This is a genomic window from Methylotenera sp. (assembly GCF_029945535.1).
GTDB lineage: Bacteria > Pseudomonadota > Gammaproteobacteria > Burkholderiales > Methylophilaceae > Methylotenera.
In genome coordinates this window covers 133,290-190,960 of record NZ_JAQSCU010000010.1, presented here as the reverse complement: position 1 = coordinate 190,960, position 57,671 = coordinate 133,290, and the positions used below count along the sequence as shown (strand labels likewise).

Here is a 57,671-nt window from a genome sequence, read left to right as displayed (position 1 = left end):
AGGACTGGCTTGGGTGGTGAGCTTTGTGTTTTATCAGGGTGCGCGCTGGCTAGGTTATTGATTACTCGCGCGGCTTAAACTTCAGAGTTGGTGATGACCTAATATGATATTTGCCCAGATAAATACCATGCCCTCTGATTGTCTTTATCTGCAATGTTACCTAGATCTACATAAGCAGCTGTGACCGATAGGTTTCTTATAGGAAACCAAGTTACAAATAAATCCTTAGCATCGTCTTCCTTCGGCCCACTTAAATTGTCTGGCTTAGCTCTATACTCGGCACCAAGCAAAATATTATCAGTCAGCATTAGCGCTAAAGAAACCGCTGGCTCTAAACGATAACCATCGTGTTTATCTCCACCAAAACCTAGTATGCCAAACTGATTCGCTTCGGTTGCAAGCAGGGTCGCATTCAGTAGAACATTTCGGCCGTTAATCGCGGCTAAATAAAGCTTGGTTGCGGATACGTACATATCAACACTTGATGATTTTTTAGCGCCAAGTGACTTAGGCACAAAAGAAAAATCTTCATTATGCTTAATTTGTATACCTGCTGCGATTTGCGGAATCCAGTTATCCTGATCATAAATCGCATCACCCAAAACCCTTACTTTTACACCGAGTGAGTCTAGCCTAATAGATTCGCCGGGAACGGTATTGCTTAAACCAAACTTTTGCTGACTCAGCGACACTTCAACTCGGTTATACAAACCCACGCTCACGCCGCCACTACTCAGTTCAAAACCACCATTAGTTCTTAGTTCAGTATAGTAAGCCGATGCACCGATTTGTGTATCCGTGCCATATCCGCTAATGAGCGCCCAAGGATTGAGTCCGCCGCCTGCAGAGCCTTCAATTTGAGTAACGCCCCCTGTTGCTAGCAAGCGATCGCCCGCAAAGCTTGGTGCTACGTAGAATAGTAAGTTTAAAATACATAAAGTAATGATATTTTTCATGTGCAGAAGTACTTCTTAAATAAGTTGAATTTGTAGTCTAAAAATAGTTTATTGTTAGACCACTTCATTAGTTAAAATTTTACAAGTTGTAATGCCAGGTTGAATAACAGATTAGCTAGTAATTCTTAGCCTTATTCGCCATTTCAACTTCACCAATAATCAATATAATGAGAGTTGTTTATTTTTTTGTAACTGATGATGAAACTGATAACACTTAAATTTTTTACGATCGCTTTTTGCGCACTCATTAGTTTATTGGGATGTTCTCAATTAGCGACAAAATCTAATAGCTCAGAGCCGCCAAAGACCAATGCGCAGGACAGTCTATTTAATAGAATGGGCGGATTACCAGTTATTAAGATAATTGTATCTGAAACTATCGACGAAGTTTCAAGCAACCCAAAAACATCACGATCATTTAAAGACATAAAACTGCCGAAACTTAAAGAGAGCGTTGTCAGTCAAATTTGCAAATTGACTGGTGGTGGTTGTGAATACGATGGCGAAACAATGCTAAATTCGCATAAAGACGCAAAAATATCAACCGCAGAATTTGAGTTGTTTGTTTCAGTATTCCGAGAATCTCTCAGTAGGCACACCAATACCCGCGAGAAAAATGAGCTTCTGAAAATTCTGGCACCAATGAAGCGCGATATTGTCACTATTCAATAAACATAATTTTAGGATAACTCTTTATGACGTCTCTCAAACATGCAGTGCATCAGTATTTTCTTAGTTCTTTCATACTGATATGCATGTTAAATTCATATGCAAAAGCTGCAGAAATTGAGGTTCAAGTGAATGACATTGCAGGCGCTAGCGTTGAAAACGCAGTGGTGTATTTGGAACCTAAAGATAAAACCCCGCCAATGATAAAAAGCCAAGCAGCTATTGCGCAAAAAAATAAAACATTTGTTCCACTAGTGACAGCCATACAAGCTGGCAGTAGCATCACTTTCCCAAACCAAGACTCCGTAAGACATCATGTTTATTCGTTCTCACCTGCGAAAACTTTTGAGTTAAAACTATATTCTGGCGTACCAAGTACACCAGTAGTGTTTGATAAAGCTGGAACAGTAGTGCTAGGTTGCAATATACACGATCAAATGCTTGCATTTGTTTACGTTGTAGATACGCCTTATTTTGCTAAGACTGATGCTAGCGGCAAGGTCAAAATGAGTGACATTCCTAATGGAGATTACCTATTGAAAGTATGGCATTACGCGTTAAGAAAAGAGAACGTGACTGTTGATAAGTCACTATCTACCAAAGAGTCTGGCACCATCAAAATGGTGATTGATATTAAAGCTTCCATTTAATTTAGTTAGCCATTGATTTAAACCTAAGACTTAATGAAATTTAAAAGTCTAAATACAAGAATAACTTTCATATTTCTAGTGCTCATTCTTAGCATTCAGATTTTAGGATCTATTGCCATTAGATTGAGTATTGAGAAAAATGCTCGTGCGTCGGTGAACGAACAGTTGGTGCTGGGTGAAAAAATATTTTTGAGCCTACTAGATCAAAACTCTGAGAGCTTAAGTCAAGGTGCACGAATTCTTGCTATTGATTATGGATTTAGGCAGGCTATTGCATCCAATGACGATGAAACAATGCTATCTGCGCTTAATAATCAACAAAAACGCCTTGGCGCTAACATCTCAGTCTTTTATACCTCAACCAAATTTTACACAACAGCGGATGATCATCAATTAATTTCAGGTGAAAAAATTTATGGTGATGTTAAATTTGCAGTTAAAACACTTGTAGACAACGCTCAGGAATCAGGCAACTTTAAAAGTGTTGCCATTTTTAATAACGAACCATACCAACTTGTTGCCGTGCCAGTTAAAGCGCCATTAACCATAGGCTGGGTAATCATGGGCTTCAAAGTAGATAACATATTAGCTAAAAAATTACATAAATTAAGTAATCTTGAAGTCACATTCGTGAGCAAGGCAAATCATGCGAATTGGTCATTAACCGCATCGACGTTAACGGGCTCTTCAACTAACAACATTATGACGCAGCCCTCTAACCTGATTAATACGAAAACAATGAATCGAGAAATCGATATTGATGGCATTTCATTTGGCTCTCGTTATGTATCTATTTTAAACAGCCCAAATCAGGTGCTATACGCCGTATTACAACGCTCTATCGACGAAGCAACTGCGCCCTACAAAAACCTACAGCTTACCTTGTTAATTTTGACAATTTTTGGTGCATTCATATTTGCAATCAGCATTCATTACGTTTCAAAATTCATTACCAAGCCCATTACAGACCTAGTGCAAGTAGCCAAAAGCCTTGAAAAAGGTAACTACGAAGTTTCCATTTCAACAGATAGAAAAGATGAGCTTGGTGAGCTTAGTCGCAGCTTTAGTAGCATGAGCGAAGCCATTTCAACGAGAGAGAAAAGTATTTCAAGGCTAGCTTACTTCGATGAACTGACACACTTACCGAATAGAACATCGTTCATGCTGAAATTGAATAAAGCATTAGAAGAGGCTGAAGTCACTAAGCAGCAATTGACTATATTTATTCTAAACTTAAACCGCTTCAAGCAAATCAACAATATTCTAGGTCATGATGCCGGCGATGAGATTTTGCGTGTAGTCGCACAAAAGATTAAAGCGACGGCTAGAGAACAAGATTTTGTAGCGCGTATTGCTGGCGTTCAATTCGCGATGATACTGTCTGATACCACTTCTGAATTTGGCTTGAGCTTAGCTGAAGACTTATCTAAAAGTTTTGAGAGCCCAATCTTAATCAGTATGCAGTCTGTTGATGTCAGTGCGAGCATCGGCATCGCTACATACCCTAAGCATGCTAAAAATGAAGCTCAGCTTCTTACAAGAGCTGAAATGGCCATGCATGCAGCTAAAGCAAGTCGAGTTGGAACTACTGTTTTTGATAAAAGCTATGATTTGAACAGCTCAACAAACTTATCAATGGCATCTGAACTGAAAAATGCGATTGCTGGCAATCAACTCATCATGTATGTTCAACCTAAGATTGATATTGCCTCTAGCAAACTCACTTCATTAGAGGCATTAGTCAGATGGAAACATCCTGAAAAAGGATTTATTTTCCCAGACCAGTTCATCCCTTTTGCTGAGCAAACTGGCTACATACAACTGATTAGTCAGTGGATGCTTAACGAAGCAGCAAGATATAGCCAAATCTGGAATACCATGAACTTGCATTATCCTATTGCGGTGAATATCTCCACCAGGGATTTAATCGACCAAGAATTACCGGAAAAAATTAATGCCATATTCAAAACATACCACATTGATGACAGCTCATTATCACTAGAAATTACTGAAAGCAGCATCATGGACGACCCTGTGCGGGCCCTTGCCACACTGGACAAACTTTCCAGCATGAATATTAAATTGTCGATTGATGACTTTGGTACTGGGTACTCATCTTTGGCATATTTAAAACGCCTGCCTGTTAATGAGTTAAAAATTGATAAATCATTTATTCTAAAAATGGAGCAGGATGAAAGCGATAAGAAAATTGTTCAATCAACGATTGATTTAGGACACAACTTAGGGCTTAAAGTCGTTGCGGAAGGCATTGAAAATCAGATTGTTTGGGATCTATTAAGAAAAATGGGCTGTGATTCTGGCCAAGGTTACTATATGTCTAAACCCATGCCTGCCAATGACTTTGCTAGCTGGATAAGTCTTTGGGACAGCAGCTCTATATATAAAGAAACCCGATTAAGTAATGATGAGTAAAAATGTCGCAAATGAAATCTAAAATCGGAATACGCGCAAAGTATTTATAGTGAATCAAATAGCGGTTATGTTCTAAACATAAAATAAACTGCACCCATCAAACACACTCCCGCCCACAAAAAATCTAGCTTGAGTGGCTGATGCATATAGAGCACAGCAAATGGTACAAACACTGACAAGGTAATCACTTCTTGTAATATTTTTAATTGCCCAAGAGACATTATCGTGAAACCTAGGCGGTTTGCCGGCACTTGGAACATATACTCCATAATTGCAATGCCCCAGCTAATGAGTGCGGCGATAATCCAAGGTTTCTGACTAAGGTTTTTCAGGTGTGCGTACCATGCAAATGACATGAATACGTTCGAAATGGTGAGTAAGAGGATGGTTTTGAGAATAGTAGGCATGATGGCTTAAGCTAACAAGGTAGGAGTGACGAACGCCGCTCCTACCAACAGCATTTAGACGGCTGACTCGCCTGTTTCACCAGTACGAATACGAATAACTTGTTCAACTGTGCTGACAAAAATCTTACCATCGCCGATTTTACCTGTATGTGCGGCTTTAATAATGGCATCCATTGCAGCTTCTGCTAAATCATCCCCAACGACTAACTCCAATTTGATTTTAGGCAAAAAATCAACCACGTATTCAGCACCACGGTATAGCTCAGTATGACCTTTTTGGCGACCAAAACCTTTTACTTCCGTTACTGTTAGTCCGTTAACACCAATGCTAGACAAGGATTCACGTACTTCGTCTAATTTAAATGGCTTGATGATTGCTTCAATTTTTTTCATATTTGCTGAGCTCCAGAATGGTTTTTTTAGTTAACTTAATTTAATCATTAAATTTATTTTTATAATTAGTTCAAGTGTATATCAAAATCTAACTTCACTGTTATCGGATGACGCCTATCTTTTCCAAAACCGCGATGCGTAATGCGAACGCCTACTGGAGATTGCCGGCGTTTATACTCATTTCTATCTATCAGCGTAATCACACGGTTCACATCTGTCGACGAATAACCCATTGCAATAATATCTTTAGCACTTAAGTTGTCTTCCACATAGGCTTCAATAATGACATCTAGCACGTCATACGGCGGCAAGCTGTCTTGATCTAATTGGTTAGCACGTAACTCGGCAGACGGTGGGCGTGTGATGATGCGCTCAGGAATGGCTCTTGATAAACTATTGCGATAATTACAAAGCCTGTAGACCAACGTTTTTGGCACATCTTTTAATAAGGCAAAGCCGCCAGCCATATCGCCGTAGAGCGTACAGTAGCCAACGGCTGTTTCACTTTTGTTGCCGGTAGTTACAACGATACTGCCAAATTTATTCGATATTGCCATCAATAACATACCGCGAATGCGTGCTTGCAAGTTTTCTTCTGTGGTATCAAAAGGCAAACCTTTAAACTCGTCAGCAAGCGCCACCCTAAAACCCTCGTAAAGATTAGCAATTGGCATTTGGCTGTACTTCACGCCAAGTAGCTTAGCCATTTCAGCGGCGTCACTCACGCTGATGTCTGCAGTAAACTCTGATGGCATCATAACCGCTTGCACGTTTTCAGCACCCAGCGCGTCTACTGCAATTGCCATTGTGAGCGCAGAATCAACTCCTCCAGATAAACCTAGCACAACCCCAGGAAAACCATTTTTGCGCACATAATCCTGTAAACCTAGTTTTAAAGCAGTATACACAGAGGCTTCTATCGACAGCTGCGGTGTAACGGCAGCTGCGATTGGCTGTAATCCATTAAACTCGACTATTTCTAATGCAGCATCAAAAGCTGGCAACTGTTGGGTTAAATCACCCTCTGAATTTAATACAAATGACGCGCCATCAAATACCAATTCGTCTTGCCCGCCCACCATGTTGGCATAAATAATCGCCAAATCAGTTTCATATACACGTTCGCGCAGAATCTCTAAGCGCGTCGACTGCTTTTCCATATGAAATGGTGACGCATTCAAGGCGATCAGTACTTCAGCACCAGCAGCTTTAGCTAATGCTGCTGGATTTGGCTCCCATACATCGGCACAAATCAACACGCCAATCTGCACACCACAATGCTCAAAAACTAGAGGCTCTCCGCCAGCAGTAAAATAGCGTTTTTCGTCAAACACACTGTAATTAGGTAAGGCATGCTTATAGTATGCTGCAAAGACCTTGCCATCTTTCAGTACTGATGCCGCATTAAAGCATTCGTCACCCACTTGACGCGGATGCCCAACAATCACAGTAATATCAGCTAACGCAGTGCTTAACTTTTCTAAAGCGGCATCACAAGCTTGTAGAAAGTCTTCACGAAGTAATAAATCTTCTGGTGGATATCCACACAATGACAGTTCAGGTGTCACCATCAAGGTAGCGCCATGCTGCTTTGCAAGTGCTGCGTTAGCTATTATTTTAGCTACATTGCCCGCAATATCACCCACTAAACAATTCATTTGTGCGATGGCGATTTTCATTATGTAATTGTTATTCTTCTTTTTTAGAGGTAAATCAAAGTAAAAGTAAATCTAAGCAAAAAACAAACTAACTGAGTGTCATTAATAACTACCGCCAGCACCCTTAATCAACTCCACAATCTCTGTATTCTGTCCTTTAAGCGCATAAACCAAGGCGGTTAAACCATATTGGTCTTTAGCTTTAACTTTTGCATTATTTTCTAAAAGCAATTTCACCATATCAGGCTTCTTATTGCTGACCGCAATATGCAGCAATGGTGTACCTTCTGAGTCTAAGTTATTCACATTAGCACCCGCGGATAAAAGCACTTTTGCAGCCTCAAGTTGAGATTTTTTTACAGCCCAAGTAAGTGCCGTCCATTTTGAAAGGTCCTTTTGATTCACATTTGCTCCACGCTTAGCCAATAACTGAATGGCTGGCGCATGGCCTTGACGCGCTGCGACCATCAACGCGGTGAGGCCTAAATTATCCTGCGCCTGAAGATCGGCCTTATTATCAAGCAGCGCAGTAATCGTTGGAATATCGCCGCTTTTAGCTGCGTGCATCAACACCGTTTTACCGTCATCACTCTTGGTATTTGCATCTACACCGTGCTTTAGCAAAGTACTCACTGTATCTGAAAATCCCGACACAGCTGCAATACCAAATGCACTCCAACCTGCTGAGTCACGGACTTTAGCATCAGCGCTATTCTTTAACAGCACTTCTGCCGTGATGAAGTGATTCTTTTTAGCGGCGTACATCAATGGCGTCCAACCGCCCTTATCTTTAGCATTAACATCTGCACCCTTGCTGATTAGCGCAGCTACGACATCAGCTTTATCTTTACGAACAGCGTACATTAAAGCCGTTACGCCATCCTCATCCTTTGCGTTAGCATCCGCGCCGCTAGCTAACATTGCGTTCACCGTAGCAACATCGCCCTTAGAGGCTGCGGTGAGAAGATATGAAATCTCTTCTGCTGCATGGACAGGCAACACCGAAGTGAAAGTGAGGAATAAAACCGCAAACAAATGTTTAAATGTAGTGTGCATATAATCTTTAAAGATTGGTTCCCTGTAATTCAATAAGCTAGAAATTAAGCATTTTTGTTGTGAATAGCAGCTAACACAGCCTCACCCAAACCTGCCGGTGAACTGGCCACTACTGCGCCAGCCAATTCAAGCGCGCGAATCTTATCAACCGCTTTACCGCTACCACCTGAGATAATCGCTCCAGCATGCCCCATCCGCTTGCCTGCAGGTGCCGTTTGCCCTGCGATGTAGGCTGCAACTGGCTTAGTCACATGGCTTTTAATATATTCTGCTGCAGCTTCTTCGTCTGAGCCGCCGATTTCACCAACCATAATAATCGCTTCGGTTTCGCTGTCAGCTTCAAACATTTGTAAGCACTCAATAAAATTAAGCCCTTTAATTGGATCGCCGCCAATGCCCACGCAAGTACTTTGACCTAAATTGAGTGCAGTAGTTTGATGTACTGCTTCATATGTGAGTGTACCAGAGCGAGAAACAATACCAATTTTACCGCGCATATGAATACTGCCAGGCATAATGCCGATTTTGCATTCATCTGGCGTAATGACACCTGGGCAATTAGGGCCGATTAATTTGGTTCCATTGGCTTTTAAAGCCGCTTTTACATTGAGCATATCCAACACAGGAATGCCTTCCGTGATGCAAATAATTAAATCTATGCCTGCATCACAAGCTTCTAAAATTGAATCTGCAGCAAAAGCTGGCGGTACATAAATCACACTTGCGGTTGCGCCAGTGGTACGCACGGCATCACGCATAGTATTAAATACAGGTAAACCTAGATGAGACATTCCACCTTTACCCGGCGTAACGCCACCAACCATTTTTGTACCATAAGCAAGCGCTTGTTCCGAATGGAATGACCCTTGTTTGCCTGTAAAACCTTGGCATAGTACTTTGGTGCTTTTGTTGACTAAAATACTCATTACGCCACCGCCTTCACAGCTTGTACGGCAGCATCTGTCAGACCATTTGCTGAAATAATATTCAATCCACTTGTTTGCAACATTTGTTTACCTAAATCCACATTGGTACCTTCTAAACGCACGATGACCGGAATTTGCATACCAACATCTTTAACTGCAGTGATAATACCTTCTGCAATGATGTCACAGCGCATAATGCCACCGAAAATATTCACTAAAATGGCTTTAACATTATTGTCTGCTAAGATGATTTTAAATGCTTTGGTTACAGTTTCAGCCGTTGCACCACCGCCTACATCGAGGAAGTTAGCAGGCGTTCCGCCGTGCAGCTTAATTAAATCCATAGTTGCCATGGCCAACCCTGCACCATTGACCATACAGCCGATATTGCCGTTAAGCGCGATATAATTTAAGCCAGCATGATGCGCAACCGCTTCTTTGCTGTCTTCCTGCGACCAGTCACGTTGCTCAGCTAAGGCTTTTTGACGATACAAGGCATTATCATCAATGCTCATTTTGCAATCTAAGGCAAACAGCTTGCCCTCAGCAGTCACCACTAATGGGTTAATTTCCAGCAAAGCCAAATCGTTTTCTTTGAATAAACGATACAAGCCTTTTAATATTTTAGTGAAAGCACTGATTTGGTCACCAACTAAATCTAACTTAAACGCCAAATTGCGCGCCTGAAAATCCACAACGCCATTTAACGGATCGCACACTTCCTCTAAGATTTTCTCAGGGCTCGTTTGCGCGATTTCTTCAATATCCATGCCACCAGCACTTGAAGCAATAATCACAACCCGCTCTAAAGTTCTATCTACCAACATAGACAAGTAAAGCTCGCGCGCGATTGGCAAGGTTTCTTCAATCAATACTTGGTTAACAAGTTGGCCATCTGGTGCATTTTGGTAGGTGACTAAAGTTTTGCCTAAAAGCTCACTCACAACCGCTTGCGCTTCTGTGGTTGATTTAACTAACTTAACGCCACCCGCTTTACCACGCCCGCCTGCATGGATCTGCGCTTTCACCACCCATGCATCACTGGTGATTTCTGTAGTCGCAGCAGCCGTGTCTTTAGCCACCGTCACCACTTGCCCACGCGGAACCGGAATGCCGTATTTTTGCAGTAAAGTTTTGGCCTGATATTCATGCAAATTCATAAAATAATGTTCTTATTAAAAGTAATGCACATTTTCGCGCAAAACAGCTAAATACGCTAGTATTGGCTTGATATTCTGTGTGTTTTAGTCATTTGAAATAGGTGCCAAGTGTATAATCACTTTTTTAACAAAATTTTTAAGCCATGCGCCTCGTTATTCAAGCTTCTCCAAGCCAAGGTTCTACCATCACTTTTTCACATTTGGCGCATATACACCAATTGTGCGCTACCAGTGTTCAATTCACTCAAATTGCGGAACATGCTTATTATCTTGCCAACCAGAACACGCCTAACGAAGCCGTACAGCAGTTTTGTGCGCAACAGAAAATTGACTTCGCGTATGTTGAAGACAAGCAACTACTTAAAAATTATGGCTTGTGCGTCATGGACATGGATTCCACGCTGATTAGTATTGAGTGTATCGATGAAATTGCCGATATGGTCGGTATCAAACCGCAAATCGCGGCGATTACAGAACGTGCAATGCAAGGTGAACTAGACTTCGCACAAAGTTTGCGTGAACGCGTGACCTTACTTAAAGGCTTGCAGGAGTCTGATTTAATGCGCGTATTGAATGAGCGCCTGAAGTTGAACCCTGGTGCCCTTGAATGGATAGCCACATGTAAGGCAAATAACATCACTACTTTACTGGTTTCTGGCGGATTCACGTTCTTTGCTGAACGTGTGAAAGAAATGCTGAAGTTAGATTATGCCGTTTCAAACACGCTAGAAATTATAGACGGAAAATTGACGGGCAAAGTATTAGGTAATATTGTAGATGCTCAAGTCAAAGCCGACGAGTTAATTAAATTACGTGAGAAGTTAGGCTTAAGCACAGCGCAAACCATTGCCATTGGCGATGGCGCCAACGACCTTAAAATGATGTCTGCAGCAGGTATTGGCATTGCTTACCATGCGAAGCCTATCGTACAAGCGCAAGCCACTTATGCACTAAATCATGTGGGCTTAGATGGTGTAGCTAATCTACTTAACACCTAGAAATTCATATCATTATTGTGAACACACTCAACCCGTTATTTAGCGGGTCCTAACTTAACCTGTCCTAGGATTTGCGTTGAGATTAAATCAGAGCGTGTATATGGCTCATCACGCCCAGACATCAATAGAGCAAGCTCTATTTCCATATCATGCGTTGGAATGTAATTTGGCATGATTGAGCCAAATACTAACAAGCAAACCAAAACCATTACCTGTAGATATGCTAAACGCTGACGCTGATAATTCATAGCATCTAACACCAATACACACACTAGCATACCTAAAATCCAAGCTGGAATAACTTCACTCATACTGTGTGCGCCAGTGATAATACGCGATGTTCCTACCAAAAAACTCAATGCTATACCGAACCACAATCCGATATTTCTATACTTTGTTTGCGCCCCACCATAAGCTGAGTAAAACAATATGGGATAAATGGAAGTCGCTAACAGCGCATGCCCACTGACTCCGGTAAAGTCTAGCAGTGCAATCCCTATGCCCCAGCCAAAGAACATAACCTTAGTAACTGTCGTAAAAGTGATCGCTAAACCAAGCGTAACCATCCATAAATAGGCGACTTGCTTTTGATTGGATAGCCAAAGATTAATCACGGTAATTACCATGATAGGTATCAATAAGCTTGACGAACCAAGATGCGTGATGAACTGCCAGTAAGAACTTGATTGTAGTGTTGAAATTTGAGTGATCATAAAATAACTTGAAACTGAGAAATTCTTTGCTTACGATGAGTCTTGATTGGCCGAACCTCAGTTTAAGTCGTTATCAATAAAGAGTAAGGATTAACAGTATCCCCTTGCTCACTGACAATATTGTGACAAATAATCTAATGCCTTAAACAAAACCATTTTGAGTTTAATACAGTCGTGCAACGCATAGGCTTGCCGAGGTTAGTGATATTTTGCTAGATTTACAGTCAGTATTAATAGGAGTTTAAAGCGCACCCAAATACTCAAGCTCTACTTCCGTGAACCCCGCTTGTCGCCTTGCTTCCATATTAAATGGTGGTCGCAGTTTTGGCGCGCTGTATTGTTCTGCTAGTTGCCGATAGGTAGACACTGGCTCCAAATCACTTTGCTCGCAAAGCCAGTTAAACCAATGATTACCAATCGCAACGTGGCCAATTTCATCGCGCAAAATAATATCTAATATCTCGGTTGCTGTTAAATCCCCTACTTGCGCCAGCTTGGCTCTTAATTGTGGCGATGCATCTAAGCCACGCGCCTCCATCGTACGCGGCACTAAAGCGATGCGTGCAAGCACGCTGTCTTTAGTTCTTTCTGCCATTTCCCACAGACTATTGTGCGCATCAAAATAGCCGTAATCAAAACCCAAAGTCTGTAAATGTGCGTTGAGCAGACTAAAATGATAAGCTTCTTCATCGGCCACTTTCAGCCAATCTGCATAAAACTGAGCGGGCATTGCTGCAAAGCGCCAAATCACGTCTAATGCCAAATTAATGGCATTAAACTCAATATGAGCAAGCGCATGAATCAAAGCCGCACGGCCTTCTAGCGTGTTCATGGCACGGTGTTTGAGTAACCGCGGGGCAATGAGTTGCGGTTTTTCGGGTCGTCCAGGGACTGAGAGGTATGTTGAAATTGATTGATTAACGTCTAGCAAAATATCGCCAGCTGACCAATTGCTGGCAAGCTGGCGCACTGCATTGGCTTTTATCACAGCATTTGTTTCCGCTAAGCAAGCAAGAGCTGCTTGGCGAAGTTCCTTCTGCATAGAGCCTGAAGTCATTGAACTAGTATTTATTAACAGTTATTGCAAAGGAATGAAATCTAACTCGCCCGCTTTCATGTCTGGCACCATGATGTATTTTTCATCTTTGGTAATCGCAATATCAGCAGCTGATTGATAGCCGCCTTTTACCAAAGCGACATCACCTTTGGTATTCACGCTAAAAACCTTACCATTCTTCCAATCGCTCACGTACATAGTGCCATTAGAGCGATGTAATAAGCCATCACCACCGCCAAAACCTTCGGCAATATCATTGAGTGCTTTGGTTTCTGTATTCAAGCTATAAAGTATGCCAGAAGTGAAATCAACGTAAATTAACACCTTACCAGTATCATCAGCAAGCAAGCCATTGGGCGCTTTAACACGCGCATCTTGCACATTGTTAATGAGTAGTTTAACCTCACCTTTTGGGCTGATTTTATAAATGGCACCGCCTTTGCCAGCACCAAACAGGTCGCCACTATCGCTCACGTACAAATTACCTTGAGGATCTGCTTCCAAATCGTTCAAGAATAGAGGCGTGACTGGAAATGCGCTTGCTGGTACAAACGACTGCACTTTACCTTCCATATCTATTTTCATAATTTTGGTTTTGTCAGCCACGTACAAAGTTTTACCAATAATCGCTAAACCTTTTGGATCATCTAAACCTGTCGCAAACACGCGTTTCTTGCCATTCTCGATAACGGCAATCTGACCGTCACCATCTTTGCCAAACTCATTAATTTCAGAGACATAGATTTTGCCATTCTTAGCTTGAACCACTGACTCTGGCGTTTTCAGTCCTGTGATTTTTTGCATCACGCCTTGGTTGCTTTTCACTTCAGTTGCACAACCGGTTGCTAAAAAAGCCAACATTAGCGTACTTATTATTAATTTATTTTGCATGGTTCTATCCTTTGAATTTTAAAACTATAAAGATGCTGAGACCTAAAGTTAAGCTTAATCTAAGTTAATCTTCAACCAAGTTAACTCGTCTAATAAAAGCTAACTTTTGTGTCGTTTTGCGCGCCTATCATGCCACATGGTAACTTAGCTTCTGATTTGATACTACCCTGCGAAGGATTAATGGTAAGTTTAGTCATCAAATCTTGCATCGCCAAGCCATAAACTTTATTGAGATGGTACTTAGTGCCATTATCAAAACTGGTATACCCAAGCTGCTGTGCCTCTCCTACATAAGTGCCTAACACATCACCTTTGCCTGAAAATACGGTCGCTACTAGCTTGCTATGATAGACATGCATCTGCGGGTTATAAAACACGCTTGGCTTAATGCGAACAATCATGTCAGCTGTTTCATTAGCCTGACATAAAGCCATTTCAACACGCTTCTCTTGTAATGATTTTAAAGCAATAGGTTCGACCAATGGCCCTTGCGCAAACCAATAGTCGTAATAAGGTGCCAATAAATGCACGCTGTAGTTGTAATCATTTGGGCTGATATACAGCAAGGTTTTTGTATTTGATTCAGCAGCGTAAACTGATGCTGAAAGACTCGCGAGCAATAGCGCACTGGCTAATTTTTTAGTAAAACTTATCATAGATTGACTCCTGATGTCATTTGTAAGTAACTTCGTAAGTGACCTTCGTATATCTAACTTAATACTTAGTGTTTGAAGAGTAGAGTTTAGTTCTTATTAAGTGTTGAGATGTGAGCTTAGCATAGTCGAAATTACATTTTTAAGGCTTTTTCTAATACATTAGATTATGCTAACGTTAAATCGTACAGCTCATGCTTAACTCTATATTATTCAATATAATATGGCTCTCTAGCCCACATTAATCAAGAGTTAAATGTACTAATTTTTTATATTTTAAGTAAATAAAATGACTAAACGAGACATATTAAAAGCCTTTCAATTTCGTCATGCTTGCAAAGAGTTTGACCCTAATAAAAAAGTCTCAAAAGATGATATGGATTTCATTTTAGAAACAGCCCGTTTGTCGCCTAGCTCCTTTGGCATTGAGCCTTGGCATTTTATCGTGGTGCAAGATGCTGAACTAAGAGAAAAGCTTAAAAACGGTGCTTGGGGTGCAACTAAAAAGTTAGAAACTGCTAGTCACTTCGTTGTCTGCTTAACTATGAAATCGCATTTTCTAAAATACGATAGCCCATACGTCAAAGACTTTATGAAGAACGTACAGCATCTATCTGATGAAGTGATCGAGCCAAGAAGCAAGTTTTACACGGAGTTCCAAAAATCTGACTTTGACTTGAGTGATGATAGAAAACTGTTTGATTGGGCGGCCAAGCAAAGTTATATTCCATTAGCTAACATGATGACGACCGCAGCCATGCTAGGCATAGACTCCTGCCCGATTGAGGGCTTTAAACAGGCTGAGACAGATGCCGTTTTACAACAAGACTTTGGTGTCGATACCACGCAATATGGCATTTCTTACATGGTGGCTTTTGGCTATAGAGTGAATGAACCCAAAATAAAAACCAGAAGATCAACGGAAGAAGTGATTACTTGGCGTTAAGCAAATATCATTAAGTTCTAAATACTACTTAAGTTAAAGTGTCTGCCCAAATATTCTGCGCCCAAGCCACCGCATATGCGCCCTCTTTCTCACTCGGGCTCATGGACACACCGCCACCTTCGGCAGATACCATGATTTTTTTACCTTCATCATAGCGGTACACATTGGCTACATGCATGGCAGATTTATCCGTGACATAGCTATAACAAGTATTGGCAAATACTGGCGCCGGATCTGGCGCTTGCCCAGCAAACAATTGCACAATCGCATTCGCGCAAACCTTAGCTTGATTAGTCGCCATATGTGCAGATTTTGGCAAACCAGCGGCTACGCTATCACCCAGCACATGTATGTTGGGGACTAATTTAGATTCATACGTTAAGAAATTAATATCACACCACGGGTAATCTTTTTCAGTCAAATTGGCGATTTGTGCAATCTTGCCCGCGCGTTGCGGTGGGATCACATTCAGCACATCGGCTTTAATTTTGTCAAAATCGGTAGATAGTGTTTTGGTAACTACATCCACGCCTGTAATCGCATTATCAGGCCGATAATCCACGATACCTGCATAAGTCTCGTTAAAAACTTTAGTGAATAAACCTTTTTTTGAAATGATTTCTGCGTTGGCATCTAACACGATGACTTTGCTTTTTGGCTTATGCGCTTTGAAGTAACTCGCCACTTGGCAGGCTCGCTCGTACGGCCCTGGTGGGCAACGATATGGCGCTTTTGGCACGTTCATCACAAACACCCCACCATCTGGCATCGCTTCTAATTGTTTGCGTAAATTAACGGTTTGCCAACCAGCTTTCCAAGCATGAGGAATCTGTTGTTGTACTTCAGCGCTCGCCAACATTGGCAATGTGTCATAGTTAAAATCAACGCCTGGAGCGACGACTAATCTATCGTAACTAAGCTCACCACGCAACATAGTGACTTTTTTAGCAGAAGCGTCAATTGCTGTAACGGTATCTTGCACCCACTTAATACCGTGGTTGCTTTTAAGCGCATCGTAGCCAAAGGTTAGGTCATTGATGCTTTTACTGCCACCTAATACCAAGTTACTTAATGGGCATGAAACGAATTGCGAGTTATGCTCAACCACAAGCACTTCAATGGAACCCAAACTCCAAAGCCGTAAGTACTTAGCGACTGTAGCGCCAGCATAGCCACCACCGATAACGACAACACGACCGATTGGCGGCTTAGTTGCTCGTGCAAAGCCACTATTGCTAACGACTAAGGCGCTAGCCGCACCTGCTAGCTTAATAAAATCGCGTCGATTAAACTGATTAGTATTATTCATGGCCAGCCTTTAATGTTTGTGATTTTAGCGCTGTGGTTACGACCCGTTTTTGTTGCGAAAAATGTACTGCTAGTTGATTGATTTCATCTACCGTTAAGCCTTTAGCGTGATGGTGCATCACGGTCGCTTTGCGGCTACCATCTTTGAATCCAAGCATTTTCTCTGTGAATTCTGCAGGCGCCATGCCCGCCAATACTGCATTAGCGCCATCGTCACCGCTAGCCGCAACTGAATTGCCTTGCGTACCATGACATGCAGCACATGAAGCCGCTAACTGTCGTATATGGATATTTTGGACGTCTGAAAAAGCAGAAACCTCAGCTGCATGACCAATTAATGGCATGCAAACTGAGGTTGTCAGTAGTAAGGCTAGAAAAGCTGAATCTTTAAACCAAGAATTTTTAAACCTAGTGTTTTGTGTAGATTTCATGGTATTTTGCAGAAAATTCAAAACACCATTCTAATTGGTTTTTTTAGTTTGCGTGTGTGACTATAGTTAAAATACAGTAGTCACACTAACGCATTAAATTAGAAGCATTTTTCGTCTTGGCAGCCGTCATCTTTAACGCCTACAGATTCCATTAACTTCACCATATCAGGTTGTTCTTGATCGCGGAAGTAACGAATTAGAGAAACATCGCCCTTTAGTTTTAAATTCACATTAACGCCGCTTTCAGCTAAAAATTTAATCAGCGCAACATTACCGCTGAATGCTGCCATGTGGAAAGCTGTATTTTCGCTGGCTGGATGCACGTAATCCTTATCTGCGCCTTTAGCGATTAAATATTTCACAGTATCTAAGTTGCCGTGTGAAGCTGCCATTTGCAATGGCTCCCAAGCAAAGAACTTTTGGTTCACTAGTTTTGGATCAGCTTCCATATATTTTTTGACGACTTTAGTGTTCCCAGTACTAAGTGCGTCAGTTAAATCTAGATACTCTTCATCGGTAAGCGCAAAACTATTGAGTGAAAAACTTAAGGCTACCATTGCTAATATTGCTTTAAACATATTCATGCTAATTAATCTCCAAACTTCTAGTTAATGTGTTTTTTTAAATTACCCAACATACTTTCTTGCATTGCGAAACATCCGAATCCAAGCACTATCTTCACTATCACCGCAACGCTGCCATGTGTTTTGCACATTTCGAATTACCCGTTCAGGATGTGGCATCATAATACTAAAACGTCCATCTGTGCTGGTTAATCCAGTAATCCCTTGTGGAGAACCGTTTGGATTAAACGGGTAGCTTGTCGTCGGCGTTGACGCATTGTCTATAAAGCGCATTGTCACCAATTTTTTCTCTAACACCTCATTGACTGCGGAATTTTCAGAAGGTTCTTTGAACTCCGTAAATCCTTCACCATGCGCCACCGCGATTGGCATTTTGCTACCAGCCATGCCGCTAAAAAATAGTGATGGTGACTCTAAAACCTCTACCATTGCCAATCTAGCTTCAAATTGCTCAGATTTATTTTTTACAAAATGTGGCCAATGTGCCGCACCTGGAATAATGCTTTGTAAATTACTCATCATTTGGCAACCGTTACACACGCCTAATGCGAAGCTATCGGTACGATTAAAGAATGCTGAAAACTCATCGCGTGCACGTGAGTTAAACAAGATAGATTTCGCCCAACCCTCACCTGCACCTAGTACATCACCGTACGAGAAACCACCACAAGCCACCACGCCTGCAAAATCTTTAAGCGAAACTCTGCCAGCAATAATATCGCTCATATGTACGTCATAGCTTGCAAAGCCCGCACGGTCAAATGATGCAGCCATTTCCACATGACCATTCACGCCCTGCTCACGCAATATCGCCATTTTTGGGCGTGCGCCTATAGAAATATATGGGGCTGAGATATAAGGCGCAGCAATGTTTTCATCTGGCTTGTAGGTAAGCTCTACAAATAACCCACGATTTTTTTCGTCTAATATGCGGTCAAACTCTTGCTGTGCACAAACTGGGTTGTCACGTAATTTTTGCATTTGATAAGTAGTTTCAGACCACATGCGATGCAAGTTAACGCGTGAATCAGTGAATACTACTTTGCCATGTTGTTTAATTTCAATTTGATTGCCTGCGACAACTTCACCAACGATATGCGCTAAACCATTGAACTGTTTTACGATAGCGTCTGCATCTGCTGTTGCCACTTGAATCACTGCGCCTAACTCTTCGTTATACAACACGCTCGCTACATCGTCTTGTAAAGCTGAAATGTCGACATTTAAACCGCAATGACCTGCAAAGGCCATTTCAACCAAAGTGGTAAATAAGCCACCATCTGAACGGTCATGGTAAGCTGAAATTTTGCCAGCTTTATTCAATTGCTGAATGGTATTAAAGAAATGCTTCAGTTGCGCTGCATCATCGACATCTGGCGCGACATCACCCACCACACCATAAACCTGTGCCAAGCTTGATCCACCCATGCGGTTTTTGCCTGCGCCTAAATCAATCAAGATTAATTTAGAAGCTTCCTCAGTTTGTAATTGTGGTGTTAAAGTTTTACGTGCATCTGGCGTTGTTGCAAAAGCAGTCACTACCAATGAGATTGGTGAAGTGACAGCCTTACTTTTGCCATCCTCATTCCACACAGTTTTCATCGACATTGAGTCTTTACCCACTGGAATGCTTACACCTAATTGTGGGCAAAGCTCCATACCGACTGCTTTAACGGTTTCAAATAAAGCAGCATCTTCACCTGCATGGCCTGCTGGCGCCATCCAGTTGGCTGATAGCTTCAATACACTTAAATCATCAATCAAACAGGCTGCGATATTGGTAATCGACTCCCCAATCGCCATGCGGCCTGATGCTGGCGCATTAATTAAGGCTAAAGGTGCCTTTTCGCCAATGGCAAACGCTTCACCTACATAGGTTTCATAGCCGGCAAGCGTAACAGCCACATCTGCCACTGGCACTTGCCATGGACCGACCATTTGCTCGCGCGCCACTAAACCAGTCACTGAGCGATCACCAATGGTAATCAGGAAAGTTTTGTCAGCTACGCCTGGCAATCTCAATACACGTGCTGCAGCATCTTTTAAATCAATCTTACTCGTATCAAAAGCCTGCAATTGTATTGTGGTACTTTTCACATCACGCGTCATTTTTGGCGGTTTGCCTAGTAATACTGACATATCCATATCCACTGGATTATTGTCAAAATGCGTATCAGCGACAGTTAAGTGACGCTCTTCAGTGGCAATACCGACCACGGCAAACGGGCAGCGCTCACGTTCGCAAATGGCTTTAAAGCGTGGCAAATCTTCTTGCGCAATCGCCATGACATAACGCTCTTGCGCTTCGTTGCTCCACAGCTCGCGCGGTGACATGCCAGGCTCTTCATTATTCACATCACGTAATTGGAATGTCGCACCTACGCCAGCATCATTCACTAGCTCTGGGAAAGCATTTGAAATACCACCTGCACCAACATCATGAATGCTGAGAATCGGGTTAGCATCGCCAAGTTGCCAGCAACGGTCAATCACCTCTTGCGCCCTGCGCTCTAGCTCTGGGTTACCACGTTGTACTGAATCAAAATCCAGATTCTCAACGTTGCTACCCGTATCCATACTTGATGCAGCACTTCCGCCAAGACCAATTAACATAGCGGGTCCACCAAGCTGAACTAAAGCGGCACCTGCTGGAATTGGATTTTTCTTGGAATGTTTTGCAGAAATGTTACCAATACCACCTGCCAACATAATTGGTTTATGGTAGCCACGTACTTCATTGTTACTTTCCAACTCAAAAGTACGGAAGTAACCTGCAATATTAGGGCGACCAAACTCATTGTTATATGCTGCGCCACCTAGTGGGCCGTCAATCATAATTTGAAATGGTGATGCAATACGACCCGGGCGACCGTAATTATTAGTTTCCCAAGGTTGCTCAAAATTTGGAATATTTAAGTTAGATACTGAAAAACCAGTCAAACCAGCTTTAGGTTTAGAGCCACTGCCGGTTGCGCCTTCATCACGAATCTCGCCACCTGCGCCAGTTGCCGCACCCGCAAACGGTGAAATCGCCGTTGGGTGATTATGCGTTTCGACTTTCATTAAATAATGCATTTCCTCTTCTACAAAGCTATATGCACCATTTTCACCTGGATAAAAACGCTTGGTTTTTTCGCCAGAGTTTTGACCCTCAACAATTGAAGAGTTATCTGAATAAGCCACCACGGTGCTGCCAGGATTCAGCTTATGCGTATTGCGTATCATGCCGAATAGCGATATTTCTTGTTGCGCGCCATCAATCACCCAATCCGCATTAAAAATCTTATGGCGGCAATGTTCTGAGTTTGCTTGTGCAAACATCATGAGCTCAACATCGGTTGGGTTACGACCCATGCGCAAAAAGTTTTCCAGCAAATAATCTACTTCATCAGGTGATAGCGCTAAACCTAGCTCTGAGTTTGCTTGTACAAGCGCCTGTTTACCGCCTTGCAGAATATCTACCGTGCTAAGCGGTTTTGGCGCATCGGCATGATACAGCTTAGCCGCATCGTCCAAGCTTGCAAATACCATTTCCGTCATACGGTCGTGAATCAACGGCAAAAGCTGCTGACGCTCTTCTTGCGTTAATTTTTCACCATTTTTGGTTTGCACAAAATAAGCAATACCGCGCTCTACACGTTGTACAGCCTCTAAGCCGCAGTGCTTAACAATATCAGTCGCGCGTGAAGCCCAAGGTGAAATGGTACCAATTCGGGGGATTACCAGAAGCAACTCACCTTGCGGATCTTCAGCGTGCATCGTCGGACCATAAGTCAAAATCTCTTTTAAAGTATTTTGCTGTACTTCATTGAGTGCAACATCAGTCCAAATGAAATGGCGAAATTCAGCATAAAAATGCTTGATGTTTGGAACATTCTGACTGAGTTGAGATTGGATTTTCTCGATACGAAATTGAGATAAAGCGGCGCTGCCACGCAGGCAAGCCATTTGTGTGTGGGCTTTAGATTGAGTCATTGAAGTTCAGCTAAACAGACGATTTTCGAAAGCGTAATTCTACCAGATTGGAGGCAACTAAGCCTCAAAAAACTGAGGTGGGATTATGCATTAGGCATTGTGGCTATATACAACCACAAAAAATACCTAACAACCAGTTATTGGCTGCATACAACCACAATTCTTGTTGAAAAACTTTGAAAAACGCTTAAGAAGTTGTTTTTATTGAATAAATATCTAGGTATGAAATTTGCTGAATAAACCCTCGCAATTAAATTAATCATTATAAAAATTAATTAACTCAACCTAGGGGACTTACACAGTGGTCACAGAAAACAGTTACACACGCATTAATCATAAAATACACTTGGCCGTTTTAGCCGCTTTGCCTATGCTGGCGTTGGCTTCACTAAACGCCAGCGCTGCTTGTACTGGTAGCATAGCCAGCCCAGTATCGGCAGCCATCGCCGTGCAATGTACTGGTGTTGGCACTGAAGGTAATATTACCAATGCAAGTACGACAGCGTATAAAGACACAACAAGCACATCAACGGCTGGTAACAATACCTTGATTCAGTTTGACGGCCAAGGCAGAACACTCACCAACACAGGCGACATTATCAATAATCGTGTGATTACAGGTACAACTGGTGCACGCGGTCGCACTGCAGTTTTGATGGGCGCAGCTACATTAAATGCAGGTCCTGGAACCGTATTTACAAGCAACTTACCAACAACTGGGGTAAGCACCGTAACACTTAATGCTGCGCCAACTGCAGCTTATGTAGGTCAAACAGTTGTATTTGGTCGTTACAATGCGGCTGAGAATGATTTTGCGGCTGGTGTCACACGCATTATTACTGGTGTATCTGGTAATACTATTACTTTCGCAGATGCGCTACCAACTGATTTTGCTGGCACTGCCAACACTGATCCAGTGGGCTACAAAGTAGTTTCTAATTACGGTGTGACTAGCACGGTAGATGGTGAAACTTACAATAACGTTATTAACAACTCAGGCACCATTTCTAGCCGAATTACCGCTGCAGAAATTAATGGAAATAAAACAGGTGCTGGTCCGTTTACCTCAGTCTCAAATACTGCAGCGGTTAAAGGCATCACGATGTCGGTTGAAGGTGACTATCTGATTAACAATGCGGCAACTGGTGTCATTAGCGTTAAACATGATGGTATTGGCGCAGCATATGCAATTGAAGAAGGCGGTGCAGTTGAGGGATTAGTCGTGAATAACGCTGGCGTCATTAGCGCTGAACGCACTGCTGCACTTACTTTAGTCAATAACAGCGCGACTGGAAATCCAACGGCAACAGCAGTCATTGGTGGCAATACCTATTCAGCGCAAACGGTTGCACTTGTAAATGCCATTAACACACAAGAAGAAGCTGAGGAGTTCACACTAAACAATAGTGAAACAGGTATCGTACGCGCTACTGGCGATTATGCCGCTGCAATTTACATGCGTGCTGGTGATAAAACCATTGTGAATGAAGGCTTAATTGAATATGTAGGTAGCAAAGGTTTTGCGATTGGTGCTGTGTCCAACCCGGGAGAGGTGCGCAGATTAGACTTAGAAAATGCTGAAACAGGCATTATTAAAGGTGATATTTTGGTCACTAATGGTAATGCTTTACGTTGGTATTTACTGAGTACCGAAGGTGCTGCTTTGAACAGTCGTTTAGACATCAGTAGCCAGTATGGTCAATCTGATAGTGAAATTGAAAATGAAGGCCAAATTATTGGTAACTTGTATTTTAGTAATGGCACACATGTGCTCACCAATGAAGAAACTGGCGTGATTACTGGCAATATTGATTTAGATCAGCGCAATACATACGACGCAAGTGGCAACGGCACATTACTTGGCACAAAAGATTTTACCTTTGAAAATGCTGGTACCTACGTAGGCAATATTACGATTAGAACTGCCGCTAACAGTAGCGCAACTTTAATTCCAACAATCACTGGTAGCGGTGCAGGCTCTTCTTTAGTATCGCCATCCGAGAATATTGCTGGCATGGGCAGTGTATTAACCATTGATGCTACCGCTGGTGCGGGAACTGTAACAGTTGCGCCAAAAACTTTAGTAACGGTAAAAGCAGGCGAGTATTTTAAAGTAGCTGATACGCTCACTTTAGCTGGTGGTGCTGTTACACCTATAGTTGATAGCATTAACACGCCATTGGTCAACTGGACGATCACAACTAACGCAAGTAATAATTTGGTGATTGGTGTTGATGCATTGAATAGTGCAACGACGATTGTAGGCGTTAGCGCAAGCAGTGCAGTTGCAATTGATGCTTTAATGAACAGTAATGCATCAACTGTTGGTGGTGCATTGCAATCTCCAACCATCACCACCGCTCAACTTAACACAGCTGGTCAGCAACTACGCCCAGAAGCGAACAACGCTTCCATGCAAGCCACCATTGCTGCTGTTGACCATGTTTCTGCCTTAATCGTTAATCATCAAGATGAAACTCGCGTTGCTAGTAATGGAAATAGCGGCATTTCAACAGGTGAGAGTGCTCAAGGTACCAGTATTTGGATGCAAGGTTTTGGCTTTAAAGGTGATCAAAATAAACGCAATGGTACTGATGGTTACACTGCCAACACAGGTGGTTTTGCTGTTGGTGCCGACACTATTGTTGGCAATGGCGATTTTCGTGTAGGCGGCGCATTCGGTTATGCATCAACAGGCATTGATGGTGATGGTGTAACGCAAGCAAACCGCACGGATATTGATAGCTACCAAGGCACGTTATATGGCTCTTGGAACGCGGGTGCGTGGTATTTAGATGCAGCGCTAGGCTACGGCAAACACCAATATGACACCAAACGCTTTGTTAGCTTAGTCAATGCCTCAGTCACAGGCTCGCACGATGCAAACCAATACTTAGCAAAAATTGGTGGCGGCTACCTTATGCAAGTAGGCAAAGTTACCATTACGCCAATGGCATCACTCACTTATGTAAAGTTAGACCAAAGTGGCTATACTGAAAAAGACCCTAGCAACTCAGGCGCTGCTTTAAATGTAGATAACGTCGATAGTGATTCATTTCGCTCAGGCTTAGGTGCAAAAATTTCAGCACCATTATCTAGCGGTAAAGTTAAAACTACTGCAGATGCACGCTTAATGTGGAACCACGAGTTTGCTGATACCAACCAAGACATCGCAGCAAGGTTTGCAGGTGGCACTAGCTTTACCACTAAAGGCATGAGCCAAGCGCGCGACTCTGCTATCATTGGTTTAGGCCTAAACTTTATTGCAGCGAACCATCAGAACTTATCAGTGAATTATGATGCTGAAGTAAAAAGTGGTTATATTGGCCATACGGCATCGGTTAAATTGAGAATTGATTTCTAATCGTTTAATCATGCGAATAAAGTAATTTAAGCAATAAAAATAGCCGAGCCTGCCTCGGCTATTTTTTCATATACCGTCATGTTTCTCAAAATAGAATGTGGATGGAACGGAAATAATGAGTATGTTTTGGCAAAAACGTTTACTGGTGATTGTGTATGTTTTATTAAGCGCTTGTAGCTCAATAGACACCCATGAGCATGCCAACCAACTGGCAAAGCATCGTGGTTTAATAAAGCACTCAACAACAATTGATGGCTTTGTATTAACAGCCTATGCGCGTTTAAATAATCCTAAGCTGTCTATTAACGTTTATATCGAAGGTGATGGTCTAGCTTGGTTTTCTCGCTATGAACTATCGGCCGACCCCACCCCCCGCGAAGCAATCGGCTTAGCACTTGCCGCACAGGATAATGCAAGCAATGTGCTGTACTTAGCAAGACCTTGCCAGTTTAATGACTTCAAAACCACCCCATGTGACAGCACATACTGGTCAAACAAGCGCTTTTCACAGAAAATAATTAACGTGATGAATGAGGAGTTGGAGACATTTATCAGCGCTGACAACTCACAGAAAATACACTTAACTGGCTACTCTGGTGGAGCCGCAATTGCTGTACTCTTAGCCGCGCAACGTGATGACGTGCTCAGTCTAAGAACCGTCGCTGGCAACCTAGACCAGTCTTATGTAAATCAATTTCACCATGTCAATTTAATGCCAGAGTCGCTTAACGCAATAGATGTCGCCAATAAAATAAGCAGCATCCCTCAACTACATTTTGTAGGAGAAAATGACAAAGTAATTCCGCAGGAGATAGCGAAACGTTTTATTAAACAACAGGAATCCGCACAACAAAAAACCGCGCATTGCGCGGCTATTGTAGAAGTTGATGCCGAGCACCAAAAAGGTTGGATTACACAATGGCAAAAGCTTTTACAGCAAGCTTTCCCCTGTTAATTATTACAGTGCCCCAAACACCTTCTTCAACAAACTACTCGCCTGACCAACAGGGTCTTGGCGAATGGCGGCCTCTTCTTTAGCGATCATTAAGTACACACCATCTAGCGCTTTATTAGTGACGTACTGCTCAATTTTGGCGTCTTCTTTTTTCACCACGCCATATTTGCTGCCCATTTCAGCGTATTTATTATAGGTTTCAGCCAACTGCACTTTTTCGGTAGCTTTAGTCACAATTGGTAAAAACTTCTCTGCCATTTGTGCTGATGTAGTCTTTTTAAAATATTGTGTAGCGGCGTCTTGCGGGCCTGTCAGAATTGCCTTGGCATCTGCCACTGACATTTTTTTGATTGAATCTATAAGTAAGGTCTTAGCTTCTGGTACAGCCGCTTCTGCTGCACGGTTCATTTTGAGGATGAGTTCATCAGATTGCTTACCCATACCCATCATTTTCATGACTTTTTCAACTTTTTTCAGTGAGCTTGGTAGTGGAATTTTGACTTCTTTATTACCCAAGAAACCATCTGTAGCGCCCAGTGTACTTACCGCCTTACCCACGCCTTGCGTAAGTGCTTCTTTCAGGCCACCACTAGCTTCGGTTTTACTTAAATCGCTAATACTTAGCGCGTTTGCGTGAGTTGCAAATAGAATAAAACCTAAGGTTGCTAGTAATTGTCGCATTTTGATCTCCAGTGAATGACGTGCAACATAAGCATAACCCTAAATGGTCGCTTTTGCATGAGACTAACCATAATTTACGTTTGCTTGTTTAGGCGTACTTTCATTCACACGCACCACAAAAAGACACTGCCCTGAAAGCCAGATATATATTGGCTTCCAGGGCAGTGCTTTTTAAGACGTTTTAAGACATCTAAATGTTAGATTTAGCTTTTTACATGCCAAATATTCTTTGCATAATCGCCAATTGCTCGATCACTAGAGAATTTAGCCATATTTGCCACGTTCAATATAGCCAAACGCGTCCATTCATCTTGATGTTGATATAGTTTGCCAACTCTGTCTTGCGTTTCGATATAGCTTGCGTAGTCTGCGAGCAACAAGTATTGGTCGCCATTTTTCAGCAGGTTATCAATAATCGGCTGATAACGGTTTGGTTCTTCAATTGAGAAGAAGCCGCTAGCAATCATATCTAGCACTTGTTTGAGTTCTGGGTTGCTATGGTAATAATCATAAGGGTTGTAACCGTTGGCTTTTACCTCTGCCACTTGTGGTGTGGTTAAGCCAAAAATAAAGATGTTTTCTTCGCCAACCTCTTCCATAATCTCAACGTTCGCGCCGTCTAAAGTACCAATGGTCAACGCGCCGTTTAGCGACATTTTCATATTACCTGTGCCACTTGCCTCGGTGCCTGCGGTTGAAATTTGCTCGGATAAATCACTGCCTGGGAATAAAATCTCAGCTGCTGAAACTTCATAGTTCGGGTAGTAGACCACCTTGAGTTGATCACCTACAGCCACGTCCTCATTGATGATAGCGGCAACATCATTGATTAAACGAATGATTTGTTTAGCCATCCAATAACCCGGTGCGGCTTTACCGCCAAAAATTACCGTGCGTGGCGTAATGCCTTTTTCGCCGCTACGAATGCGGTTATATAAGGTGATGATATGTAACACATTGAGTAACTGACGTTTATATTCATGAATACGTTTAATTTGCACATCAAACAAGCTGTTAACGTTTAACTTGATGCCTGTTTTTTGTTCAATTTTAGCGGCTAATCTAACTTTATTCTCATACTTTACCGCTGCAAATGCTTTTCTGAACTCCGCATCGTTGGCTAAAGGCGTGATTTTTTTGATTTGCGTTAAATCTTTTTTAAATCCTGCACCAATGGCTTTTTCTAACAGGGCTGTTAAGCCTGGATTTGCCTGATTCAACCAGCGACGCGGCGTAATGCCGTTGGTCACATTGGTCATTTTTCCCGGGTAAATACGGTCAAAATCTGCAAATAGATGCTGCTTCAACAACTGGCTATGCAATGCTGCCACACCATTTACTGTATGGCTACCTACCACAGCCAAATGCGCCATGCGCACACGACGGCCATTTGACTCATCAATGATAGACACGCGTTTCAACAACTCAGGGTCACCTGGGAAATGATGGTTAACCATGTGTAAGAATTCAAAGTTGATTTTGTAGATAATCTCTAAATGGCGCGGCAATAATCGGCCGAATAAGTCTACAGTCCAAGTTTCTAGCGCTTCTGGCATCAGCGTGTGATTGGTGTAAGCAAAAATCTTAACAACTAGCTTCCATGCAAAGTCCCAATCTAAGCGATGCACATCCACTAATTGATACATCATCTCTGCCACGCCGATTGAGGGGTGCGTATCATTCAGTTGAATCGCAATTTTATCTGGCAGAATGTTCCAGTCTGCCTGTTTTTTCATTTCATGCGTACTTAAAAAGCGACGCAAAATATCTTGAATTGAAGCTGAAACAAAGAAGTACTGTTGTTTTAAACGCAGCTCTTTACCCAATACTGAAGCGTCGTTTGGGTATAACACTTTAGAGATGTTTTCAGTATCGTTGCGCTCTTGAACGGCTTGCTCAAAATTACCATCATTAAAGTGGCGTAAATCAAATTCACGCGCGGCTTTGGCTGACCATAAACGCAAACTGTTAACTGTTTCGCCACCGTAACCTGGCACAGGCATATCGTACGCCATGGCGACTACGTGTTCTGCATCAATCCAGTGCTGCGACCCTTCACCACAAACAACACGCCCGTAGAATTTAATGTCATAGGTGACCTCTGGGCGTTGAAACTCCCAAATATTGCCGTAACGCAGCCAGTTATCTGGATTTTCTATCTGCTGACCATTCTCTATGGTTTGCTTAAACATGCCGTATTCATAGCGTATGCCGTAGCCTGTCGCTGGAATAGCCATAGTTGCCATAGAATCTAAGAAGCAAGCGGCTAAGCGACCCAGACCGCCATTACCTAATGCTGCATCTGTTTCCATTTCTACAGTATTTTCTAAATCGCGCCCTAAAGCTGACATTCCATCTTTAAGCTCTTTATTTATGCCCAAGTTTAGTGCGGCATTACTTAACATGCGCCCAATTAAGAACTCTAATGATAAATAATAAACACGCTTAGGATCATCGTGGTAATAAGATTCAGCTGTTTTTACCCAACGTTCAACGACATGATCACGCACTGTATAGCTGGCTGCATCGTACCAATCTCTTGGTGTGGCAGCAGCATTGGTTTTAAAACTAGAAAAAATGAGGTGGTTTTGTAAAGCTTGATTAACTGGTGAGAGCTTAGGCACTATGCTTAACTTAGCCGCTTTAGACTTTACTGCTGGTTTAGAAGTAGTAGCTGATTGACTAATTCGTTTAGGTTTAGCCGCGGTGGTTAATGTATCTTTTGCAATGGATGAACTAGTAGCTTTAGGTTTGGCTGGCGTTTTCATTTGCTGAACTCATTTAGTTTAAGTGTATGTATTCTAGCAAAGAATATGCCATGTCTATGCCGTTATATAAGCTATTATTTAACCTCTACTCAGGCGTCTAACTTTTAGAATCACACATATCAATTGAATGCGCTATTCGCTTTACTCTAAATTGAGTTGATCATACTGAAAGCCTGGCGACACTTTAATGGCCTTAAGTACCGATAATTTGATAGCAGCATGACCTAAGACTGTTTGTAAATTATATAATGCCGTTAATTCTAAGCGTACACTGATAGCGCCTAGCTCTACCTCAGCCACTTGGCAACCTTCGCAATACACAATTCTGCAACCTTCAGCGCCAGCTAGCACTACTTTTCTGCAATCCTCATCTTCTCTCATCACCATATCCAATCACCGTTTATTTGAAGGTAAACTCAATTACTTTAAGTTAAAAAAAGTGACCGGCTGACATGAATAAATTCAATGCGGTCATAAAGATAATACAAGGAGATGCACGTTACCGTGCAGTTACAGCTTTTTAGATTGATTTGCATCAACCTAATATCCAAGCCCTGTGTTAGTCAGGACTTAAATTCGGTTTGAGTAATATTCAACGACTTGCTGAACATCAATCGGAAAAGGTACTTGGTCAGCATCAGGTAAATGTGCCACTTTGATGCGCTTATCGGTTTCGTCCCATTGCAACCAATCTGGGCGGTCTAATACTGGTTTAGCTAGCGTTTCCATCACCAGTGGTATTTTAAAACTAGTCACTTTAAGTGAAATTTCATCCGCTAACTTCACGCGGATCGATGGAATATTCACCGATCTCCCATTCAAAATAACATGTCCATGTGTGACTAATTGACGTGCAGCGATGGCTGATGGCGCAAATCCAGCTCTAAAAATAACGTTATCTAAACGGCGCTCTAATAATTGTAAAAAATTGTCGCCAGTCGGCTCGCTGCCTTTACGTGCCTCTATGATTAAGCGGCGCATTTGGCGTTCAGTTAAACCGTAGTTAAAACGTAATTTTTGCTTTTCTTGCAACTTCACACCATAGTCAGACTTACGGCGGCGCGTAGCCTTCATACCATGCTGACCTGGTGGCGTAGGTCTTGCTTCAATCGATTTGCGTGATAACCCAGGCAAATCAACACCTAATGAACGCATAATTTTTAATCTTGGGCCTGTTAACCGTGACATATTTTCTCTCTGTTATTTTTACTGTTATTTTTTAAATTCGTGACTTCATGTGTTTTTAATCATTAATCTTAATAGCAAATTAATGCAGTGATTCGCTCAATGGCGTGGCATCCATTAAGCTGGCTTGCTGCTCCCGCACAATTTCATCCCACTGATATACCAAGCGCTTTGCAACCTCAGTGACTAATTTAGACTCAGCATATTGTGGCGCAGTGAGCTTATGCGCTAAGTCTGCTACAAGCATCGCCAAATCAGCCGATGGGTGCACAATATATTGCGAACTCACGCAGCAAATAGCCGCCATCACTGCATTTGCATTTGGCAAATCTGGGTCGTACTCTCCAGCACCATACTGCTGCTGACTGTTATTGAGCTGTTTATTGCAATTTGCCATGTAAGTCTTTCTAACACTTAATATCATGATTAAATGATAATGATTCTTATTTACAATGTCAACATTTAATATTAAGTTTATTTAAATACCTTATAAATATTTAGCTTGATTAATATGACGAACATAATATATGATGATCGTCATGAGAAAATCTACTACAAATAAAAGCATTTCCAGCCGTAAAGAAATTACACATACGCGTATTGTGGAAACCGCTGCGCGCGCAATCCGTAGAAGTGGTTACGATGGCACGGGCGTAGCCGACATCATGAAAGAAGCAGGCCTCACACATGGCGGTTTTTACGCACATTTTGCATCGCGTGATGCCATGCTCGCAGAAGCGGCAGATCAAGCTGGTGCAGAGACCCTTGCTATTGCTGAAAAAGTATTTGCTGAGGTTCCTGAGGACCAAGCGTTGCAAGCGCTGATGAATGCTTATTTATCTAATGAACATATGGCTAACATTGAAACCGGCTGCTCTTTAGCCGCCCTTGGTTCGGAAATGCCGCGCCAAGCACCTGAAGTGAGAAAAGCTTCTACTTGCCGTATCAAGGAAATGATAGCGCTTATTAAAAGTCGACTATCAGCCAGCCAATCAAATACATATGAAAAATCACTTGTCATGTTATCAACGATGGTAGGTACATTATTGTTAGCTCGTGCAGTAGCTGACCCTGAGCTTAGCGAAGATTTCCGCCAAGCCACTTTAAAACACTACGATGCCAAAGAGTGATTAATTTTTCATTAAGTACTTTGGCTTTTTTTTGATATTAAATATGATGGCTATCATATTTATATAGCATTTTTTTTACTAACTGAATTAAAGGAGAGAAATATGAAAAGCAAGATCGCAATTGTGACAGGTGCATCATCAGGAATCGGTGAGGCTACAGCAGAGTTACTAGCAAATTCTGGTTATAAGGTTTACGGAACGAGTCGTAAGGGCGCACAAGGCGCCCAACGCCCATACAAGATGATTGCGCTGGATGTAAATAGCGAAGAATCTATAGAAGCAGCATTAAAAGAAGTCATCCAAATTGAAGGTCGTATTGATCTAGTGGTTAATAACGCTGGCTTCGGTGTAGCACCAGGTGGCGCTGAAGAAAGTTCAATTGAACAAACCAAAATGATTTTTGATACGAATTTTTTTGGCATTGTCCGCATGACGCGCGCTGTAGTACCTTATATGAGAAAGCAGGGCGAAGGTCGCATCATCAACATCGGCTCGATTCTTGGGCTGATACCGGCACCTTATATGGCAACTTATGCGGCTACTAAGCATGCAGTAGAGGGATTTTCTGAATCGCTAGATCATGAACTGCGAACAAGGGGCATCCGTGTTTCAGTGGTTGAGCCTGGTTATACCAATACGAAATTTGAAGCCAACACCCTAGAAGTCGACGCCAAAATAGAAGAGTACAACTTAGCGCGGAAAGCACTTGCTAAATTAATAAAAGTCGCTGTTGCAGGTGGCGATGATCCAAAAATTGTCGCCAACGTCGTACTGAAAGCCGCCAATGCCAAACATCCTAAACTGCGTTATGCCGCAGGAAAATTAGCATGCCGCTTGAGTTTCCTGAGAAGGTTTGCGCCTGCTGCATTAGTTGATATCGGCATTCGTAAAGAGTTAAAACTTGACTCTCTCGACAAAATAGCTAACCAACCATAAGAGATCACCATGAAATCTTTATCTTTTTATCGACTTTCAATACTCACTTCAATCCTATTTATATTGCTGGCTACCATCTTAATGTTTGCACCAGATAAGATGCTAGCAGGCTGGGGAGTGGAATTAACAATCGCATCAGGGTTACTTGCAAGACGAATAGCAGCGCTTTATACAGGTCTAGCTGTGATGTTTTTCATGGTTAGAAATGCAGAACATTCGACAACCCGTACAGCGCTCATCTACGGAATGATAACGTCCTGCATGATATTGGCAACCCTCGGAGTTTATGAGTTTGCTACAGGGCATGCAACTAGCGGCATATTGTCCGCCGTTTTCATAGAAGTTGTACTAAGCCTACTATTCATGACTGTCTGTTGTTCAGGTGGTAAATCAAATAGCCGAAACAGCAATGCCAAGGGCAGATAGCATTACGATGCAATCATAATGTATTAAATTATTTAAGGATTAAAAATGGACATTCATACTGAAAACAAAGGTGTAGCTTTGGTCACCGGTGCGTCAGCTGGGCTAGGCAGAGTATATGCGGACCGTCTAGCCAAACAAGGATATGACTTAATACTGGTGGCTAGAAGAGGTGACAGACTAAAAGAAATTACGGAATCGTTACAGGCTAAATATGGCATCAAAGCTAAAAGTCTAGTGGCTGATTTATCTAATCCTAATGACTTGAGGAACGTTGTAGATGTGCTTTCTACGGATACTACAATTTCTATGCTTGTGAATAATGCAGGTATTGCAACATTAGCGCCGCTAATAGGCACAGAAAAAGCGAATGTAGATGCGATGAATGACATCAATGTCACTGCATTAATCGAGCTCTGTTATGCTGCCTTACCGAAATTCAAAGCAAGAAATAGAGGAACCATTATCAATATTGGTTCTGTGCTTTCTTTCTACACGCTACCCATTAGCAGTGTTTATAGCGGTACTAAAGGTTATGTCATGAATTTCACTCGCGGCTTACAAGCAGAAGTTGAAGGCAGCAATGTTTTTGTACAATTGGTACTGCCTGCTTCTACTGCAACGGAACTTTGGGATTTAGCAGGCATACCGCTTAAAAATCTGAATGAAAGTACGTTGATGTCTGCCGAAAATTGTGTAGATGCGGCGCTTGCTGGACTGGATCAAAAAGAGTTGATTACATTGCCATCTGTAGAAGATAAGGCACTTTGGGAAGCTTACGATGATGCGCGCAAAAAACTTTTTGCCGCAACCCAAAATGGTGAACCTGCATCTCGCTATCAATTAGCTTCTTAAATAGAAATAACCCTACAAGGAAAACCAACATGTTATTTGAACCCTTATCTCTGCGTACTACTACGCTCAACAATCGTGTCGTGATGGCACCGCTCACCCGCAGCCGAGCTGTTGACAACAACACGCCAAACAGCCTGATGGCTGAGTATTACGCGCAGCGTGCAACAGCTGGTCTCATCATCACCGAAGGCACTTCGCCATCACCGAATGGTTTGGGTTACGCACGCATTCCAGGGCTCTTCAATGAGGCTCAGGTGCAGGGCTGGAAGCTAGTGACAGACGCCGTGCACGCCAAGGGTGGCAAGATCGCCGTGCAACTGATGCACACTGGGCGCGTCACCCATGTGGCAAATCTGCCGGCAGGTGCCGAAGTACTTGGCCCTTCTTCTGAAACATGCCCTGGCGAGATGAGGACGGATGCCCAGGGTAGCCAGCCGCATACAGCGCCACGCGCGATGAATGCCGATGACATCAAGACGGTAATCCAAGAGTATGCGACTGCAGCACGCCTCGCCATCGAAGCCGGTTTTGATGGGGTAGAATTGCATGCTGCCAACGGTTACCTGCTCGAACAGTTCTTGAATGCCAACGTCAACCACCGAACTGATGGATATGGTGGTAGCGGCGAAGGACGCAACCGGCTGGTACTGGAAGTTGCTCGTGCTGCCGCGCAGGAGATAGGCGCCGAACGCATCGGCATCCGCTTGTCGCCCCACGGCGTGGTCAACAGCACTGGTGCGTTCCCCGGTGTTGACGAACAGTACGTGGCGCTGGTGAAAGAGCTCTCCGCACTGGGGCTCATGTACGTCCACGTTCTTGATCATTCAGCCATGGGTGCTCCGCCAGTTCCGACAAAGCTCAAGGCTGATTTGCGCGACGCATTCAGCGGACCGTTCATACAGGCGGGCGGATTTGACGGCGCCAGTGCAGAGCAAGCGCTGACCGAAGGTCACGCGGACTTAATCTCCATTGGCCGGCCTTTCATCGCGAATCCTGATTTGGTCGAGCGCATACGCCAAAACGCGCCATTAAACGCCCCCGAACCAAGCACGTTCTATACGCCGGGCGCACAAGGCTATACCGACTACTCAACACTAGCAGCAGGTTAAATTGATGAAACTAATCGACAGAAAACCTAGGATAAAATAATGAAAGCACTTATCTTAAAGCGTTATGGTAAATCCGATCAGCTCGCGTTTGCCGATATCCCCCAACCTACGATCAAGCCGGACGAAATGCTCGTTCAGGTTCTTGCCGCTGGCCTGAATCCGATAGACTACGTGATTCCAAAAGGAATGTTCAAGCCCATCCTTAAGCTTAAGCTACCAGCTACGATGGGCAGCGACTTGGCGGGTATCGTAGTGGAGGTGGGAAGTCGCGTCACGCGTTTCAAACCGGGCGATGCCGTTTATGCCAGCATCTTCGACCTAGGCACGGGTGCGCTTGCTGAATTTGCTGTTGTGCCCGAGAGCGCCGCTGCGATCAAACCAGTAAATCTGAACTTTGTACAAGCAGCTTCAATCCCTATGGTAGGACTCACCTCGTGGCAAGCACTTAAACGAGCACATCTCAAGCCAGGCCAAAAGGTATTCATCTCTGCCGGCTCTGGGGGTATAGGCACGTTCGCAATCCAGCTCGCCAAATATCTCGGTGCAAAGGTGGGGACGACTACCAGTACAGCTAATGTGAACCTAGCCGAACGACTCGGTGCCGATGAGGTGGTTGATTACAAGAAGCAGGAGTTCGAGAAAGTACTGCATGGATACGATGTGGTGCTTGGCACCATCAAGGGTGATGTGATAGAGAAATCTCTTGGTATTTTGAACCCTAAGAGCATTATCGTCTCACTCATTGGCCCCCTAGACGCGGCGTTCGCTCGCGCCAGAGGCATGAACTTTCTCATGGCATTCGTATTCGGGTTGATGAGTGCTAAGATTATTCGCCAAGCAAAAAAGCGCGATATCGAATATTCATTCCTATTTGTACATCCTGATGGTCAACAGCTCTCAGAGATCGGTAAGCTGCTCGATGCAGGACATATCCAACCAGTCATCGATAAAGTATTTCCGTTCGAACAAGCAAAGGAAGCGCTTGCCTATCTCGAAGAGGGTCGGGCTAAAGGTAAGGTCGTGGTGAGGATTACTTGATTATTAGTAATTACTGACTATTGTAGATGGCAGAAAAAGGCCCGCCCAACTTACGTTGCGCGGGCTTTTGTCAGGCTTAACTTTTATTACATTGTACTAACTAAAACCTAGCTAATTAAACTATTCATACGTTTAACAAAGCTTGCAGGGTCATTCAGCGTTCCACCTTCAGCTAACAGAGCTTGATCAAACAACACAAAAGCTAAATCGCTAAATATCGCCTCTGCTGTTTCCGCTTCAAGACGTTTAACCAATTTATGCGCTGGGTTGATTTCCAAGATAGGCTTAGCGTCTGGCGTATTTTGTCCTGCCGCTTTTAACATACGCGCTAAGTTACCTGACAAATCATTGGCATCACTCACCAAACATGCTGGTGAATCAGTTAAGCGGTGTGTCACGCGCACATCTTTCACTTGATCACCTAGTGAGTTTTTAATTTTCTCAACCAAGGTTTTAGCTTCTTCTTCAATTTTCTTTTGAATCTCTTTTTCAGTATCAGATTCAAGTTTGCCTAAATCTAAATCACCCTTAGCAATTGACTGTAGTTTCTTACCCTCAAATTCAGTCAGACTGCCAAGTAGCCACTCGTCCACACGGTCAGACATTAGTAATACTTCAATGCCTTTTTTGCGGAAAATCTCTAAATGCGGGCTATGTTGCGCTGCGGCAAAGCTTTCTGCGGTAATGTAATAAATCACATCTTGCTCAGGCTGCATACGTGCAATGTAGTCTTTTAATGAAACTTCTTGCACATCAGTATCAGCTTTGGTTGAAGCAAATCTTAACAAGCCAGCAATTTTGTCTTTATTAACAAAATCTTCACCTGGGCCTTCTTTCAATACACGGCCGAACTCAGCGTAAAACTTCTTGTAGTCTTCTGGCTTATTTTCAGCCATGTCTTCAAGCACGCCCAAGATTTTTTTAGTCGAACCTGCTTTAATCGCATCAACATCGCGGCTAGATTGCAAAATCTCACGTGAAACGTTCAATGGCAAATCAGAGGTATCAATCACACCACGTACAAAACGCAAGTACTGCGGCATCAACTTCTCTGCATCTTCCATAATGAATACACGTTTCACATACAACTTGATGCCATGACGACGGTCGCGGTCGTATAAGTCAAACGGTGCTTTGCCTGGAACATAAAGCAGTGAAATATATTCTTGCTTACCTTCTACGCGGCTGTGCGTATAGGCCAGTGGATTCTCAAAGTCATGAGAAACGTGTTTGTAGAACTCTTGATATTCTTCTTCGGTAATATCGTTTTTACTGCGCGCCCATAATGCTGATGCTTTGTTCACCGTTTCATCTTCATCGGTTGCCACTTCAGCACCGTCTTTCCACTCGGATTTTTTCATCACGATAGGTAAAGTAATATGGTCTGAATACTTGCGAATAATGGTTTTGAGTTTCCAGTCACTGAGGAACTCGTCTTCGCCTTCACGTAGGTGTAAAACAATTTCAGTACCGCGAGTAGTTTTATCAGCATCTTCCAATGTGAAATCGCCCTCACCTGCTGACTCCCAACGCACCGCAGTTGTAGCGCCAGCACGACGAGTAGTTAATGTGACTTTATCCGCAATAATAAAAGCTGAATAAAAGCCCACACCAAACTGACCAATCAAATTCGCGTCTTTAGCTTGGTCACCAGAAAGCGCATTAAAAAATTCTTTAGTGCCAGATTTCGCAATTGTACCAATGTTAGCAATCACCTCATCTCGGCTCATACCAATACCATTATCGTTAATGGTCACTGTGCGTGCTTCTTTATCGAATGCAATGCGAATCTTTAACTCACTATCGCCTTCATAAAGACCACCATTACTCACAGCTTCAAAACGCAATTTATCTGCCGCATCCGATGCGTTAGAAATCAACTCACGCAACACAATTTCTTTGTTACTGTATAGCGAGTGAATCATCAATTGAAGCAGTTGTTTCACTTCTGCCTGAAAGGCCATGGATTCTTTTGGATGAATTTCTTTTTGTGCGGTCTCTGCGGACATAGATTTAGCTCCTTACTTATTTGTATCGAAATTGGGTATTAAAAACAGTAATCTTTTAATGGGGATAACATTACAATTTTCAAGCGAGCTATTTTCAGATATTGCACTTGCATAAGATGTATTAATATCAACCGAGCAAATAGTAATGGCGCTAAACTTTTTTAAAATTGACCGACGGATATTCTAAATACCCACGTTTAAGCATGAAAGAACTGGAAAAACTGCATGAATGAACTCGACCCTGATGCCGAACTATTGCCGCGTATTGCGCGTGGCGATCAATCGGCTATTCGGGAGATGGTTGCTAAAAAGCTTTCTCGGTTGTTAGCACTGGGAATGCGCATGCTCAATGACCGTGGTGAAGCTGAAGATGTCGCGCAAGAAACTTTTCTTCGTGTATGGAAACAAGCTGAAAATTGGCAGTCTGGTGGCGCTAAGTTTGACACTTGGTTACATAAAGTCGCGCTTAATTTATGTTACGACAGGTTACGCTCTCGCAAAGACTATACTGACAAAGATTACAGCGATGAGGATGCGCCAGAACTGATAGACCCAGCGCTAATCCCTGAGCAGCGTTTAGACAAATCGCAGCAAGGTGACGTGATTAGTGCAGCACTGGCGATCTTACCTAACCGACAGCGGGAGGCTTTGGTGTTGCAATATTATCAAGAGCTTTCAAATATAGAAGCAGCAGATTTAATGGGCGTAAGCGTGGATGCATTGGAAAGTTTGCTATCTCGCGCCAGGCGCAATATGCGAGCATTGCTTGCAGAACAAGGAGTACACAAAGCATGAATATAGAACAGTTTATCAAGCTAACTGACGCCTATGGCGCAACGATTAAACATTGGCCTGAAATTTACCAGCACCAGGCTCAGGAACTGATTGCACTCAATTTACCCGAAGTGAATGAAGCGCTGGAAAAAGCACGTTTGTTGGATGAAATGTTTAGCAGCCATACGTTAGCACCAGCTGAACGCACGCTGTTTGATAGCATTGTCGCCAGTGCCCCAAAAGCCGACATCTCACGAGTAAAGCAAACCTTATGGCAGCAATGGAATATCAAAAGCTGGCTTGGTGTTTCTGGCTTTATTGGCACAGGGTTGGCTGGCGCATTAGCTGGTGCTTTTTTTGTATCAATTTGGACTTCAGGCATGTTGCCTGAAAGCATTGATGGCGTAAGTGAATCATCTGGCGCAATGGCGCAGTACGTGGATGTTGGACAGGAGTGGTCTTAAATTATGACTGGTTTTAGAATGAATAAAATTGAAAGTAAATGGCTACAAAGCAAGTGGCTAATAATAGCCTCGCTACTGTTGAATCTTTTTCTAATAGGTAGCATTGCTGGCGGCGCTTACAAGCTATTTGTAAATAATCAAACTAGCAAAGTGGGGCAAAATGCTTTGCGCTTTGCCGCAGAAAACTTGAGCCTAGAGCAGCAGCGACAGTTCAAAAAGACTTTGCGCCAAGCAAGACGTGAAGCAAAACCGCTGTTGGCAACAGCGAACGAGGCGCGCACAGAAGTGCGCAAATTAATTGCGGCTCCAAGCTTTGATAGACAAGCCGTAGAAGTTGTACTCGCCAAAACGCGTGAAGCTGATAGGGCTGTGCGCATGAAGATTGAAGTCACCATGCTGAACTATGCCGAAACACTTTCTGCAGAAGATAGGCAAAAGTTTGCAGATGGGTTAGCTAAAAAGGGACCTTTACGCGAACCACCTATCATGATGCTTAAAGATAATTAATACTGAAGATATCTGGGAATAAAAAGAGCATGGACAACGCCTCTAACATGAGCCCCGCTGCGATTGCGGTGAACCGCTTTGGTTTAGGCGCACGTGCCGATGATATCGTGCCGAATGAGCCTAAAAAGTGGCTGCTAGATCAATTCATCCAATATCAAGCCAAGCCAGCCAGCTTGGCAAATCAAGCTAGCACGGCGAGTTTGATTGCGGAATACGGCCAACAGCAACAAGAGATGCGTAAAGCCGATGATGCTGAAAAAAAGGAAATGAAACGCACCCTTAGGCTTGAAGTGAAAGATACCTATCAAGATGCGGTGAGTGCGCGAGCTGCGGCAGCGCTTACCAGCAGCACGCCTTTTATGGAGCGTTTAGTGCATTTTTGGGCGAATCATTTTGCAGTTTCTATTGAAAAACCAGCAATTGCAGATTTAGCAGGTGCTTTTGAGTTTGAGGCGATTCGTCCGAATATATTAGGGAATTTTAAAGATCTACTCTTTGCTGTAGAACAACATCCAGCCATGCTGTTATATTTAGACCAAGCAAAATCTATAGGTCCTAACAGTAAGGCTGGCAGTCGTTCAGCTGAAAAACAGCCTGATAAAAAACGCGGCTTAAACGAAAATCTGGCACGCGAAATTTTGGAACTACACACGCTGGGCGTGGGTAGCGGCTATACACAAGCTGACGTCACGGAGTTTGCACGTGCACTGACAGGTTGTAGCATTGCAGGCATGGGCAAAGATAAAGCTGTCAGCGCTGATAAGAATGGCTTTGTATTTCGCCCACAATTGCATGAGCCAGGCGAACGCAACATGATGGGTAAGACTTATAGCCAATCTGGCAAAGCACAAGCAGAAGCCATTTTGACTGATTTAGCGCATTCACAAGCGACTGCAACGCACCTAGCCACCAAGCTGGCACGACATTTTGTCAACGATACACCGCCAGAAAGTTTAGTGAATAAATTAACCCAAGTCTATATGACCAGCAATGGCGACCTTAGCAAGGTTTACCGTGCACTAATTGACGCGCCTGAATCTTGGCTGGCAGCCCCAGCAAAATTCAAAACCCCTTGGGAATGGCTAATCTCATCGCTGAGAGGTTTAGGGCGACAAAATTTAGACAATATCAAAATCGCGCAGATTTTAAATCAGTTAGGTCAACAAACTTGGAAACCCGGTTCCCCCGCAGGCTTTGATGACATTGCTGCCACATGGGCTGCGCCAAACGCGCTTCTCAGGCGAGTAGAACTAGCGCAACGTTTAGTCGCACCTTTGGGCGATAAATTAGATGCTCGCGTATTAGCGGACAAAGTGCTTTTGGGTGCCGTCAGCGATCAAACAAAAACTGCCATTAGCCGTTCAGAAAGTGCCTCTACTGGTTTAGCACTCCTGTTAGTTTCACCTGAATTTCTAAGGAGATAGCCATGAACAATATGGCTAACAATATGAACCGTCGTGATTTTCTCCGTATGCTTTCAGCTGGCGCCGGCGTGCTGCTAGCATCGCCTTACATCAGCTTTGCCTCAGCAGAAACTGACCGCCGTTTTATATTTATCATCCAGCGTGGTGCTGCTGATGGCTTGAACACCGTGATTCCATACGCCGACCCGGCCTATGCAAAACTGCGTGGCGCGTTGGCAATTGATGTTTCACAAGCCACGAAATTAGATGGCATGTTTGCACTGCATCCATCGCTGGCTGAAACCGCTAAATTATATGCCAACAAACAGGCACTGTTTGTACATGCGGTTGCCTCGCCCTACCGCAGCCGCTCTCACTTTGATGGTCAAAACGTATTAGAAACCTTTGGTACAACGGCCTATCAAATCAAAGATGGCTGGATGAATCGTCTGCTCACGCTGTTGCCATCGGCCCAGAATGAAGCTATTGCTTTTGCCGCCACAGTACCCATGGCTTTGCGCGGCAAAATAGAAGTGGCATCTTATGCGCCTTCTGCACTACCGCAAGCTTCTGATGATTTATTGATGCGTGTTAATCAGTTGTATGCAGAAGATGCACAGCTACACAGCTTATGGTCAGCGGCAATGGAAGCCAATAATATGGCGGATGATGTCAGTGCCAAACAAGACCCAGCGAGCTTTGGCAAGCTGGCAGCTTCATTTTTAGCCAAAGCAGATGGGCCTCGCGTCGCTATGATAGAAACTGGTGGTTGGGATACGCATACAGCGCAAGAAGGCAGACTTGCGCGACAACTAAAATCGCTAGATAGCATGATAGCGGCGATACGCGATGGTTTAGGGCCAGTCTGGCAAAAAACAACAATTGTCGTCGCAACTGAATTCGGCCGCACAGCAGCAACTAATGGCACTGGTGGAACAGACCACGGTACAGGCTCTACCGCCATGATACTTGGTGGTGATGTTAACGGCGGCAGAGTGCTTGCAGACTGGCCAGGATTAAGCAACAGTGCGCTTTATGAAGGTCGAGACCTTAAACCAACCACTAATCTAGCGACCCTAATCGCCTCAATTAGCAGTGCGAGTTTTAAGTTAGATCCTACACAAGTGAACAAAGTACTTTTTGCAGAGGCTAATAAAACTAAGACGATAGAAGGTTTGCTGCGTACTTCATAACACAAACCTTCTACCCGAATCGAACATGGTTATTGAATCAATTGACTAAATTAAATGGCTGAGACTTTCTGGGCCAAAAACTTCACGATGGATTTTAGTAGGACTTATGCCTAACTCTAAAAGCGTTTTCCACTGGTCATCCATAAAGGCTTGAGGGCCGCAGATATAAAACTCGGCTTCATTACTTTCTGCTTGAAATAAGTTTGCCTGAGAAGCTGGCGACAATACATCTGATAAGTTCATCTTACCTATCGTCACACCGTCTTCTTTTTCATGGCACTCGTTTAGATACAAAGCATGATGCAGATACGGCATAGCCACTTTTGCTAAATTGACATCTTGCCAATGCGATAAATGCTGCTTAGATCTAGCCGCATGTGCAAACAACACAGGCCGATTTGGATTTTCGTCAGCGAGGCTATTGAGCATTGAAATCATCGGCGTGAAACCAACCCCAGCTGAAATCAAACCAATTGGATGACTTGCTAAAATATCTGGCGTGAAATTTCCATAAGGATGGCTCACGTCCAGAATATCCCCAATATGCACATGCTGATGCAGCCAATTTGAAACTTTACCTTCCGGCCTAAATTCATCGCCCTTTTCACACTTAACTGAAATGCGTAAACTATTTTTACTTGGCGCATCAGATAAACTATATTGGCGTAATTGTCTGAGTTGTAAATCATCTAAATACGTTGCGACAGATACGTACTGTCCTGGCTTAAAATTGGGCAGTGCTTGATGATCTGCAGGCTGCAATGTAAAGGAAACAATATCCGCACCTTGTTGCACTTTATCGACAACTATTAACTTCATCCAGCTATCTGCCTCAAAACCTGCCGTTTGGTAAAGGCGCGCTTCTGCCGCAATTAACTCGCCAGCCAGCAACCAATAAGCCTCGTCCCACGCAGCAATTAAATTCGTTGTAGCGGCATCGCCCAATACTTCTTTAATTGCACCTAACAAGTAGCGTCCAACAATTGGATAATGTGAGGGTTTAATGCCAATCGAAGCATGCTTATGCACAATGCGCTCAATCACAGGTGCTAAGGCAGCTGCGTTTTCAATATTTGCGGCGTAAGCAAAAACTGCTGAAGCTAATGACTGTTGTTGTGAGCCGTTGGCTTGATTACCCAAGTTGAATAGATTTTTCAACTCAGGATGCGCAGTGAGCATGTTTTTATAAAAGACCGTAGTAATGGCTAGACCATGCTCACGTAGCACAGGAACACTGGCATCAATATAAGGTTTTGCATTTGCAGATAACATTACTTCTCCTAAAAGTTGCATATAACATGCAACATATTATGTAAAAAAATACACTCGCTTGAGTGTGGAATAAAAAATTAGCGTGCGTAACGACTAAATCTATATTTATAACTTTAGGCCTATGCAGCCTTGTCTTGTAATAACACCTGATAACGCTGGTGCATACTAATCACGGCAGACTGCGTTTTATGATTCACAACATCAGCCAATGAAAACGTATTCATATGCTCATAAAAAGCCTTTAAACCTACATCTAAAATCTCTTTTAGATGGCACTGCCCTTTTAACGCGCAAGGTGGTTTGGCACAATCAATCAAGGCGGTAGCATTCTCTAATTCTTGCAATACATCTCCCAGTTTTAACAGATTGGCTTGCATGCCCAGACGCAAACCACCATTTCTTCCGCGTGTAGCTGAGACCCAACCCAATTTATTTAAGCGCGTCACCACTTTAATCAAATGATTACGCGGAACGCTAAACTGCTCCGCGATTTCATTAATTGTCACAGGCAACATGCGGTCTTCCTGCGTCAGATACATTAGTACGCGCAAACTTAAATCTGTAAATTTTGTTAATTGCATTCGTGCATATTACATATGTTGCATATAAAATGCAACATATGTACATCTATAAAAGTTAAACTTGATTGCCGCTTGCCTTAATTTGCTCTAGGGCGCTCTTGCGCGTCATGTTTTTCTTGATAGATTTCTTTACTCGCCGCATGTTGATCTTGATGCAACTCTTGGCGCTCATCCTTAGTCAAGTTACCATCCGACTTAAACGCACGCTCTTCTTGACGAATACTTCTTTGATCACCACGTAAATCTTTTACCTCACCTCTGGTCAACTCACCTGATTTAACGCCCTGCGCAATGCGTCTATCTTGATTGTGTTGATGCTTATTCACATTAGGATCTCTAACACCAGCCATTGAAGAGGTTGCGAAAGTAGCTGAAACTGCTATAGCCATAATAGAAAGTAATAGTTTGTTCATATGATTGCTCCTGTGTTTAATTTGCTTATATTTAATGTTAAGTGCTGAACATTCCGAACTATGTGATTGAGTTCTAATGTAATCATTAAACGTAAAAGCGATAAGCAATCCGTCGCAACTATTTGAAAATATTTAGGCTAGCTGCCTGTGCTATATGGAAAATTAAACACCGTAAACTGCCGATGCAAGTTACTGCTACTTGACCACAGGTGGCAACAAACGTTTGTACTCTTCTGTAACAGCGGCATAACACTCACAAACTCGCTCTTCAAGCTTAGGGCGATTTAGCACTGCAATACGTCCACGTGTACATTTAATTATTCCATCTTTTTGTAACTTACCTACCGTATCGGTTACAGATTCCCTACGCACGCCTAGTAGTTTGGAAATCAAAAATTGTGTGATTACAATTTCATTTTCATGCAATCTATCAATACTCATCAATAACCAACGGCAAAGCTGCTGATCAAGAGAGTGATGTTGATTGCACACAGCAGTCTGAGATGTCTGTGCGATTAAGGCTTGCGTGTAAAGTAGAGCAATTTTTTGAAGTTGGCCACCAAGAGCAAACTCTTCTTTCAAAAGCTTTCGACTTAGCCGGTAAGCATGGCCTGCACATTGAACCTCTGTGCTACTAGGCATACTGTCACCGCCCATATAGATAGATATACCAATCATCCCTTCATTGCCAACAATTGCTATTTCACTTGAAGATCCGTCCTCAAGATCGTATATGAGTGAAACGATGCCACTAATTGGAAAGTGAATAAACTTAACATGATCCCCAGCCTCAGCAAGCTTCCATCCAAGCGGCATTTCCACTAACTCTAGCTCAGGTGCAATCCGCTCAAAATCTGGCTTATTCAGGGCTGCAAGTATGTTATTTTGCTTAGGGCTAAGAGGTATAATTGATTTTGCCATGTGTGAATTTTTAATTTACGTAACCAAATTGAGTAAATTTACAAACAATTAATTTATGCATAATTGAAGCAAGGCTTAGGTCAGACTTATAAAAAAGCATTTGTAGCGACTTTGTATGAATTACAAACGCTGATTATCATACGAAATATGATAATTATCAACAGCTTACTATTTTACAGACCTGCGATAGAATATTACGTAAATTGGCGGAGGAGGCGGGATTCGAACCCGCGACAGAGTTGCCCCTGTGCCACCTTTCCAGGGTGGTGCCTTCAACCGCTCAGCCACTCATCCGAATTTTGATACTTGATTTACATACTTGGAAACCGAAGCATTATATCGCACGGAGCCTAATCATACCAATGCAAATCGCGCGAGTCTTAAGTATGTCTATCATAAAGAAAAAGCCTCTAATCAAATGAATAGAGGCTTAACGTTGTTTATTGAATAAATCTATTTAAAGCAGTAAATTTATTAATCCGCTTACTAATCCACCCATTAATCTACAGTGAGCTTATTTTTAGTCAGCAAATCTTGAATCACCGCTTGATCGTTCGCGAAACTGGTAATCAAGTCTACATTAAGCAGCGTGATAGTTTGTACGTCGTTTGCTGCATTGAAGCCACCAGCAAACTCACCTGTTGCGCTGACATGAACAACGGTATCAGCACCTGCTTTTTCAAAGTGCAAGTAGCTGGCAAGATTACCGATGCCTGAAGCATGGTTTTCACCTACCAGCAAATCACGTAAATCCAGTACATCGCCGCCTGAAGCCTTACTTGCTACATCAAAATCTGTCACGATGTCGATTGCCGGATTGCCTTTAACGCCTGCATCAGCTAATGCCCATACAAAGGTATCTGCACCTAACCCACCGGACATTGTGTCAAATCCTGCGCCACCGATTAAGGTGTCATCGCCATCGCCACCTAATAAATCGTCTTTGCCGCCACCGCCAATTAATATGTCATCACCCTCACGACCTAGTATCACGTCTGGACCAGCTACCCCTATCAGGGTGTCTGCACCTGTCGTGCCGATAGTGACATTGGCTCTATCTACATCAAAAGTCACTGTGGCTGCCGCTTGATCGCCGTCTTTATCAACAATCACGTAGTCAAAATGCTCGGCTATTGCATTTGATAATACCGCTGGCGCTTGATATTGATAGGTACCTTCATCCATATCGACCATAAAGTGACCACCTGAGCTTAATGTCACGGTGAGCTGTCTAGTAACTGTGTCAAAATGCATTAAGCCATTGGTCGCATTGCTAACAGTATCGGTTACTGGGTCAAAAGCATAGGTTACGCTTTCGACCGTAATTGATTTTACATAACCGCCATCAGCCCCTACGCCGCTATGCGCTGCTAACAAACCACCTGATAACAATTGACCTGGGAAAGCGTTAACGGTGCTGGCAAGTACGCCATCTAGCTGCCCCATCTCCGTTACTACTACGCCATTTACATCTTGTCGAGCTTGTCCGTCGTATGCAATTGGATTCAAATACGAGACGTCTGTAAGACCAGCGCCCATACCAATTGCGTATGATTTAATCTGATTCACTTTAAGAAAGTCTTTCCAAATAGCTTCTTCTGCTACTTGAATGCCGTTATCAGGGCCTACGCTTGAACCTACGTTAGATAATGTTGTATTGCTGCCATCTGCTCTGTTTGGATTACCATCAGAAAAGAAATAGCTAATATTTTGTGCGCCACTAATTTTTCCTGGATCAGTAAAGGCAGTCATTGCATTGGCAATTGCGCCATCGTAGTTAGTAGTGCCGCCGGTCGTTAAAATACCATCGAGTATAGTTTTTGCTGCACTTAACGTGACCCACTCAGTGCCTTGAGTTTCTGCATTGCTTGAGAAAGTGACCAAGCGTACGCGTACTTCGCCAAAACCATCATAAATATCCATCAAACGTTCGATAGAATTCACTGCGCTTTGCAAGCGAGTTTCGGCATTAATACCACTGACATCATTCATAGAGTTTGAAGTGTCTAAAGTAATGAGTAGATTGGTGTCTATCATCGCAAAAGAATCTGATTTATTGATTGCGACTGGTGAATCATCTTCGATACCCACTGTGAGTGTGCTAGTTGCTGAGGTTACGCCATCCGCAACAGTCACGCCAAAGTTAATGGTTTTCACATCTTCAACATTTACACCACTATGATCCACTGGAGCCAATAATTTAAAGGCATAATGTCCTGAATTATCGACACTCACTGTTGCGACTGCATGTGTACCAGCCATGGCTGTTAATTGTTGCGTACCACTTCCTAACCAAGTCACCGCCACACCGCCAGAAGTCAACACCTCACTAGGTTGTGACAACGTAATCGTTAAGTTACCAGCGGCATTGCTAATTTGCAAATTACCTTCAATCGAACTGGCATTGGTAGTATCTGGGTTGCCTGTAGTATCTTGCAAGCCACCTGCTAAGCCTTCTTCAGACACGTTGACTGATACCGAAGCGACTTCAACATTATGAATAGCAGCAGCGATATTTAAACTGACCGTTGCTGTATTAAATCCACCATTTCCATCAGCCACAGTGTAAGTGAATGAAGCAGGGCCGTTGTAATGAGCGGTAGGCGTGAAAACCACTTGACCATTCACAATGGCAACCGTGCCATGCTCACCCGCTTGCACGCTGCTAATAGTGAGCGTATCACCATCAACATCTTTGTCGTTAGCCAGTAATGTCGCAAAATTAATGGCTAATGGAGTATCTTCATTGCCAGTAATGCCACTATCATTGGTTGCTTCTGGCAGGTTGTTTACAAATGGTTTAACAAAAGTAATGGTAGAGGCTGCATAGTCGCCATCGCCATCCACCAATTTAAATGTAATCACATCATTTGGCTGGTTTGCTGAGCCATTTGCAGGGGTGTAACTGTAAATGCCATTATCCATGTCCACCGTGAATTTACCGCCAACACTTGTGGTAACAGTTAATACGTGCGTTGTTGCGTTATAGGTATATGTCGATGCACCACCTACTTGTGTAATAGCACCAGTATTTGCGTTAAATGAATAGGTTTCATTACCTACTTTGATTGATTCAACATAACCACCATCCGCGCCAAAGCCATATGCGCCAGTGATTAGCTGGCCATTGACCTCTTTAATCGAGCTAACTAAAACACCATCTAGTTGATTAAAGTCGTTCACTAATAGGCCACTCATGTCAGTTTGCGCTTGGCCATTGTATGCCACGGGATCTAGATAAGCTGGGTTAGCAATGCCTGAGCCGATGCCTAATGCATAGGACTTCACATGGTTAGCACTTAAAAAGTCTTTCCAAGCTTGCTCTTCACTGACTTGAATACCTGTATCAGCACCAGACTGATCATAGCCTGTACCATTGACCGCTGGAGTTCCTGGGCTTTGACCTGCTGGCGTCAATTCATCCGTAGTGCCTGAGCCATATGTAGGGGCGCCATCTGAAAAGAAATAACTCACATTTTGCGCATTAGTGAGCTTGCCTGGGTCTGCAAAAGCAGTTGCTGCATCGCCCAAAGCTTCATCATAATTTGTTCCACCTGTCGCTATGATGTCATTGAGTAACAATTTAGCCGCAGCTACGGTTACCCACTCGTTAGCAAGCGCAGAAGCATTGGTAGAGAATGTCACCAATCTCACCATCACGTTGCTTGTAGTATCGTATTGATCTAACAGCTTAACGATAGACTGAGTGGCTGTAAGTAAACGCGTTTGCCCATTAATACCGTCGGTTGTTGCCATACTGCCTGATGTATCCAGCACAATCATGACATTGACGTTAGTAGATTCAACTAAATCGACCTGTTGAGCCAAGGCGCTAGGCGCATCATCTTCAACTGTTACCGTAATAGTGCCTAAAGTTGATGATGTGCCATCAGAAGCTTTTACACCAAACTGCAGGTTTAACACATCCTCTGATGTCATATCAGGATGGTCTAGCGTACCTGTTAGTGTAAAGTTATAGTGACCACTGTCATTGATAGTCAACGTAGCAACAGTGACAGCGCCTGCCGTTCCCACCAAAGTGTTCGTCCCTGCCCCGCTCCATGAAACCAAAGTACCATGCGAGCTATATTGCTCCGTAGGTGCAACAAGCGTCACAGCTAAAGTTGCTGAGTCTGCATCTGACACAGCAACAGAGCCTGTCACTACCGTGACATTTGTCGTGTCAGTTGGATTACCCACAGCATCAACAATACCGTTAACAAGACCTTCTTCTGACACAGTAACCGAGGAGTTTCCAACCACAGGCGCATCATCTACAGGAGAAATATTCAAGTTAACGGTAGCGGTATCAACACCGCCGTTGCCATCTGAAATAGTATAAGTAAATGAAGCTGGGCCGTTGTAATTAGCGTCTGGTGTGAACACTACCTGACCGCTGACAATCGCAACCGTGCCATGCACGCCCGCTTGCACGCTGGTGATGCTGAGTTTGTCGCCATCAATATCGATATCATTTGCAAGTAAAGTTGCAAAGTTAATGGCAAGAGATGTATCTTCCTTACCTGTAATAACGCCATCATTAATAGCATCTGGCGCATCATTTTCTGGGTTGATATTCAGGCTGACTGTCGCCGTGTCAGTGCCGCCTTTACCATCTGAAATGGTGTAAGTAAATGAAGCTGGGCCGTTGTAATTAGCGTCTGGTGTGAAAACCACTTGACCACTCACAATAGCAACCGTGCCGTGCACGCCTGCTTGCACACTAGTAACAGTGAGCTTGTCACCGTTTGCATCTGTATCATTCGCCAATAATGTAGCCATAGTGATGACAAACGCACGGTCTTCTTGGCCTGTCACGCTATCATTTACCGCATTTGGTGCCGTGTTGTCTTTTGGAATAGTCAAACAAACTGTAGCAGTATCGCTACTTGCATTTCCGCAACCACCTTTGCCATCGCTGATGGTATAAGTAAATGTAGCTGGACCACTGTAGCCTGCATCTGGCGTAAATACTACTTTGCCGTTAACTAAGGCAACTGTACCGTGAGTGGCACATTGTACTGAGGTAATTGTCAACTTGTCGCCATCTACATCTTGGTCGTTAGCCAAAAGTGTTGCTGGATCAATAGTCACCTTGCCTAGAGCCGTCACAGCGATGTTGTCATTCACAGCATCTGGGCGATCATTCACAGGGCTAATCGATAGGTTGACTGTAGCTGTGCTAGTACCACCATTTCCATCTGAAACGGTATAGGTAAATGACGCGGGACCATTATAGTTAGCGATTGGCGTAAATGTCACAGTGCCATTAACCAACGATACCGTGCCATTCAAAGCACCTTGCACACTCGTAAGGGTTAATTTATCGTGATCTTTATCACTATCGTTACTTAATAAGTTAGCAACTGAAATAACTACCGGCTTATCTTCACAGCCAGAAAAACAATCATTTTTTGCAACGGGAGCAACATTAGGTTCATAACAATTATACTTATAACCAACACAAGGGTTATAGCCACAACCGTAATAATAACTATAAAAAATGCTCATGATATTTCGCTCTCGCCATAAAAATTAAGGTTTATTTATGGTCGAATAATACCGACAAAGCACCGCTCTCACACCTACCCAAATGGGTGGCTAAATTAAAAAACACTATTAAAATCAATAATTAATGATCAAACCAAGGAGTCATTTATCAATTGTTTACAATTAAAAAGGCCATGCAAAAGCATGGCCTTTTTAAGACTTAAAACACTAAGTAAAACTAATCAGTAATTAGTTTTTGTTTGGCAAGTAAATCAGCAATAATTGCTTGATCGTTCGCAAAACCTGTCACTAAATCTACATTAGTTAGGGTGATAGTTTGAACATCTTTTGCTGCACTAAAGCCTGCCACATACTCACCATTTGAACTTACATGAACAATAGTGTCACTTCCCAACTTTTCAAAATGTAAGTAACTTGCCAAATTACCTACACCAACAGCATGATTTTCACTGGTGAGTAGATCACGTAAGTCTAGCGCATCGCCACCAGACGAAACCGCCGCTACATTAAAGTCAGTCACAGTATCGCTAGCTGGCGCACCTTTGACTCCTTTATCGGCAAGCTCCCATTTGAAAGTATCAGATTCAGAATCAGCCCCACCAATACCACCAGTGAGGATGTCATTACCTGCGCCACCGATAATAATATCTTTTCCTGCACCTCCAATAATAGTGTCAGCGCCTGCTCCGCCGTAAATAACATCATCACCTGCGTTACCTTGTAGGTTGTCATTACCGTCGCCACCATATATTTGGTCATTGCCTAAGCCACCTGTAATAGTGTCATTACCTGCATCACCATAAAGCTGATCGTCGCCTGCTCCGCCATCTATGGTGTCATCACCATCGCCGCCTTTAACAATATCACTACCTGCGCCGGCGTTGATGATGTCATTTCCAGCAAAACCAGCAATCGCATCATTAGCATTAGTGCCTGTGATTGTTTCTGCACCCGCTGTACCCTGAATCTCATTGGTCACCACATGCAAATCTAAAGTGGCTGATGACGTGCTGCCCTGAGTATCGGTAATGGTATAGCTGATAATTTCATCAGCTATATTGGTAGCTGTAGTATTTAAAACAACAGGATTAAAGGTAATACCATCAATGAGCACCGATGCATTACTATTTGGCTCAATACGTATGCTACCAATATTGCTCCAGTTAGCTGGCAACGCAACTAAACCCTCTGTTCCAATGGCTACTTGACCCAATAAATTACCTAAAATATCATACACACTCACAGCAACTGCTGAACCTGCCGCCAAATTACTGCCAGCCGCATTAATGTTAAGCGTTACATTTTGAACACCTTGTGCATAGTTAGCTCGGTTGAAGTTAATAATAAGTGTTTCTAAGTTATCTACTCGGTTATTGGCATTACCACCCGTAATACCTACACCTGTATCTGTGTAGTCAATATTTGCAGCACTCGCAATGTTTAAATTGCTGCCTCTTGCTGCACCTAATATAGTCAAACCTCCTGCAGCAACTAAAGCAGCTGTATTAAAACTTGTAGTGACTAAAGCAAGTTGAGCTGGTGCAGTAGTCTGTGTTGATGGCGGGGTATATTTATAATAGCCGTCACCTTGAAAAACCAGAGTGTTCGTTGCATCAGTTGAGCTAGTCCAGCTCAATTCTTTAGCGGCATTAATCGTATACGTACCACCAGCTAAAGTGCCTGAACTTGGCGTTGTTAAATTAAACGTTACGCCTTTAAAGGTAATCGACGTCACTGCGGCATTATCAACAGCATTATCTGCGCCAGCCCCTGCACTAAATACTGTTACAGATTGGTTAATACCATCAGTACTTACGCCACTAACAACATTGCCATCAAAGAATGTATTTTTTGGCAACAAAGTATCATGGTCATCATAAGCACGTGGTTTACCATCAATAATCTTAATAGTCTCAACAGCTGTAGCTGTATCTCCATCGTTATCAATCACCTTGTAAATAATATCAAACTGGTCTCCACTCGCAGCAGCACCTTGAGTGTAATACACATATTCGCCAGAACTAAAGGTGAATTTAAGAGTACCTTTCACAAAGCCCAATGCCGCATTTAACGTGATTGAATCACCAGCTACCGTTACTGTGGTATGTGTACCAGTTAGATAGAAATTGTCATAAGTGATCTGATTTGTCGTGGCATTATAGGTAAAGCGCACGACTGTATCTGGCACTGTGCCGGCATCATTGCTATCAAGCAACATATCGATGTATTCAATATGTCCGCCATCCGCCCCAAAATCAGCAAATGAAGTAGCTGTTTTTGAACCGATACTACCACCAAACGAGACTGGAATAGTTGCAGTTAACGCTGCTGACAAGCCATTTAAGTCGTTCACCAAAATAGCTGAGTCTTTAACATTATTACCATCAGCATCTACGTTATGAATACCATCGAGTGGTACAGTATTATTAATGCCACCACCAATACCAATCGCATATGATTTAACTGATGGGTTAGCGGCTAAGAACGCTGTATAACCTGATGTATTTGCTGGGTTAACTGTATCTTGTTCGGTAGGTACACCATCCGAGATAAAGTATCCAATATTTGACTTAGCAGTATCAACAGTACCAAACATACTCACCATAGTGGTCAAACCATCTTGATAATCGGTACCACTGGCTAGGTTTGCCAATCCATTAATCGCCGCAATTGCCGCAGCTTTAGTGGTGTAAACAATGTTATCTGTCTGTGCTGTTGAAGAAAATACACCAAACTTAACAGATACAGATGCTGACTCGTCAAAGTATCGACTCACCAAATCAACCATAGCCTGCTTAGCGACGGCTAATCGAGTAGAAATTGCCACATTACCGTTGGCATCGACAACGCGCACTCCACCACCAGAATTCGTAGCAGACATACTGCCAGAAACATCAAGCATCAAGACTAAATTATAGTTAGTCACGTTAGTCGATTGTGGGACTTCAATCGTACCGTTTACTGCAGTTGGTACGTCATCTTTGATTGAAACGACTAAGTTAGCCGTGCCACCTGTACGTGTATAGGTAAATGTCTCCACAAACTCAGTGTTTGTTGCACCAGTTTGAGTGTCGTTATCAACCTTGTTGTTAAGCGTGTAAGAGTAAGTACCATTGTTACCTGTCGCATAATCAACTACCAAAGTACCATAGTTAGTCACGATAGTATGCACAGTGCCAACAGCCGTATTGCTAATAATTGTGGTGTTAGCTCCTGCCGCTACAGCAGTAATTGCACCAGATAATGGGCCTGGGGCAGCTGAGTCATTTGTAAACAAAGTCCCTGATGTCACTTTAACGCCGCCGCCTGTACCATCAGCTAAAGCAGACTCATTCACTGTAGCCAGATCGTCGTGGCTATTAAAAGCCTGCAAGTTAACTGTAGCCACACTTGTTTGACCATCTTGATCTGTCAAAGTATAAGTAAATGAACCTGTACCTGTCGCAGCCGGTGAGTATGTGTAAGTTTGCGTAGCAGCGTTATACGTTAATCCCGTTGGCAATCCGCCTGTAGCAGTCAATGTTGCATTATCAAGCAAACTATCATTCGCCAGCAATTGCGCGCGCGTGAATGTAATCGTCTGACCGACTAAAGCTTGGAACGAGTCATTTACCGCAACTGGAGGGCCATCATCAACAGGTGTAACAACGATCGTTTCCGTTGCTGTTGCAGCAGATACTCCACCGTTGTTATCAACCGCGTTAAAATTCAAGCTAGTCGTGCCATTCCAATCTGCAGCTGGTTTAAAGTAGAAGTTCAAAGCATTACCTGTTGCTGGATAATTAGTACCTATAACAGCTAATATTGTTAATGCAGCGTCAGTGTAAAGTGCCCCATTCACAGGCAAGGTCGTTAATACAAAGCTTGCAACGGTGCCATCAACATCCGTCCCTTGCAGCTGAACAGTGATTGATGCGCTATCTTCTGGAGCCGTGTTAGTACTCCCAACCGCCACTGGAACATCATTCACTGGATTCACAGTAATGATTGTTGCATGTGATATAGCTTCCGCTTGACCATCATTCACCGTTACGGCGATATAACGCTCATTACCTGCACCACCTACTGGATTTTCAGAAGTGTTCACAAAAGTAATTGCTTTAATCGCAGTTTGGTATGCGCTAAGAGTCGCATGGCCCGTTAATGTGATGATATTACCAACGACAGAAGCCGTAATACCGGATGGTAGACTTCCAACTGCCAACGCATCGCCAGCAAAGGCATTTGTTAGATTGATGGTCGCTGACTCCATAAAGGTATCATCCACGTCTGTAATGGTCATACCAGCTGCAGCAATTGCAATCGGCGTTCCATTTTCAGTGAAACTAACCACGTAATCGCCTTCATCTAATGGCGCACTCGGATTCAAATCTAAGATCGGTCTATCGTTAGTACCTGTAACAGTGACATCTAAGTTTGCACTACCAGTTAAGCCTGCCGTATCTTTCAGTGTGTAAGTAAAGATGTCATGCGCTACTTGACCCTGAGTCAGGGTTTGCGTATCAACGTCAGCATTATTCAAGGTATAAGTGTAAGTACCATCAGCCTTAATCGTCAAACTACCATAAGTGCCAACAACTACCGTATCAGTCACGTTGATAACAACACCATTCACCAATGTAACCGTTTTAGTATCACCAGAGTCTGGGTCGGTATCGTTAGTGAGTACGTTGCCTGTCCCTGTTGGCGTACCAGCAAATGCATCGAGCGCATTGTTTTGTAACACACCAACGTTATTACCTGATTCGGTGACGCTCGCTGAATCAACGTTTGCTGTTGGAGCGTCGTTCACTGCAGTAATATTTAGAGTAACGTTAAGATTCGCTTGCTCATTAGTTGCAGTGCCAGTTAAGCCTGGGTCTATACCAGTGTTACCGTTATCGTTAATGTTAACTGCTAAAGTAACAGTGCCGTTAGCATTAAGCGCTGTTGTGTAGCTAACACCCGAACCTGTGCTTACAAAGGTGTTAATCGACGCCAATGTACCTGTTAATGTGAGTGCCGTAGATGTACCTCCCACGACAACACCACTACCTGAAATAGCCGTGAGGCTGCCTGCTGGAACAGTAAGCGTAACGGTAATGCTACCTCCTCCTGCATCCACATCACCGAAGCTCAAACCAGTTAACTTAGTCGCAACATCTTCCGTTACAGCAATGCTTGCTGCTGAAGTGATTGTTGGCGTATCGTTCACGGCCGTCACGTTAATGGTGACGGTGTTCGCGCTTTGGTCGGTGTTTTGACCACCGTTAGCAGTGCCGCCATTGTCAACTACTTGGAAGGTGAAATTAGCATAAGCAGCACCGTTAGCGTTGGCTGCCGGTGTAAAAATTAAAGTGCCTAAGCTACCTGCTGGAATAATCGCACCTACCAATACTGGGCTTCCGCCTAGAGTTAAAGTACCGTTAGTTGGCAGCGTAGTAATAATGACAGATTGCAACGCATTGGCTGGTGTGTCATTTGTATCTGTAAATCCAAAATCTGCCGCTGCAAAGGTATATGTATTATCTTCATTAATGGTAACTGCTTTATCTACTCCTGCAGGCGCATCGTTCACCGCTGTAATTGTAATCGTGCTTGTATCAACATCAGATAATGGGCCACCTGTTCCTGTGTTGCCGTTGTCGTTAGTCGTCATCGTTAATGTGACATTACCGTTAGCATCAGCAACAGGCACGTAAGTTGGCTGGTTAGCAACCGTCGCCAAGTAAGCATTGATATTAGCGACTGTACCTGTTAATTGTAGGCTACCTGTGCCTGAACCAGTGATAGTCACACCGCCTGCAGTCGCAGCAGTTAATATACCAGTTGGAACTGATAACGTTACAGTGACATTATTTCCACCAGCGTCTACATCGGCGATTGATAAACCAACAAGTTTCACTGAAGTATCTTCATTTGTCGTAAAGGTCGCCGGCAATGTATTTACTGGTGCATCATCAACCGCTGTGATTGTAATCACCGCATTTGCGGGTGCAACTGAAACCAAACCTAAGTTATCAGTCACTGTGAATGGAATTGTCACGGTACCATTAAAATTAAGTGTTGGTACAAATTTCAAACCCGCCGCTTGAGCTGGAGTTAAATTCATAGCAGTTGTCACAGGTGTTACACCATCAGCTAAATACAACACGCCCTGCAATGCGGTTGGCAATGTGCTCACTTTAACCGTAGCAATCGTACCGTCAACGTCTGTGCCTGTTAAATTAACAGCGATAGTTGGCGTATCTTCGCCTGCTGTAACGGCATAGGCCGTAGCCACTGGCGCGTCGTTCACCGGCGTCACTGGGTTGATCGTGACGGTCGCTGGGCTCG

At 43.2% G+C, this 57,671-nt stretch carries 46 protein-coding genes and 1 tRNA gene (1 of these 47 only partly in view); 19 read left to right on the top strand and 28 right to left on the bottom strand.

The window, feature by feature from the left end; all coding sequences use genetic code 11:
- On the top strand, positions 1-61 hold the end of the coding sequence (feoB, locus tag PSU72_RS03915) for a ferrous iron transport protein B (RefSeq protein WP_300430857.1). It extends 1,730 nt beyond the left edge of the window; the window shows 61 of its 1,791 coding nt (coding positions 1,731-1,791); its start codon lies off the left edge, out of view; it ends in the stop codon at positions 59-61.
- A gap of 37 nt (positions 62-98) precedes the next feature.
- Here feoB and PSU72_RS03910 read toward each other — a convergent pair whose 3' ends face one another.
- Complete coding sequence (locus PSU72_RS03910; RefSeq protein WP_300430855.1) at positions 99-956, bottom strand: DUF3034 family protein; 858 nt, start codon at positions 954-956, stop codon at positions 99-101.
- 198 nt (positions 957-1,154) lie between these two features.
- On the opposite strand from PSU72_RS03910, the gene PSU72_RS03905 reads away from it, so the two are divergent.
- The 3 genes from PSU72_RS03905 to PSU72_RS03895 all read left to right on the top strand — a co-directional run bounded on the left by PSU72_RS03905 (position 1,155) and on the right by PSU72_RS03895 (position 4,708).
- Positions 1,155-1,628 (top strand): group 1 truncated hemoglobin, encoded by a 474-nt coding sequence (locus PSU72_RS03905; protein WP_300431599.1) that lies wholly within the window; start codon positions 1,155-1,157, stop codon positions 1,626-1,628.
- An 83-nt stretch (positions 1,629-1,711) separates the two neighbouring features.
- Positions 1,712-2,275 carry a methylamine utilization protein gene (locus tag PSU72_RS03900; protein WP_300430853.1) on the top strand — a complete coding sequence of 188 codons (564 nt, stop codon included), beginning with the start codon at positions 1,712-1,714 and terminating at the stop codon, positions 2,273-2,275.
- A gap of 123 nt (positions 2,276-2,398) precedes the next feature.
- Positions 2,399-4,708 (top strand): EAL domain-containing protein, encoded by a 2,310-nt coding sequence (locus tag PSU72_RS03895; protein ID WP_300430851.1) that lies wholly within the window; start codon positions 2,399-2,401, stop codon positions 4,706-4,708.
- Between the two features lie 65 nt (positions 4,709-4,773).
- Here PSU72_RS03895 and PSU72_RS03890 read toward each other — a convergent pair whose 3' ends face one another.
- The 6 genes from PSU72_RS03890 to sucC form a co-directional block, all read right to left on the bottom strand.
- Entirely contained in the window at positions 4,774-5,115 is a 342-nt protein-coding gene (locus PSU72_RS03890; protein WP_013147503.1) for a DMT family protein, read from the bottom strand.
- Positions 5,116-5,169: 54 nt separating this feature from the next.
- Complete coding sequence (locus PSU72_RS03885; protein WP_300430847.1) at positions 5,170-5,508, bottom strand: P-II family nitrogen regulator; 339 nt, start codon at positions 5,506-5,508, stop codon at positions 5,170-5,172.
- A 65-nt stretch (positions 5,509-5,573) separates the two neighbouring features.
- Positions 5,574-7,187 carry an NAD+ synthase gene (locus tag PSU72_RS03880; protein ID WP_300430845.1) on the bottom strand — a complete coding sequence of 538 codons (1,614 nt, stop codon included), beginning with the start codon at positions 7,185-7,187 and terminating at the stop codon, positions 5,574-5,576.
- 81 nt (positions 7,188-7,268) lie between these two features.
- Positions 7,269-8,222, bottom strand: coding sequence for an ankyrin repeat domain-containing protein (locus PSU72_RS03875; protein ID WP_300430843.1), 954 nt, complete (start codon positions 8,220-8,222; stop codon positions 7,269-7,271).
- A gap of 44 nt (positions 8,223-8,266) precedes the next feature.
- Positions 8,267-9,148: a succinate--CoA ligase subunit alpha gene (gene sucD / locus PSU72_RS03870; RefSeq protein WP_300430841.1), complete on the bottom strand. Its 882-nt coding sequence runs from the start codon at positions 9,146-9,148 to the stop codon at positions 8,267-8,269.
- Complete coding sequence (gene sucC, locus PSU72_RS03865; protein ID WP_300430839.1) at positions 9,148-10,308, bottom strand: ADP-forming succinate--CoA ligase subunit beta; 1,161 nt, start codon at positions 10,306-10,308, stop codon at positions 9,148-9,150. Before sucC ends, sucD begins: the two co-directional genes overlap by 1 nt.
- Before the next feature lie 143 nt (positions 10,309-10,451).
- Between sucC and serB the strand changes: the two genes are divergently transcribed.
- Positions 10,452-11,306, top strand: coding sequence for a phosphoserine phosphatase SerB (gene serB, locus PSU72_RS03860; protein WP_300430837.1), 855 nt, complete (start codon positions 10,452-10,454; stop codon positions 11,304-11,306).
- A gap of 35 nt (positions 11,307-11,341) precedes the next feature.
- Here serB and PSU72_RS03855 read toward each other — a convergent pair whose 3' ends face one another.
- The 4 genes from PSU72_RS03855 to PSU72_RS03840 all read right to left on the bottom strand — a co-directional run bounded on the left by PSU72_RS03855 (position 11,342) and on the right by PSU72_RS03840 (position 14,623).
- Positions 11,342-12,019 (bottom strand): phosphatase PAP2 family protein, encoded by a 678-nt coding sequence (locus tag PSU72_RS03855; RefSeq protein ID WP_300430836.1) that lies wholly within the window; start codon positions 12,017-12,019, stop codon positions 11,342-11,344.
- Between the two features lie 241 nt (positions 12,020-12,260).
- Positions 12,261-13,061, bottom strand: a complete 801-nt coding sequence (locus PSU72_RS03850) for a ferritin-like domain-containing protein (RefSeq protein ID WP_300430834.1) — start codon at positions 13,059-13,061, stop codon at positions 12,261-12,263.
- A 36-nt stretch (positions 13,062-13,097) separates the two neighbouring features.
- Positions 13,098-13,967, bottom strand: a complete 870-nt coding sequence (locus PSU72_RS03845) for an SMP-30/gluconolactonase/LRE family protein (RefSeq protein ID WP_300430832.1) — start codon at positions 13,965-13,967, stop codon at positions 13,098-13,100.
- 89 nt (positions 13,968-14,056) lie between these two features.
- Complete coding sequence (locus PSU72_RS03840; protein WP_300430830.1) at positions 14,057-14,623, bottom strand: hypothetical protein; 567 nt, start codon at positions 14,621-14,623, stop codon at positions 14,057-14,059.
- Positions 14,624-14,909: 286 nt separating this feature from the next.
- Here PSU72_RS03840 and PSU72_RS03835 point away from each other — a divergent pair, with 286 nt between their 5' ends.
- On the top strand, positions 14,910-15,566 hold the full coding sequence (locus tag PSU72_RS03835; RefSeq protein ID WP_300430828.1) for an NAD(P)H-dependent oxidoreductase: 657 nt from the start codon (positions 14,910-14,912) through the stop codon (positions 15,564-15,566).
- A gap of 28 nt (positions 15,567-15,594) precedes the next feature.
- Here the strand turns inward: PSU72_RS03835 and PSU72_RS03830 are convergent, their stop codons facing one another.
- The 4 genes from PSU72_RS03830 to purL all read right to left on the bottom strand — a co-directional run bounded on the left by PSU72_RS03830 (position 15,595) and on the right by purL (position 21,864).
- A complete protein-coding gene (locus PSU72_RS03830) occupies positions 15,595-16,875 on the bottom strand; it encodes an NAD(P)/FAD-dependent oxidoreductase (protein ID WP_300430826.1) in 1,281 nt (426 codons plus the stop codon).
- Positions 16,868-17,305: a hypothetical protein gene (locus tag PSU72_RS03825; protein ID WP_300430824.1), complete on the bottom strand. Its 438-nt coding sequence runs from the start codon at positions 17,303-17,305 to the stop codon at positions 16,868-16,870. The genes PSU72_RS03830 and PSU72_RS03825 overlap by 8 nt, the downstream gene beginning before the upstream one ends.
- Before the next feature lie 98 nt (positions 17,306-17,403).
- Entirely contained in the window at positions 17,404-17,889 is a 486-nt protein-coding gene (locus PSU72_RS03820) for an ankyrin repeat domain-containing protein (protein ID WP_300430822.1), read from the bottom strand.
- A 42-nt stretch (positions 17,890-17,931) separates the two neighbouring features.
- Positions 17,932-21,864: a phosphoribosylformylglycinamidine synthase gene (gene purL, locus PSU72_RS03815; RefSeq protein ID WP_300430820.1), complete on the bottom strand. Its 3,933-nt coding sequence runs from the start codon at positions 21,862-21,864 to the stop codon at positions 17,932-17,934.
- A 301-nt stretch (positions 21,865-22,165) separates the two neighbouring features.
- On the opposite strand from purL, the gene PSU72_RS03810 reads away from it, so the two are divergent.
- Entirely contained in the window at positions 22,166-25,228 is a 3,063-nt protein-coding gene (locus PSU72_RS03810) for an autotransporter outer membrane beta-barrel domain-containing protein (RefSeq protein WP_300430818.1), read from the top strand.
- 115 nt (positions 25,229-25,343) lie between these two features.
- A complete protein-coding gene (locus PSU72_RS03805; protein ID WP_300430816.1) occupies positions 25,344-26,183 on the top strand; it encodes an alpha/beta hydrolase in 840 nt (279 codons plus the stop codon).
- A 3-nt stretch (positions 26,184-26,186) separates the two neighbouring features.
- Here the strand turns inward: PSU72_RS03805 and PSU72_RS03800 are convergent, their stop codons facing one another.
- From PSU72_RS03800 to PSU72_RS03780, 5 genes are all read right to left on the bottom strand, one after another.
- The gene (locus PSU72_RS03800) at positions 26,187-26,864 is read right to left on the bottom strand and encodes a DUF4197 domain-containing protein (RefSeq protein WP_300430814.1); all 678 of its coding nucleotides are present in this window, start codon (positions 26,862-26,864) and stop codon (positions 26,187-26,189) included.
- 203 nt (positions 26,865-27,067) lie between these two features.
- Positions 27,068-29,632, bottom strand: a complete 2,565-nt coding sequence (locus tag PSU72_RS03795) for a glycogen/starch/alpha-glucan phosphorylase (protein WP_300430812.1) — start codon at positions 29,630-29,632, stop codon at positions 27,068-27,070.
- A gap of 141 nt (positions 29,633-29,773) precedes the next feature.
- Complete coding sequence (locus PSU72_RS03790; protein WP_300430810.1) at positions 29,774-30,013, bottom strand: hypothetical protein; 240 nt, start codon at positions 30,011-30,013, stop codon at positions 29,774-29,776.
- Between the two features lie 189 nt (positions 30,014-30,202).
- A complete protein-coding gene (gene rpsD / locus PSU72_RS03785) occupies positions 30,203-30,820 on the bottom strand; it encodes a 30S ribosomal protein S4 (RefSeq protein WP_300430809.1) in 618 nt (205 codons plus the stop codon).
- A 79-nt stretch (positions 30,821-30,899) separates the two neighbouring features.
- Positions 30,900-31,214: a hypothetical protein gene (locus PSU72_RS03780; protein WP_300430807.1), complete on the bottom strand. Its 315-nt coding sequence runs from the start codon at positions 31,212-31,214 to the stop codon at positions 30,900-30,902.
- A 142-nt stretch (positions 31,215-31,356) separates the two neighbouring features.
- Here PSU72_RS03780 and PSU72_RS03775 point away from each other — a divergent pair, with 142 nt between their 5' ends.
- The 6 genes from PSU72_RS03775 to PSU72_RS03750 all read left to right on the top strand — a co-directional run bounded on the left by PSU72_RS03775 (position 31,357) and on the right by PSU72_RS03750 (position 36,308).
- Positions 31,357-31,947 (top strand): TetR/AcrR family transcriptional regulator, encoded by a 591-nt coding sequence (locus PSU72_RS03775; RefSeq protein WP_300430805.1) that lies wholly within the window; start codon positions 31,357-31,359, stop codon positions 31,945-31,947.
- Between the two features lie 102 nt (positions 31,948-32,049).
- Complete coding sequence (locus PSU72_RS03770; RefSeq protein ID WP_300430803.1) at positions 32,050-32,883, top strand: oxidoreductase; 834 nt, start codon at positions 32,050-32,052, stop codon at positions 32,881-32,883.
- 9 nt (positions 32,884-32,892) lie between these two features.
- Positions 32,893-33,309, top strand: coding sequence for a hypothetical protein (locus PSU72_RS03765; RefSeq protein ID WP_300430801.1), 417 nt, complete (start codon positions 32,893-32,895; stop codon positions 33,307-33,309).
- A gap of 45 nt (positions 33,310-33,354) precedes the next feature.
- A complete protein-coding gene (locus PSU72_RS03760; protein ID WP_300430799.1) occupies positions 33,355-34,161 on the top strand; it encodes an SDR family oxidoreductase in 807 nt (268 codons plus the stop codon).
- 29 nt (positions 34,162-34,190) lie between these two features.
- The gene (locus PSU72_RS03755; protein WP_300430797.1) at positions 34,191-35,270 is read left to right on the top strand and encodes an alkene reductase; all 1,080 of its coding nucleotides are present in this window, start codon (positions 34,191-34,193) and stop codon (positions 35,268-35,270) included.
- 39 nt (positions 35,271-35,309) lie between these two features.
- Positions 35,310-36,308 (top strand): NADP-dependent oxidoreductase, encoded by a 999-nt coding sequence (locus PSU72_RS03750; protein ID WP_300430795.1) that lies wholly within the window; start codon positions 35,310-35,312, stop codon positions 36,306-36,308.
- Between the two features lie 107 nt (positions 36,309-36,415).
- On the opposite strand, the gene htpG is transcribed toward PSU72_RS03750, so the two are convergent.
- Positions 36,416-38,317: a molecular chaperone HtpG gene (htpG, locus tag PSU72_RS03745; protein ID WP_300430793.1), complete on the bottom strand. Its 1,902-nt coding sequence runs from the start codon at positions 38,315-38,317 to the stop codon at positions 36,416-36,418.
- Between the two features lie 225 nt (positions 38,318-38,542).
- On the opposite strand from htpG, the gene PSU72_RS03740 reads away from it, so the two are divergent.
- From PSU72_RS03740 to PSU72_RS03720, 5 genes are read left to right on the top strand one after another with little or no spacing between them, the layout of a single operon-like run.
- Positions 38,543-39,112, top strand: a complete 570-nt coding sequence (locus PSU72_RS03740; RefSeq protein WP_300430791.1) for an RNA polymerase sigma factor — start codon at positions 38,543-38,545, stop codon at positions 39,110-39,112.
- Positions 39,109-39,555 carry a hypothetical protein gene (locus tag PSU72_RS03735; protein WP_300430789.1) on the top strand — a complete coding sequence of 149 codons (447 nt, stop codon included), beginning with the start codon at positions 39,109-39,111 and terminating at the stop codon, positions 39,553-39,555. Before PSU72_RS03740 ends, PSU72_RS03735 begins: the two co-directional genes overlap by 4 nt.
- A 3-nt stretch (positions 39,556-39,558) precedes the next feature.
- A complete protein-coding gene (locus PSU72_RS03730) occupies positions 39,559-40,062 on the top strand; it encodes a periplasmic heavy metal sensor (protein ID WP_300430787.1) in 504 nt (167 codons plus the stop codon).
- A 29-nt stretch (positions 40,063-40,091) separates the two neighbouring features.
- Positions 40,092-41,486, top strand: coding sequence for a DUF1800 domain-containing protein (locus PSU72_RS03725; RefSeq protein ID WP_300430785.1), 1,395 nt, complete (start codon positions 40,092-40,094; stop codon positions 41,484-41,486).
- 2 nt (positions 41,487-41,488) lie between these two features.
- Positions 41,489-42,658 carry a DUF1501 domain-containing protein gene (locus PSU72_RS03720; protein WP_300430783.1) on the top strand — a complete coding sequence of 390 codons (1,170 nt, stop codon included), beginning with the start codon at positions 41,489-41,491 and terminating at the stop codon, positions 42,656-42,658.
- A 45-nt stretch (positions 42,659-42,703) separates the two neighbouring features.
- Here PSU72_RS03720 and PSU72_RS03715 read toward each other — a convergent pair whose 3' ends face one another.
- The 7 genes from PSU72_RS03715 to PSU72_RS03685 form a co-directional block, all read right to left on the bottom strand.
- Positions 42,704-43,930 (bottom strand): globin domain-containing protein, encoded by a 1,227-nt coding sequence (locus PSU72_RS03715; RefSeq protein ID WP_300430781.1) that lies wholly within the window; start codon positions 43,928-43,930, stop codon positions 42,704-42,706.
- A gap of 119 nt (positions 43,931-44,049) precedes the next feature.
- A complete protein-coding gene (locus tag PSU72_RS03710) occupies positions 44,050-44,511 on the bottom strand; it encodes an Rrf2 family transcriptional regulator (protein ID WP_300430779.1) in 462 nt (153 codons plus the stop codon).
- Positions 44,512-44,588: 77 nt separating this feature from the next.
- Positions 44,589-44,924, bottom strand: a complete 336-nt coding sequence (locus PSU72_RS03705) for a hypothetical protein (protein ID WP_300430778.1) — start codon at positions 44,922-44,924, stop codon at positions 44,589-44,591.
- A gap of 195 nt (positions 44,925-45,119) precedes the next feature.
- The gene (locus PSU72_RS03700; protein ID WP_300430776.1) at positions 45,120-45,845 is read right to left on the bottom strand and encodes a Crp/Fnr family transcriptional regulator; all 726 of its coding nucleotides are present in this window, start codon (positions 45,843-45,845) and stop codon (positions 45,120-45,122) included.
- 204 nt (positions 45,846-46,049) lie between these two features.
- Positions 46,050-46,139: transfer RNA gene (locus tag PSU72_RS03695), tRNA-Ser, on the bottom strand.
- A 204-nt stretch (positions 46,140-46,343) separates the two neighbouring features.
- On the bottom strand, positions 46,344-51,356 hold the full coding sequence (locus tag PSU72_RS03690) for a cadherin-like domain-containing protein (protein WP_300430774.1): 5,013 nt from the start codon (positions 51,354-51,356) through the stop codon (positions 46,344-46,346).
- 217 nt (positions 51,357-51,573) lie between these two features.
- Complete coding sequence (locus PSU72_RS03685) at positions 51,574-57,651, bottom strand: Ig-like domain-containing protein (protein WP_300431598.1); 6,078 nt, start codon at positions 57,649-57,651, stop codon at positions 51,574-51,576.
- Between the last annotated feature and the right edge of the window lie 20 nt (positions 57,652-57,671).

Excerpts from the sequence above, each read along its gene's own strand:
- PSU72_RS03840 (WP_300430830.1), bottom strand. The coding sequence starts at position 14,623 with ATGATAAGTTTTACTAAAAAATTAGCCAGTGCGCTATTGCTCGCGAGT.
- PSU72_RS03800 (WP_300430814.1), bottom strand. The coding sequence starts at position 26,864 with ATGCGACAATTACTAGCAACCTTAGGTTTTATTCTATTTGCAACTCAC.
- PSU72_RS03690 (WP_300430774.1), bottom strand. The coding sequence starts at position 51,356 with ATGAGCATTTTTTATAGTTATTATTACGGTTGTGGCTATAACCCTTGT.
- sucD (WP_300430841.1), bottom strand. The coding sequence starts at position 9,148 with ATGAGTATTTTAGTCAACAAAAGCACCAAAGTACTATGCCAAGGTTTT.
- PSU72_RS03805 (WP_300430816.1), top strand. The coding sequence starts at position 25,344 with ATGAGTATGTTTTGGCAAAAACGTTTACTGGTGATTGTGTATGTTTTA.
- PSU72_RS03720 (WP_300430783.1), top strand. The coding sequence starts at position 41,489 with ATGAACAATATGGCTAACAATATGAACCGTCGTGATTTTCTCCGTATG.
- PSU72_RS03910 (WP_300430855.1), bottom strand. The coding sequence starts at position 956 with ATGAAAAATATCATTACTTTATGTATTTTAAACTTACTATTCTACGTA.
- PSU72_RS03790 (WP_300430810.1), bottom strand. The coding sequence starts at position 30,013 with ATGAGAGAAGATGAGGATTGCAGAAAAGTAGTGCTAGCTGGCGCTGAA.
- PSU72_RS03825 (WP_300430824.1), bottom strand. The coding sequence starts at position 17,305 with ATGAAATCTACACAAAACACTAGGTTTAAAAATTCTTGGTTTAAAGAT.
- PSU72_RS03795 (WP_300430812.1), bottom strand. The coding sequence starts at position 29,632 with ATGAAAACGCCAGCCAAACCTAAAGCTACTAGTTCATCCATTGCAAAA.
- PSU72_RS03855 (WP_300430836.1), bottom strand. The coding sequence starts at position 12,019 with ATGATCACTCAAATTTCAACACTACAATCAAGTTCTTACTGGCAGTTC.
- PSU72_RS03725 (WP_300430785.1), top strand. The coding sequence starts at position 40,092 with ATGGACAACGCCTCTAACATGAGCCCCGCTGCGATTGCGGTGAACCGC.
- PSU72_RS03775 (WP_300430805.1), top strand. The coding sequence starts at position 31,357 with ATGAGAAAATCTACTACAAATAAAAGCATTTCCAGCCGTAAAGAAATT.
- PSU72_RS03905 (WP_300431599.1), top strand. The coding sequence starts at position 1,155 with ATGAAACTGATAACACTTAAATTTTTTACGATCGCTTTTTGCGCACTC.
- serB (WP_300430837.1), top strand. The coding sequence starts at position 10,452 with ATGCGCCTCGTTATTCAAGCTTCTCCAAGCCAAGGTTCTACCATCACT.
- PSU72_RS03850 (WP_300430834.1), bottom strand. The coding sequence starts at position 13,061 with ATGCAGAAGGAACTTCGCCAAGCAGCTCTTGCTTGCTTAGCGGAAACA.
- PSU72_RS03885 (WP_300430847.1), bottom strand. The coding sequence starts at position 5,508 with ATGAAAAAAATTGAAGCAATCATCAAGCCATTTAAATTAGACGAAGTA.
- htpG (WP_300430793.1), bottom strand. The coding sequence starts at position 38,317 with ATGTCCGCAGAGACCGCACAAAAAGAAATTCATCCAAAAGAATCCATG.
- PSU72_RS03830 (WP_300430826.1), bottom strand. The coding sequence starts at position 16,875 with ATGAATAATACTAATCAGTTTAATCGACGCGATTTTATTAAGCTAGCA.
- PSU72_RS03900 (WP_300430853.1), top strand. The coding sequence starts at position 1,712 with ATGTTAAATTCATATGCAAAAGCTGCAGAAATTGAGGTTCAAGTGAAT.
- PSU72_RS03760 (WP_300430799.1), top strand. The coding sequence starts at position 33,355 with ATGGACATTCATACTGAAAACAAAGGTGTAGCTTTGGTCACCGGTGCG.
- PSU72_RS03750 (WP_300430795.1), top strand. The coding sequence starts at position 35,310 with ATGAAAGCACTTATCTTAAAGCGTTATGGTAAATCCGATCAGCTCGCG.
- PSU72_RS03770 (WP_300430803.1), top strand. The coding sequence starts at position 32,050 with ATGAAAAGCAAGATCGCAATTGTGACAGGTGCATCATCAGGAATCGGT.
- PSU72_RS03740 (WP_300430791.1), top strand. The coding sequence starts at position 38,543 with ATGAATGAACTCGACCCTGATGCCGAACTATTGCCGCGTATTGCGCGT.
- rpsD (WP_300430809.1), bottom strand. The coding sequence starts at position 30,820 with ATGTCACGGTTAACAGGCCCAAGATTAAAAATTATGCGTTCATTAGGT.
- purL (WP_300430820.1), bottom strand. The coding sequence starts at position 21,864 with ATGACTCAATCTAAAGCCCACACACAAATGGCTTGCCTGCGTGGCAGC.
- PSU72_RS03730 (WP_300430787.1), top strand. The coding sequence starts at position 39,559 with ATGACTGGTTTTAGAATGAATAAAATTGAAAGTAAATGGCTACAAAGC.
- PSU72_RS03880 (WP_300430845.1), bottom strand. The coding sequence starts at position 7,187 with ATGAAAATCGCCATCGCACAAATGAATTGTTTAGTGGGTGATATTGCG.
- PSU72_RS03780 (WP_300430807.1), bottom strand. The coding sequence starts at position 31,214 with ATGGCAAATTGCAATAAACAGCTCAATAACAGTCAGCAGCAGTATGGT.
- PSU72_RS03890 (WP_013147503.1), bottom strand. The coding sequence starts at position 5,115 with ATGCCTACTATTCTCAAAACCATCCTCTTACTCACCATTTCGAACGTA.
- PSU72_RS03820 (WP_300430822.1), bottom strand. The coding sequence starts at position 17,889 with ATGAATATGTTTAAAGCAATATTAGCAATGGTAGCCTTAAGTTTTTCA.
- PSU72_RS03715 (WP_300430781.1), bottom strand. The coding sequence starts at position 43,930 with ATGTTATCTGCAAATGCAAAACCTTATATTGATGCCAGTGTTCCTGTG.
- PSU72_RS03835 (WP_300430828.1), top strand. The coding sequence starts at position 14,910 with ATGACTAAACGAGACATATTAAAAGCCTTTCAATTTCGTCATGCTTGC.
- PSU72_RS03765 (WP_300430801.1), top strand. The coding sequence starts at position 32,893 with ATGAAATCTTTATCTTTTTATCGACTTTCAATACTCACTTCAATCCTA.
- PSU72_RS03705 (WP_300430778.1), bottom strand. The coding sequence starts at position 44,924 with ATGAACAAACTATTACTTTCTATTATGGCTATAGCAGTTTCAGCTACT.
- PSU72_RS03755 (WP_300430797.1), top strand. The coding sequence starts at position 34,191 with ATGTTATTTGAACCCTTATCTCTGCGTACTACTACGCTCAACAATCGT.
- PSU72_RS03710 (WP_300430779.1), bottom strand. The coding sequence starts at position 44,511 with ATGCAATTAACAAAATTTACAGATTTAAGTTTGCGCGTACTAATGTAT.
- PSU72_RS03875 (WP_300430843.1), bottom strand. The coding sequence starts at position 8,222 with ATGCACACTACATTTAAACATTTGTTTGCGGTTTTATTCCTCACTTTC.
- PSU72_RS03735 (WP_300430789.1), top strand. The coding sequence starts at position 39,109 with ATGAATATAGAACAGTTTATCAAGCTAACTGACGCCTATGGCGCAACG.
- sucC (WP_300430839.1), bottom strand. The coding sequence starts at position 10,308 with ATGAATTTGCATGAATATCAGGCCAAAACTTTACTGCAAAAATACGGC.
- PSU72_RS03700 (WP_300430776.1), bottom strand. The coding sequence starts at position 45,845 with ATGGCAAAATCAATTATACCTCTTAGCCCTAAGCAAAATAACATACTT.
- PSU72_RS03845 (WP_300430832.1), bottom strand. The coding sequence starts at position 13,967 with ATGCAAAATAAATTAATAATAAGTACGCTAATGTTGGCTTTTTTAGCA.